This window comes from Vibrio sp. OY15 (genome assembly GCF_000742455.1).
Taxonomy (GTDB): domain Bacteria; phylum Pseudomonadota; class Gammaproteobacteria; order Enterobacterales; family Vibrionaceae; genus Vibrio; species Vibrio alginolyticus.
This window is the reverse complement of record NZ_JPIL01000026.1, coordinates 1-51,853: the sequence shown is the minus strand read 5'-3', so window position 1 is coordinate 51,853 and position 51,853 is coordinate 1. Positions and strand designations below refer to the sequence as shown.

The 51,853-nt window shown below is 45.0% G+C and carries 47 protein-coding genes and 1 pseudogene; 12 read left to right on the top strand and 36 right to left on the bottom strand.

Translation table 11 applies throughout. The annotated features are described in order from the left end of the window. Positions 1-594: 594 nt before the first annotated feature. From IJ23_RS21535 to dusA, 7 genes are all read right to left on the bottom strand, one after another. Entirely contained in the window at positions 595-1,374 is a 780-nt protein-coding gene (locus tag IJ23_RS21535; RefSeq protein WP_005382748.1) for a phosphoadenylyl-sulfate reductase, read from the bottom strand. Further along, positions 1,367-3,103 carry an assimilatory sulfite reductase (NADPH) hemoprotein subunit gene (gene cysI / locus IJ23_RS21530; protein ID WP_033907310.1) on the bottom strand — a complete coding sequence of 579 codons (1,737 nt, stop codon included), beginning with the start codon at positions 3,101-3,103 and terminating at the stop codon, positions 1,367-1,369. The genes IJ23_RS21535 and cysI overlap by 8 nt, the downstream gene beginning before the upstream one ends. Continuing rightward, positions 3,103-4,974 (bottom strand): assimilatory sulfite reductase (NADPH) flavoprotein subunit, encoded by a 1,872-nt coding sequence (locus tag IJ23_RS21525; protein ID WP_033907309.1) that lies wholly within the window; start codon positions 4,972-4,974, stop codon positions 3,103-3,105. The genes cysI and IJ23_RS21525 overlap by 1 nt, the downstream gene beginning before the upstream one ends. Positions 4,975-5,091: 117 nt before the next feature. Next, positions 5,092-5,322, bottom strand: coding sequence for a hypothetical protein (locus tag IJ23_RS21520; RefSeq protein WP_005381264.1), 231 nt, complete (start codon positions 5,320-5,322; stop codon positions 5,092-5,094). 157 nt (positions 5,323-5,479) lie between these two features. Then, entirely contained in the window at positions 5,480-6,139 is a 660-nt protein-coding gene (locus tag IJ23_RS21515; protein ID WP_033907308.1) for a TIGR04219 family outer membrane beta-barrel protein, read from the bottom strand. Between the two features lie 98 nt (positions 6,140-6,237). Continuing rightward, positions 6,238-6,453: an envelope stress response protein PspG gene (gene pspG, locus IJ23_RS21510; RefSeq protein ID WP_005381266.1), complete on the bottom strand. Its 216-nt coding sequence runs from the start codon at positions 6,451-6,453 to the stop codon at positions 6,238-6,240. Between the two features lie 164 nt (positions 6,454-6,617). Continuing rightward, positions 6,618-7,598, bottom strand: coding sequence for a tRNA dihydrouridine(20/20a) synthase DusA (dusA, locus tag IJ23_RS21505; protein ID WP_017821727.1), 981 nt, complete (start codon positions 7,596-7,598; stop codon positions 6,618-6,620). 321 nt (positions 7,599-7,919) lie between these two features. Here dusA and zur point away from each other — a divergent pair, with 321 nt between their 5' ends. After that, complete coding sequence (gene zur / locus IJ23_RS21500) at positions 7,920-8,384, top strand: zinc uptake transcriptional repressor Zur (protein ID WP_005381268.1); 465 nt, start codon at positions 7,920-7,922, stop codon at positions 8,382-8,384. Positions 8,385-8,393: 9 nt separating this feature from the next. Continuing rightward, the gene (locus IJ23_RS21495; protein ID WP_005381269.1) at positions 8,394-8,855 is read left to right on the top strand and encodes a chemotaxis protein CheX; all 462 of its coding nucleotides are present in this window, start codon (positions 8,394-8,396) and stop codon (positions 8,853-8,855) included. A 99-nt stretch (positions 8,856-8,954) separates the two neighbouring features. On the opposite strand, the gene pgi is transcribed toward IJ23_RS21495, so the two are convergent. Then, positions 8,955-10,607 (bottom strand): glucose-6-phosphate isomerase, encoded by a 1,653-nt coding sequence (gene pgi, locus IJ23_RS21490; protein WP_005381270.1) that lies wholly within the window; start codon positions 10,605-10,607, stop codon positions 8,955-8,957. Positions 10,608-10,913: 306 nt separating this feature from the next. Between pgi and IJ23_RS21485 the strand changes: the two genes are divergently transcribed. Next, the gene (locus IJ23_RS21485; protein WP_005381271.1) at positions 10,914-11,333 is read left to right on the top strand and encodes a secondary thiamine-phosphate synthase enzyme YjbQ; all 420 of its coding nucleotides are present in this window, start codon (positions 10,914-10,916) and stop codon (positions 11,331-11,333) included. A gap of 38 nt (positions 11,334-11,371) precedes the next feature. Here IJ23_RS21485 and alr read toward each other — a convergent pair whose 3' ends face one another. Together alr and IJ23_RS21475 are read right to left on the bottom strand one after the other, a co-directional pair. After that, entirely contained in the window at positions 11,372-12,448 is a 1,077-nt protein-coding gene (gene alr / locus IJ23_RS21480) for an alanine racemase (RefSeq protein WP_031777284.1), read from the bottom strand. 13 nt (positions 12,449-12,461) lie between these two features. Beyond that, positions 12,462-13,862: a replicative DNA helicase gene (locus tag IJ23_RS21475; RefSeq protein ID WP_005382759.1), complete on the bottom strand. Its 1,401-nt coding sequence runs from the start codon at positions 13,860-13,862 to the stop codon at positions 12,462-12,464. A gap of 221 nt (positions 13,863-14,083) precedes the next feature. Here IJ23_RS21475 and IJ23_RS21470 point away from each other — a divergent pair, with 221 nt between their 5' ends. Then, positions 14,084-14,848 (top strand): DUF481 domain-containing protein, encoded by a 765-nt coding sequence (locus IJ23_RS21470; RefSeq protein ID WP_005381276.1) that lies wholly within the window; start codon positions 14,084-14,086, stop codon positions 14,846-14,848. A gap of 77 nt (positions 14,849-14,925) precedes the next feature. Here IJ23_RS21470 and rplI read toward each other — a convergent pair whose 3' ends face one another. The 14 genes from rplI to pilM all read right to left on the bottom strand — a co-directional run bounded on the left by rplI (position 14,926) and on the right by pilM (position 26,114). Beyond that, entirely contained in the window at positions 14,926-15,378 is a 453-nt protein-coding gene (rplI, locus tag IJ23_RS21465) for a 50S ribosomal protein L9 (protein ID WP_005382760.1), read from the bottom strand. Positions 15,379-15,411: 33 nt separating this feature from the next. Next, complete coding sequence (gene rpsR, locus IJ23_RS21460) at positions 15,412-15,639, bottom strand: 30S ribosomal protein S18 (protein ID WP_000090472.1); 228 nt, start codon at positions 15,637-15,639, stop codon at positions 15,412-15,414. 16 nt (positions 15,640-15,655) lie between these two features. Then, positions 15,656-15,958, bottom strand: a complete 303-nt coding sequence (gene priB / locus IJ23_RS21455) for a primosomal replication protein N (RefSeq protein ID WP_005381298.1) — start codon at positions 15,956-15,958, stop codon at positions 15,656-15,658. A gap of 8 nt (positions 15,959-15,966) precedes the next feature. Next, complete coding sequence (gene rpsF, locus IJ23_RS21450) at positions 15,967-16,356, bottom strand: 30S ribosomal protein S6 (RefSeq protein WP_005381299.1); 390 nt, start codon at positions 16,354-16,356, stop codon at positions 15,967-15,969. Positions 16,357-16,600: 244 nt separating this feature from the next. Beyond that, entirely contained in the window at positions 16,601-17,272 is a 672-nt protein-coding gene (rpe, locus tag IJ23_RS21445) for a ribulose-phosphate 3-epimerase (RefSeq protein WP_005381300.1), read from the bottom strand. 92 nt (positions 17,273-17,364) lie between these two features. Next, positions 17,365-18,204 carry a Dam family site-specific DNA-(adenine-N6)-methyltransferase gene (locus IJ23_RS21440; protein WP_005381301.1) on the bottom strand — a complete coding sequence of 280 codons (840 nt, stop codon included), beginning with the start codon at positions 18,202-18,204 and terminating at the stop codon, positions 17,365-17,367. A gap of 69 nt (positions 18,205-18,273) precedes the next feature. After that, positions 18,274-19,785, bottom strand: coding sequence for an SPOR domain-containing protein (locus IJ23_RS21435; RefSeq protein ID WP_033907307.1), 1,512 nt, complete (start codon positions 19,783-19,785; stop codon positions 18,274-18,276). Positions 19,786-19,837: 52 nt separating this feature from the next. Continuing rightward, the gene (aroB, locus tag IJ23_RS21430; RefSeq protein WP_005381318.1) at positions 19,838-20,938 is read right to left on the bottom strand and encodes a 3-dehydroquinate synthase; all 1,101 of its coding nucleotides are present in this window, start codon (positions 20,936-20,938) and stop codon (positions 19,838-19,840) included. A gap of 32 nt (positions 20,939-20,970) precedes the next feature. Then, positions 20,971-21,489, bottom strand: a complete 519-nt coding sequence (aroK, locus tag IJ23_RS21425; protein ID WP_005381319.1) for a shikimate kinase AroK — start codon at positions 21,487-21,489, stop codon at positions 20,971-20,973. Between the two features lie 187 nt (positions 21,490-21,676). Beyond that, a complete protein-coding gene (locus tag IJ23_RS21420; RefSeq protein WP_033907306.1) occupies positions 21,677-23,422 on the bottom strand; it encodes a type IV pilus secretin PilQ in 1,746 nt (581 codons plus the stop codon). Between the two features lie 25 nt (positions 23,423-23,447). Next, on the bottom strand, positions 23,448-23,963 hold the full coding sequence (locus IJ23_RS21415) for a pilus assembly protein PilP (protein ID WP_005382766.1): 516 nt from the start codon (positions 23,961-23,963) through the stop codon (positions 23,448-23,450). Beyond that, positions 23,953-24,546, bottom strand: coding sequence for a type 4a pilus biogenesis protein PilO (locus IJ23_RS21410; RefSeq protein ID WP_033907305.1), 594 nt, complete (start codon positions 24,544-24,546; stop codon positions 23,953-23,955). Before IJ23_RS21410 ends, IJ23_RS21415 begins: the two co-directional genes overlap by 11 nt. Next, a complete protein-coding gene (locus IJ23_RS21405; protein WP_005381323.1) occupies positions 24,539-25,114 on the bottom strand; it encodes a PilN domain-containing protein in 576 nt (191 codons plus the stop codon). The genes IJ23_RS21410 and IJ23_RS21405 overlap by 8 nt, the downstream gene beginning before the upstream one ends. Then, on the bottom strand, positions 25,098-26,114 hold the full coding sequence (gene pilM / locus IJ23_RS21400; RefSeq protein WP_033907304.1) for a type IV pilus biogenesis protein PilM: 1,017 nt from the start codon (positions 26,112-26,114) through the stop codon (positions 25,098-25,100). Before pilM ends, IJ23_RS21405 begins: the two co-directional genes overlap by 17 nt. Positions 26,115-26,258: 144 nt before the next feature. On the opposite strand from pilM, the gene IJ23_RS21395 reads away from it, so the two are divergent. Then, entirely contained in the window at positions 26,259-28,820 is a 2,562-nt protein-coding gene (locus tag IJ23_RS21395; RefSeq protein ID WP_033907303.1) for a penicillin-binding protein 1A, read from the top strand. Positions 28,821-28,873: 53 nt separating this feature from the next. Here IJ23_RS21395 and oxyR read toward each other — a convergent pair whose 3' ends face one another. Further along, a complete protein-coding gene (gene oxyR / locus IJ23_RS21390; protein ID WP_005381326.1) occupies positions 28,874-29,785 on the bottom strand; it encodes a DNA-binding transcriptional regulator OxyR in 912 nt (303 codons plus the stop codon). Positions 29,786-29,954: 169 nt separating this feature from the next. On the opposite strand from oxyR, the gene IJ23_RS21385 reads away from it, so the two are divergent. The 3 genes from IJ23_RS21385 (at position 29,955) to IJ23_RS21375 (ending at position 33,002) form a co-directional block, all read left to right on the top strand. After that, entirely contained in the window at positions 29,955-30,683 is a 729-nt protein-coding gene (locus IJ23_RS21385) for a redoxin family protein (RefSeq protein WP_005382781.1), read from the top strand. Between the two features lie 191 nt (positions 30,684-30,874). Further along, entirely contained in the window at positions 30,875-32,347 is a 1,473-nt protein-coding gene (locus IJ23_RS21380) for a dihydrolipoyl dehydrogenase (RefSeq protein ID WP_033907302.1), read from the top strand. A gap of 373 nt (positions 32,348-32,720) precedes the next feature. Beyond that, complete coding sequence (locus tag IJ23_RS21375; RefSeq protein WP_033907301.1) at positions 32,721-33,002, top strand: DUF3624 domain-containing protein; 282 nt, start codon at positions 32,721-32,723, stop codon at positions 33,000-33,002. Positions 33,003-33,196: 194 nt separating this feature from the next. Here IJ23_RS21375 and argH read toward each other — a convergent pair whose 3' ends face one another. The 4 genes from argH to argC all read right to left on the bottom strand — a co-directional run bounded on the left by argH (position 33,197) and on the right by argC (position 38,430). Further along, a complete protein-coding gene (gene argH, locus IJ23_RS21370) occupies positions 33,197-35,071 on the bottom strand; it encodes an argininosuccinate lyase (protein ID WP_005381331.1) in 1,875 nt (624 codons plus the stop codon). A 242-nt stretch (positions 35,072-35,313) separates the two neighbouring features. Further along, positions 35,314-36,528 (bottom strand): argininosuccinate synthase, encoded by a 1,215-nt coding sequence (locus tag IJ23_RS21365; RefSeq protein ID WP_017821738.1) that lies wholly within the window; start codon positions 36,526-36,528, stop codon positions 35,314-35,316. Positions 36,529-36,612: 84 nt separating this feature from the next. Then, positions 36,613-37,404, bottom strand: coding sequence for an acetylglutamate kinase (argB, locus tag IJ23_RS21360; protein ID WP_005381333.1), 792 nt, complete (start codon positions 37,402-37,404; stop codon positions 36,613-36,615). A gap of 21 nt (positions 37,405-37,425) precedes the next feature. After that, positions 37,426-38,430: an N-acetyl-gamma-glutamyl-phosphate reductase gene (argC, locus tag IJ23_RS21355; protein WP_017633525.1), complete on the bottom strand. Its 1,005-nt coding sequence runs from the start codon at positions 38,428-38,430 to the stop codon at positions 37,426-37,428. A 144-nt stretch (positions 38,431-38,574) separates the two neighbouring features. Between argC and argE the strand changes: the two genes are divergently transcribed. The 3 genes from argE to IJ23_RS21340 all read left to right on the top strand — a co-directional run bounded on the left by argE (position 38,575) and on the right by IJ23_RS21340 (position 43,582). Continuing rightward, on the top strand, positions 38,575-39,711 hold the full coding sequence (gene argE / locus IJ23_RS21350; protein WP_017821739.1) for an acetylornithine deacetylase: 1,137 nt from the start codon (positions 38,575-38,577) through the stop codon (positions 39,709-39,711). 272 nt (positions 39,712-39,983) lie between these two features. After that, positions 39,984-42,617, top strand: a complete 2,634-nt coding sequence (gene ppc, locus IJ23_RS21345) for a phosphoenolpyruvate carboxylase (RefSeq protein ID WP_005381336.1) — start codon at positions 39,984-39,986, stop codon at positions 42,615-42,617. Between the two features lie 425 nt (positions 42,618-43,042). Continuing rightward, on the top strand, positions 43,043-43,582 hold the full coding sequence (locus tag IJ23_RS21340; RefSeq protein ID WP_005382791.1) for a PadR family transcriptional regulator: 540 nt from the start codon (positions 43,043-43,045) through the stop codon (positions 43,580-43,582). 70 nt (positions 43,583-43,652) lie between these two features. On the opposite strand, the gene metF is transcribed toward IJ23_RS21340, so the two are convergent. From metF to IJ23_RS21325, 3 genes are all read right to left on the bottom strand, one after another. Then, positions 43,653-44,555 carry a methylenetetrahydrofolate reductase gene (gene metF / locus IJ23_RS21335; protein WP_005381345.1) on the bottom strand — a complete coding sequence of 301 codons (903 nt, stop codon included), beginning with the start codon at positions 44,553-44,555 and terminating at the stop codon, positions 43,653-43,655. 262 nt (positions 44,556-44,817) lie between these two features. Beyond that, the gene (locus IJ23_RS21330) at positions 44,818-47,226 is read right to left on the bottom strand and encodes a bifunctional aspartate kinase/homoserine dehydrogenase II (RefSeq protein ID WP_005381348.1); all 2,409 of its coding nucleotides are present in this window, start codon (positions 47,224-47,226) and stop codon (positions 44,818-44,820) included. Positions 47,227-47,241: 15 nt separating this feature from the next. Beyond that, complete coding sequence (locus IJ23_RS21325; RefSeq protein WP_033907300.1) at positions 47,242-48,402, bottom strand: O-succinylhomoserine (thiol)-lyase; 1,161 nt, start codon at positions 48,400-48,402, stop codon at positions 47,242-47,244. A 225-nt stretch (positions 48,403-48,627) separates the two neighbouring features. Between IJ23_RS21325 and metJ the strand changes: the two genes are divergently transcribed. Beyond that, entirely contained in the window at positions 48,628-48,948 is a 321-nt protein-coding gene (metJ, locus tag IJ23_RS21320; RefSeq protein ID WP_005381353.1) for a met regulon transcriptional regulator MetJ, read from the top strand. Between the two features lie 113 nt (positions 48,949-49,061). Here the strand turns inward: metJ and IJ23_RS21315 are convergent, their stop codons facing one another. From IJ23_RS21315 to tuf, 4 genes and pseudogenes are all read right to left on the bottom strand, one after another. Further along, positions 49,062-50,339, bottom strand: coding sequence for a malic enzyme-like NAD(P)-binding protein (locus tag IJ23_RS21315; protein WP_005381358.1), 1,278 nt, complete (start codon positions 50,337-50,339; stop codon positions 49,062-49,064). Between the two features lie 206 nt (positions 50,340-50,545). Further along, the gene (gene bfr / locus IJ23_RS21310; protein ID WP_033907299.1) at positions 50,546-51,022 is read right to left on the bottom strand and encodes a bacterioferritin; all 477 of its coding nucleotides are present in this window, start codon (positions 51,020-51,022) and stop codon (positions 50,546-50,548) included. A 93-nt stretch (positions 51,023-51,115) separates the two neighbouring features. Beyond that, positions 51,116-51,304 carry a (2Fe-2S)-binding protein gene (locus IJ23_RS21305; RefSeq protein WP_005381360.1) on the bottom strand — a complete coding sequence of 63 codons (189 nt, stop codon included), beginning with the start codon at positions 51,302-51,304 and terminating at the stop codon, positions 51,116-51,118. Positions 51,305-51,635: 331 nt separating this feature from the next. Further along, positions 51,636-51,853: pseudogene (gene tuf, locus IJ23_RS21300) on the bottom strand (elongation factor Tu); the annotation flags it as partial.

The following is a 51,853-nucleotide window of genomic DNA, read 5'->3' as shown; positions in this document are numbered from 1 at the left end:
ACTCTTCAATTTAAGATTTTGTCGGCTCAATGAATACTGAACATTACATAAAGCAATGTTTGAATTGACTGTGCTGAGTCCGAAGACTCAATGGTCACTTCGTTTCATTGAAACCTAATTTGATACCGAAGTATCGAATTGGATTATCATCAACGAGTGCCCACACAGATTGATAGGTCTATATTGTTAAAGAGCAACTCTTCTTTGTGATTGACATCACTTCGGAAGAGGCGGCCATTCTAGCGAGATAATTTATTGTGTCAAACACTTTCTTCAAATTATTTCGTTTTTCTTTTCAGCCTTATCAACTTCGCTTAACCCCTTGTGAGGCCTTGCCCTGTCGACGAGGAGGCATTATAGAGATCGCGCTCACATTGGCAAGTGTTATTTTTCAAAAATTGCAAAAATAATGGTTAAACGATGAGTTTTCGATCAAACCTTTATTTATTCAACTTTACCCCAAACTCTCACACAACTTATCCACAGAGTTGTTCTTTGAGGCGTGTTTTTTCAAGTACCATAAATAAAGAAAGCTGCTTTATTGCAGCTATCTTTATTAAACTTAACCTAAACTCTATTTAAAGAGCATTATGGCTATATGCCAGACCCATCTTGTTCAGAGCCATCATCTTCGTGTAGGCCACATTCTCGCTTTAAGCCAAAGAATCGAGTTTCTTCCTCTGACATTCCCGGCTCCCATTTACGAGTGGTATGTGTATCACCAACTGAAAGGTAACCTTCATCCCACAATGGGTGGTATTTAAGGCCGTGTTGTTCTAAGTAGTAATGAACGTCTTTATTAGTCCAATCAATTACTGGTAGAAATTTAAACACACCGTTCTGAATTGATAGAATCGGTAAACCTGCACGAGATTTACTTTGCTCTCGACGCAGTCCAGAGAACCACGTTCCAACATTAAGCTCTTTTAACGCTCGACGCATCGGCTCAACTTTATTGAGCTTGTTGTATTTTTCAATTCCCTCTACGCCTTGCTCCCATAATTTTCCATATCGAGCTTCTTGCCAATTCGCACTTTCCTTGGCTCGATAAACTTTTAAATTTAGGTTGAGAGCATCTGTCAGCTCATCGATAAATCGGTACGTCTCAGCAAACAGGTAACCAGTATCGGTTAGAATGACGGGGATGTCCGCTTTGGCGCGAGTAACTAAATGAAGCATAACCGCGGCTTGAATACCAAAACTAGAAGAAACCGCGAACTCGCCTTCTAGATTATCTAAAGCCCACGCTACTCTCTCTTGTGCTGAAAGCTTTTCGAGCTCGACATTAATTTGAGCAAGACGGAGGATTTGCTCCGTCTTTGTTAATGTCAGTAACTCTGTGAGCTCCAGCTTGGATGCTACAGAATCAAGCATGAAAGTCCCTCTTTGATACGAGCACTTCTTGGATAATGCCAGCACGAATAGTGAAATCGCCAAAGGCTTCGCCTTCTTCACGCTCTTTCGACCATCGAGCCACCAGCAGATCAATCTCTTCTAAGATTTGCTTATCCGTGATGTTCTCTTTATACATTTTAGGTACTCGAGTACCAGCACGGTTACCACCTAGGTGCAAGTTGTAACGACCCGGCGCTTTGCCAACTAGACCAATTTCAGCCAACATTGCGCGACCACAACCATTTGGACACCCAGTTACACGCAAAATGATGTTGTCATTTTCTGGTAGGTTGTGCTTCTCCAGAATCCCCTCCACATCAGTAACAAACTGAGGAAGGAAACGTTCAGCTTCTGCCATCGCTAGCGGACAAGTTGGAAAAGCAACACACGCCATTGAGTTCTTACGCTGTTCACTTACGCCGTCGTCCATTAAGCCATGTTCACGAGCGATCTTTTCAATTTTCGCTTTTTCGTTTTTAGGTACACCCGCAACAATTAGGTTTTGGTTCGCTGTCATGCGGAAATCGCCTTTGTGGATTTTGGCAATTTCAGCAACACCCGTCTTAAGTGGTTTACCTGGAAAGTCTAATAAGCGACCGTTTTCGATGAAAAGCGCTAAATGATATTTACCATCAATTCCTTCTACCCAGCCAATACGGTCACCACGTTCTGTGAATTCATATGGACGGCTTTGCTCAAACTTAACACCAGCACGTTTCTCGACTTCCGCTTTAAAGACATCGCTACCTACACGATCCAATGTGTATTTGGTTTTTGCGTTCTTACGGTTTGAACGGTTACCCCAGTCGCGCTGAGTTGTTACTACAGCTTCGGCAACATCAAGTGTCTTGTCCAGCGGAATAAAGCCAAAGTCGTCAGCGCGGCGCGGATAAGTTGATGTATCGCCATGCGTCATCGCTAAGCCGCCGCCGACCAGGACGTTAAAACCAACCAGCTTGCCGTTATCTGCAATCGCTACGAAGTTGAGATCGTTAGCGTGTACATCTACGTCATTTTGCGGTGGGATAACCACTGTGGTTTTAAACTTACGTGGTAAGTAGTTCTTGCCTAGAATCGGTTCGTCTTCTTCCGTGCTTTCTACTTTTTCACCGTCTAGCCAAATCTCTGCATAAGCGCGTGTTTTCGGAAGCAGGTGTTCACTGATTCTCTTCGCCCATTCGTAAGCTTCTTGGTGTAACTCTGACTCCACTGGATTAGTGGTACACAACACGTTACGGTTTACATCACCCGCGGTTGCAATCGAATCAATACCAATACTGTTGAGCGTTTGATGCATCAACTTAATATTCGGTTTTAATACCCCATGAAACTGGAACGTTTGGCGAGTCGTCAGACGAATACTTCCATATAAAGAGTGCTCCGTTGCGAACTTGTCGATCGCTAACCATTGCGTTGGCGTGATGATGCCTCCAGGCATACGAGCACGAAGCATCACATTATGTAATGGTTCCAGTTTTTGCTTTGTGCGTTCATTACGGATATCACGATCGTCTTGTTGATACATACCGTGGAAACGAATTAACTGGAAGTTGTCGGCAGTAAAGCCACCAGTAATACGGTCCTGTAAATCTTGCTCAATGGTGCCACGTAATAAGTTGCTTTCTCGCTTCAGGCGCTCGTTATCAGATAGCGGCCCTAACTCTTCACCTAATACAACCTGCTTATTATTGTCCGTAGAAAAAGTCATTAGTACACATCCCTCTGATAACGTTTCGCTTTACGTAGGTCATTAATAAATTGTTCTGCATCGTCACGCGGCATCTTGCCTTCTTGTTCAGCAACGATAACCAATGCGTCGTGCACATCTTTTGCCATACGCGTTGCATCACCGCAGACATAGATATAAGCGCCTTCTTGGATCCACTGCCACACTTGAGCTGCGTTTTCTAAGATGCGATGTTGTACGTAAACCTTTTCTACTTGGTCACGACTAAAGGCAACATCCAATCGGCTTAGTACTCCTGACTTGAGATACTTTTGCCATTCCACTTGGTACAAGAAGTCTTGAGTGAACGTGCGATCACCAAAGAACAACCAGTTTTTGCCTTCAGCATCGCGGTTTTCACGCTCCTGAATAAAGCTACGGAATGGTGCGATCCCTGTGCCAGGACCAACCATGATAATTGGAGTGCTATCATCTTCCGGCAGTTTGAAGTTGTTGTTATGCTCAACAAATACTTTAACTTCACCCCCCTCTTCGAGACGCTGTGCTAAGAAACTAGACGCACCACCATATCGTTTTTCGTCGTTTTGTTCGTACTCAACCAAAGCAACCGTTAGGTGTACTTCTTCATCGACCTCTTCTTGGCTTGATGCAATAGAGTAAAGGCGTGGAGTAAGGCGACGAAGCAAACCAATCAATTCATCTGCGGTTAACTTGGTTTTCTTTTCTGCCAGTACATCAACGATTTGAGTATTTGCAGAGTACTCGCGAAGCTTATCTTTATCTTCAACTAACTTTTGTAGCTTCTTGCTACCGGATAACTCGGCAAACTTTGTGATGAGCTGCGGGTTAGATGTTGTGATTTCATATTTACTCACAAGAGCACTATGGATTGACAAGCTTTCACCATCAACGTCAACAGTCTCAACCCCAGACAAACCGACCTTACCAAGAATGGCATTTGCAAGTTCCGAGCTATTTTCAAACCACACACCTAGTGCATCACCAGGCTGATACGTTAAGCCCGAGCCTTCTAAGTCGATTTCTATATGACGAACGTCTTTTCCAGAGTCACGGCCCGTGATTTTTTGACTGGTCAGTAACGTCGCAGTGTACGGATTTTGTTTATTGTAAGGAGAGTGCGCAGTCGCAGCTTGACCCACAGGAAGTTGAACCACATCCGCTTCAGAGCCAGAAGACAGTGTATCTTTTACCTTGTCTAACGCATTCTTACGCCATTCAGTTGCAGGGGCTTCATAATCCACATCGCAATCAAGACGCTCGATAAATGGAGTCGCGCCTAGCTTTGATAGGTAAGTGTCGAAGTCTTTACCGGTCTGACAGAAGAACTCGTAGCTAGAATCTCCCAATGCAATAACACCATATTGCAGGTTTGGCAGCTTTGGAGCCTTCTTCGATTGCAAAAACTCATGTAGCTCAATGGCATTGTCTGGCGCTTCGCCTTCGCCGTTAGTCGATGCCACAATAATGACATGCGTTTCTTTGGCTAAGTTTTTACCTTTGTAATCGCTTGCATCAAAAAGTTCGACTGCAATTCCTTCTGCTTTTGCTTCCTGTTCCAGAGCTTCAGCAACACCTTTAGCATTGCCCGTTTGGGAAGCAAAAATAATACTCAACTTACCTGCTGGCTTCGCTGATACGGCTGCAGTTGCTTGTGCAATTGGCGTTACCGCTGTGTTTGGTTGATTTTGAGCTAATCCCCAAAAATACCCACTGACCCAAGCAAGTTGCTGTGGAGACAACTCAGAGACAGTTTGTTGGAGTGAGCTAATTTGTTGGTCATTCAGAGGGCTTGCGATTGGAGGATTTCCTCCTTGCCCATTATTATCTTCAGACACATTCTTGTGAGAATACTCATTCTTTTGAAAAGACATTATCACGACATCCCTATTCATTGCGTGACGATAGAGTACCCACTCTCCTTAATAACAAGAAAGAATAGAAGTGAATGTTTTATAACTTTTTGGAAGTAAGAACGGCTTACTTTTTGCTCATCGATCTTCAATGCGGACTTGTTGAAAGCCTACTGCCATTGCCGATTTTGACGCAGTATCCAAATCTTCATAAAGACATTCTTCGCCGTGACTGTCCGTTAGAAAAACAAAACCACCGCGCGCATGTCTGAACTCTACAACCCAACCACCCTCTTGGATTGCAGGCTCAATAATCGCTTCGATAAGCTGATTTTCACGGAATAGATGTCTTAGTTCATTTATTGTCATCGCTATCCCTGCTTTAACTTTCACATTGCTCCTGGGTAAGCATGGTCTAAGTCAGCCAAATAGGGAGAAATTTCGATTAGATATAATGAAGTGATATAAAAAAACGCCGCTTATAAAGCGACGTTTTAAGTAAATCGAGTATCTAACATGGCTGAATTTAGAACGCGTATTCCGCACTCACAAAGAAGCCGTTAGCAAAAATAAACTCTTTCCCTAGATCCGACATGAATTTATCGGACTCTAAATCAATCACACGGTAACCTCCACGAAAAGCCAGTCGAGCTTTTTCGAGCGGTACATTGTATTGTACACCTGCCATGAAATCGGTGCTTTTGATACCTTTGTTGTCACCAAAGTTTATCTCACCAATCACATCAAAGTTTGTATCCGGAACTTGAATTTCTGCGTAACCATACCAAGCCCAAATCAGCTCATCAAATTCTTCTACACGCCTGCTTGAGCCAGCATCAATGTATTTAGTGTCACTTAAATTACTTAACGTGAGACCCGCATCAAAGTGCAATAAATCATGCTCTAGAACGTGGTAATACAAGGTTAAATCGAGCTTATCGAACCCCATGTAATCCGCATCAACACTTGAGTAACGAAGGCGCGCATTAGGGACGTATTTAACATCATGTTCAATCGCCGCGTAAAAAGTGCCCGCGGTACTGCTATCTCGTCTCACTTCATTAACTTTAGTGTCGGCAGCCCATACCTCTGCGCCGACTTTTGTCGATACAGAGTACTCTGCAAAAACAGGAAAAGATACTGCCAACGATAATGCCGTTAAAGCGATGTTCGCTTTATTTGTCATGTAGTATTTACTCCGAGATAGCTGATATTCACGTAGAGGACGTGGGAGGAAATATACCATATTCTCACGCCTCTCCATCAACTAAATGATGTTACTCATTATTTATAGCGGGGCTGAGCGACGTAATTCTTGAAGAACCAAATACCCAATGCAATCACGATTAACCATGGTAATAGTTTGAGTACCGCTCCAACCATTCCCAGTAAAAACATCACAACTAACGCAATACCAGTTGCTGCGAATACGGTCATCATTGTGATACCCGTAACCAACAAGGTCGCCGCAAAGACTAAAATAAAGATTAGCTCCAACATAATCACTTCTCCATTTGTTTTCAATAAACAGAGCAGTTTCCATACCAACTTATAGAGAAGAATTTAAGATTATGATTTTTAATAAAAAAACAAAACCAGAGGCATTTCTGCACTCTGGCTTTATCATTCTTTAGTTGGTAATTTTAGCCATTCACTGGCGAATTTTACACATTCAATTCTTTTGGAATCTTAGCTAGCGCGTCTTGCAATACTTCTAGACCAGAACCTGGTTTGTGCGCATTTTCACTGATATGACGACGCCATTGACGAGCACCGGGCATGCTTTGGAACAAACCTAACATGTGGCGGGTAATATGACCAAGGTACGCACCTTTCGCTAATTGCGCTTCAATGTATGGGTACATCTCTTCAACAATTTCGCTGCGTTTCTTCACTGGAGCATTAGAGCCAAACAACTCTTGATCTACCGATGCCAGTAAATATGGGCTTTGGTATGCTTCACGACCAATCATCACACCGTCAAGATGCTGAAGATGTGCTTTTGCTTCTTCTAATGATTTCACGCCACCGTTAATCGCAATCGTTAGGTGTGAGAAGTCTTGCTTCAATTGGTAAGCGCGTGGGTAATCCAATGGTGGGATCTCACGGTTTTCTTTTGGGCTTAAACCACTTAACCAAGCTTTACGAGCATGGATAGTGAACTGCTCACAGCCACCCTTTTCTGAAACAATAGAAACGAAATCCGTTAAGAACTCGTAAGAATCTTGATCATCAATACCAATGCGAGTCTTGACTGTTACAGGGATATCGACCACGTCTTTCATTGCTGCGACACAATCCGCAACTAACTGCGGTTCAGCCATTAGGCAAGCACCAAATCGACCGTTTTGTACGCGGTCAGATGGACACCCCACATTTAGGTTAATCTCATCGTAGCCACGCTCTTGCGCTAGCTTGGCACACGTAGCCAAATCTGCTGGGTTTGAACCACCAAGTTGAAGGGCTAACGGATGCTCTTCTTCGTTATAAGCCAGGAAATCTCCTTTTCCATGAATGATCGCACCTGTCGTCACCATTTCAGTGTACAACAGGGTTTCTTTGGTCATTAAGCGATGGAAGTAGCGACAATGACGATCAGTCCAATCTAACATTGGTGCTACGGAGAGCCTGCAAGAATGAGTCATGATATAAACACCCGTTTTTATGTTGCCAAGGTCGAGCGCAGCAGTACGCTCAAAAAATAAGTCGGGTATTGTATACCCAAGCACCTCTGGGTGCTAGTTTCAGCGAGAATGATTTGGTTGGCTGACTAGCCAAGTGCTTAGGAATACGCAGAAGTAATACGAATCTGTCATTCGTTGATTCATTCTGTGATGATTATTCCGCCTTCACACCACCACCGACTTGCTTTAATTCATGATTTTCGTTCTGATAGTGGGTAAAATGAAGCATTTCTAAACGAACTTCGTATAGAAATGATTTATCATAGAGCACGTCCGATAGTTATGGTGAAAGGTTTGAACCCAACAATCATTGAACAAATTGAAAGTATCTGCGCAGAGCGTGGAGTACGACTGACTCCGCAACGCCGACGCGTATTTGAACTCATTTGTTCTAATCGCCGCGCCTCAAGTGCGTATGAGCTATTGGAGCAACTAAAAGAGAGTGAGCCTCAGGCTAAGCCGCCCACTGTTTATCGAGCATTAGATTTTCTCCTAGAGCAAGGCTTCATCCACCGAGTGGAATCGACAAATAGCTTTATTACTTGTTGTTCTTTCAATACTCAGCAGCACTTTTTCCAATTACTAATTTGCGATAAATGTGGTGATGTCGTTGAACTCGAAGATGAGACGCTGATATCCTTGTTAGCCGAAAACGCCGAGAAGCATGGATTCAAACTGACCAACCAAGTTATTGAAACTCATGGTGAATGCCAGGCCTGTTCCTCCGAGACGAAAGAAAAAGTATAGAAGAACGTTATGCGCGCTGAATTTGTAAACCCGTTTTTAGCTTCTTTAATGAACGTGCTAAAAACTATGGCTTCTCTTGAGCTGAAGCCACAAAAACCGCGAATCAAAAAAGATGAGATCGCACGAGGTGACGTTTCTGGTCTGATTGGTATGGTAGGCCCACAAACTCGTGGTTCAATGTCGATCACCTTTGATGAAGCACTCGCCCTAGAAATCATGCAGAACATGCTTGGTGAACGTCCAAATGGGCTCAATGAAGAAGTGACCGATATGGTGGGTGAGATCACCAACATGGTTACTGGTGGTGCGAAACGCATTCTGGCGGAAAGTGGTTTTGACTTTGATATGGCAACACCGGTTGTGGTTTCGGGCCGAGGTCATACGATTCGCCACAAGTGTGAAGGCTCAATTATTATCATGCCTTTCTCTTCCCAATGGGGAAATGCCTTTATCGAAATTTGCTTCGAATAAAAGAGAAAAAATAGGTTGGCACTGGCCAACCTATTTTGTTTTTGCCTCAGGCAATAAAAAGGTCAGCATTTGCTGACCTTTTCTTTATCTATTCAAACATTAAGCTTTGAACGCTTTAAATGCGTTGATTAGACCGTTTGTTGAGCTGTCATGCGAGCTGATTTGAGACTCGTCTGCAAGCTCAGGTAGGATTTGGTTAGCCAGTTGTTTACCTAGCTCCACGCCCCACTGGTCAAAGCTGAAGATATTCCAGATAACACCTTGTACGAAAATTTTGTGTTCGTACATTGCGATCAAGTTACCTAGCGTACGAGGCGTGATTTGCTTCACTAGAATAGAGTTTGTTGGACGGTTACCTTCAAACACTTTGAATGGCGCAATCGCTGCCACTTCTTCAGCATTCTTACCTACTTTCACCAACTCTTCTTTCACGGTTTCTTCATTTTTACCAAACGCTAGAGCTTCAGTTTGCGCGAAGAAGTTAGACATCAGTTTTTGGTGATGATCGCTAGCTGGGTTGTGGCTAATTGCAGGTGCAATGAAGTCACATGGGATAAGCTTAGTACCTTGGTGAATTAGCTGGTAGAACGCGTGCTGACCGTTGGTACCTGGTTCACCCCAAATGATTGGGCCAGTTTGGTAAGTTACAGCATTGCCGTCACGGTCAACGTATTTACCGTTTGATTCCATGTTACCTTGCTGGAAGTACGCCGCGAAACGGTGCATGTACTGATCGTAAGGCAGAATAGCTTCTGATTCCGCACCGTGGAAGTTGTTGTACCAAATACCGATAAGCGCAAGGATCACAGGGATGTTGCTTTCTAGATCTGTTGATACAAAGTGCTTGTCCATCTCGTGAGCGCCATCAAGCAGCTCAACGAAGTTGTCGAAACCTACTGCTAGTGCAATTGATAGACCGATCGCAGACCATAGTGAGTAACGGCCACCAACCCAGTCCCAGAATTCAAACATGTTCGCTGTATCGATACCAAATTCAGACACGGCTGTCGCGTTTGTTGAAAGCGCAGCAAAGTGTTTAGCCACATGAGCCTGATCACCCGCAGATTCTAGGAACCAATCACGAGCAGTGTGCGCGTTAGTCATGGTTTCTTGCGTTGTAAACGTCTTAGACGCGATCAAGAATAACGTCGTTTCTGGGTTAACTTTCTTCAACGTTTCAACGATGTGTGTACCATCAACGTTAGATACGAAGTGAAGGTTTAGATGATTTTTGTATGGCGCTAGAGCTTCCGTCACCATGTAAGGGCCAAGGTCAGAACCGCCGATACCGATGTTCACAATATCAGTAATTGCTTTGCCTGTGTAACCTTTCCATTCACCGCCGATAACGCGCTCAGTGAATGATTTCATTTTTTCTAGAACCGCGTTCACTGCTGGCATTACGTCTTCGCCGTCTACCATAACTGGAGTATTAGCGCGGTTACGTAGTGCAGTGTGAAGAACAGCGCGACCTTCTGTTTGGTTGATCGCTTCACCACTGAACATCGCTTCAATTGCAGATTTCAGCTCGGTCTCTTTCGCAAGAGCAAACAGGTGCTTCAGAGTTTCCTCATTGATGAGGTTCTTTGAGTAATCGACTAGGATGTCTGAGCCGAAACGTGCAGAGTATTTGTCGAAACGCGCTGCGTCTTGAGCAAACAGCTCTTTAAGATCCATATCTTGTGCAGATTCGAAATGCGCCGTTAGCGCTTTCCAAGCTTGTGTTTGCGTTGGATTGATATTTTTCAACATGGTCTTTATCCCGATGTTACAGTAGGTTCCATTCCTTACAGTCTAGCGAAAACTGTGGAATCCCCGATTTAGCAAATAGAATATAAATTAGATGTTTGGGCAAATTGCCACAAAACAAGTCTTTGTAATTTTTTTTCAGGCGCCAATTATGACCGAGAGCTTTTACACTCACATTGAGTTAGGTCACGTTCCCTGCCCTGAAATTGAACAATTCATTTACGATGACAAGAATCATATCATTTACTAATGACAGGCTCTAATTGGAATAGGATAGACGCCAATTTATAAATTTCCAAAGGAACACGTATGTGGGCACAAAAAACACTGCAATTAAAAGCGAGAAGCCGCGGTTTTCACCTGATAACTGATGAAATTGAACAACAATTACCACAAATAAACGAACTTTCAGTAGGTTTATTACACTTATTTATTCAGCACACCTCCGCCAGTTTGACCTTAAATGAGAATGCTGATCCAACCGTGCGTATGGACATGGAAGCGCACTTCAATAAGTTTGTGCCAGAGCGTGCTCCTTATTATCAGCACACCTATGAAGGTGACGACGACATGCCGGCACATATTAAAGCATCACTGCTTGGCAGTAGTGTGACGGTACCAATCCAAAATGGTCGATTAGCTTTAGGAACATGGCAAGGTATTTACTTGGGTGAGCATCGAGACTTTGGTGGCGGCCGCCGCGTTATTGCTACGATTAACGGTGAGTAGATAAAACAAAGGCTAACCTTGGGTTAGCCTTTCGTTGTTTATTTTGAGTATTCCATCTCGACGCGAGGCGTTAGCTTAGTCACGAGTTCATACGCAATCGTACCAATGTGACCCGCTACTTCTTCTACTGGGAGCTCTTTCCCCCAAAGAATCGCTTCGTCGCTGACTTTATCCGTTGCGTCTGGTCCCAAATCGACCGTCAGCATATCCATGGAAACTCGACCTGCAATAGGTACTTTACGGCCATTAACCCACACCGGCGTACCGTTTGGAGCACTTCTTGGGTAACCGTCGCCATACCCTACAGCAATGACACCAACTTTTGTATCTCGCTCACTGGTCCAAATACCACCGTAGCCAACACTTTCACCTTTCTTCACTTCACGTACCGCAATAAGGTGGGATTTAAGTGTCATGACAGGCTGATACCCAAGATCTTGCGCCGTTTTGTCATCGAATGGCGACACACCATACATGATAATACCCGGACGAACCCAATCTAAATGGCTTTGAGGCCATGCCAATAACCCCGCAGATGCCGCCAGTGAACGTTCCCCTTGGCAACCAGAAGTCAACGATTTAAACAGCTCAATCTGTTGTGGGGTAATATCGCTATCCAGCTCATCTGCACAGCCAAAGTGGCTCATGTAACGCAACGGTTTCGCTACATTTGGACACTCCTTCAGCCGCGTTACAAACTCGTCATATTGTTCAGGACGAACCCCAAGGCGGTGCATGCCACTGTCAATCTTCAGCCACACGACAACCGGAGTTTCAAGGTCTGCTTGCTCCAAGGCGATAAGCTGCTCTTCACAGTGCACCACAGTTTGGATGTTGTTCGTCACAAGAACAGGTAAGTCACCAGGAGAGTAAAAACCTTCTAGCAATAGAATCGGCTTTACTACTCCACAAGCGCGCAGTTGCAATGCTTCTTCAATACGAGCCACACCAAACGCATCCGCATGGTTAGCATGTTTTGCGACATGACGTAATCCGTGACCATAACCATTGGCCTTGACGACAGCCATCACTTTACTTTGTGGCGCTTGAGCTTTTACGCGCTGTAAGTTGTGCTGCAACGCAGACAAATCAATGCACGCCTTGGCCGCTTTCATATAGCTCATGGGATTACTCATCATCAATATCGAATGCAGGACCCGCGTAGTTGTCGAAACGCGAATGTTGACCTTGGAAAGTGAGGCGAACAGAGCCGATAGGACCATTACGCTGTTTACCAATAATGATTTCGGCCGTACCTTTGTACGGACTATCTGGGTGATAAACCTCATCACGGTAGATGAACATGATCAAGTCGGCATCCTGCTCGATGGAACCGGATTCACGCAAGTCCGAGTTTACTGGTCGTTTATCCGCACGTTGCTCTAGGGAACGGTTTAGCTGCGACAGTGCCACAACAGGCACATTTAGCTCTTTTGCCAGCGCCTTAAGAGAGCGAGAGATCTCAGCAATCTCAAGAGTACGGTTATCGGTTAACGAAGGCACGCGCATCAACTGAAGGTAGTCAACCATGATCATCGACAGACCGCCATGTTCACGAGCGATACGGCGAGCGCGCGAACGCACTTCGGTCGGAGTTAGACCAGAGCTATCATCAATGTACATATTCTTCTTCTGCATCAGGATACCCATAGTAGAAGAAATACGCGCCCAATCTTCGTCATCTAGCTGACCCGTACGGATCTTGGTTTGGTCAACACGAGACAAAGAGGCCAACATACGCATCATCAACTGTTCAGCTGGCATCTCTAACGAGAAAATAAGTACGGGCTTTTCTTGTTGCATGGCCGCATTTTCACACAAGTTCATCGCAAAGGTCGTTTTACCCATCGATGGACGCGCTGCGACAATCACCAAATCAGAGCCTTGCAAACCTGCGGTTTTCTTATTGAGATCGGTGAAACCGGTATCGACCCCCGTAACACCATCTTGTGGCGTTTTATACAACAACTCGATACGTTCTAACGTCTTTTCGAGGATGTTGTCGACGTTTTGTGGTCCTTCGTTTTCACTAGTTCGAGACTCGGCGATAGCAAAAACTTTACTCTCCGCCATGTCTATTAAATCTTCAGAACTGCGACCTTGAGGGTCATAGCCCGCGTCCGCAATTTCATTCGCGACACCAATAAGGCCACGAACAATCGCACGCTCAGCGACAATATCAGCATACGCATTGATGTTAGCTGCACTTGGCGTATTCTTCGCCAAGTCAGCGAGGTAAGCAAAACCGCCTACATCTTCTAACAACTCGTGACGCTCTAGATATTCCGATAAAGTAATAAGATCGAGAGGTTTACCCGCTTCAAGAATGGTTTTTACACCTTCAAAAATCAGGCGGTGTGGACGACTATAGAAATCACTGCTCACAACACGTTCGGCAACGGTGTCCCAACGTTCATTATCCAGTAAAAGACCACCAATTACTGATTGCTCGGCTTCTAGTGAGTGAGGTGGCACTTTGATTGCGTCGACCTGACTGTCTGAAGGTTTGCGATTTCTGTTTTCCGCCATGACTTTGCTCGATAACTACTATTGACCCACGATTATAACCTTAACCTAACTGAGATGCTTCCCCGAAGCGACAATTACTTGTTAAGAAATCATCATGTGAACCACCCAGGTAATAGCCTGGTTCTTCCGCCTAGCTCTAATAAAAATTAACCTACCATTGACCCAACCAAATATCTGTATCAGTATCATGCCCCTCCTTTTTGATTACGTTCGAGGTTGATGTGTCCCGATACTGGTTACTTAGCTTTAGCCTACTGTGCGCTAGTGCATCGTATGCTGACGAATCAGTACAGCCAGAGCAAAATATTGATGTACCCGACCCACTAAAAACCGAGGTGGAGTTCGGCTATCAAGCTCACACAGGTAACACGGACTCTCGTTCCCTGAATGCTCGTTTGAGTGCTGAATATACGTCAGGTCGACACCGTTCTAATGGTGAATGGAAGTACTACAACTTGTACAAAGACGGTGAAGAAGACAAACGCTCATCCACCTACTCCCTACAGAGTGACTACAAGTTAGGCCCTAAGACATATTTGTATGGCAGCTTTAAAGGGGTGGATTCTCGCTACAGTGCTTATTTTAAAGACTATACGTTGTCAGGTGGTTTGGGTTACCAGTTCTCCTACACTGAGAACTTCATTTTAGAGGTAGAAGTAGGCCCTGGTTTTCGCTATCAAGAGCCAAACTTAGACGAAATAGATGATGACGATATTGTCTTTCCCGATATCGTTAGAGAAGGCATTTTTCGAGGAAATATCAACACAACTTGGCATGCGTTGGATAATTTAAGTTTCGCAGCTGATATTACGTTGGTAACAGGTAGAAGTAACACACGTACTGATAGTGAACTCAGTGTAACCAATGATATTACTGAAGATATCGCACTGAAACTGGCGCACTCTCGTCAGTATCACGATAAAGTGCCTGAAGGCTTAAGCAAAGCGGACAGCGTATTTTCCGTTAATTTACTTTTCGCTTTTTAACCCTTTTTCTCTCAGTTTTAGAAATAAAAAAAGCACCTCCGAGGAGGTGCTTTTTAGTATTTCGTCTTGATACTGAATTACTCAGCAGCAACAACTTGTAGGTTAACTGTCGCGAAAACTTCAGAGTGAAGTTGAACGCTGATCTCGAACTCACCAGTGTTACGTAGAGCACCTTCAGGAAGGCGAACTTCGCTCTTAGCAACTTCAACGCCTGCAGCTGTGATAGCGTCAGCGATGTCACGAGTACCGATAGAACCGAATAGTTTGCCTTCGTCACCAGCTTTAGAAGCGATAACTACCGCTTCTAGAGCGTTAACTTTCTCTGCGCGAGCTTCTGCAGCAGCTAGTTGCTCAGCAACTTTAGCTTCTAGTTCAGCACGACGAGCTTCAAACATTTCAACGTTAGCTTTAGTTGCCATAACTGCTTTACCTTGTGGGATAAGGAAGTTACGAGCGTAGCCAGATTTAACGTTTGCAGTATCGCCAAGACCACCTAGGTTACCAATTTTATCAAGTAGAATAACTTGCATTGCTTAATCCTCTTTCTTAATAAAATGAACCGATTACTGATGCTTGTCAGTGTACGGTAGTAGAGCTAGGTAGCGTGAACGCTTGATAGCACGTGCTAGTTGACGCTGGTACTTAGCGCTTGTACCAGTGATACGGCTAGGTACGATTTTACCAGCTTCAGTGATGTAGTTTTTAAGAGTTGCTACGTCTTTGTAATCAATCTCTTGTACGCCTTCTGCAGTGAAACGGCAGAATTTACGACGACGGAAGAAACGAGCCATGGGCTATCTCCTGATCTTAAATTTGAGTAATGTTGTCGGCGTGTAACACTAATTTTCCCACGCCATTTCGGCCGGTTTGATAAGTGACAAAACCACTTACCTTAATGTTACTGCCTTGAACTAAATTCTGAGTTAGTGCTTGTGACCCAAGCCCGCTGACGACTACCGGCATACGACAATAAACTTGTCGAGGTAAGTCAGCTTCGATAATAGTAGAGCGATGCTCCAGCCAAAACCGACAGTGTTCAATGCCACCAGGGCTTTTACTACGAATGGGCGGTTTGGCAATGGTGCCGCTCAGCTCCATTCGATTGGCCATAAGAAAACTTACTCAGCAGCTTCTGACTTAGCTTCAGGCTTAGCTTCAGAACGCTCTTCACGACGTGGAGCACGCTCTTCTTTTTGCTTAAGCATGATAGATTGCTCAGTGATCGCTGCTTTAGTACGCATGATCATGTTACGTAGAACTGCATCGTTGAAACGGAAAGCAGTTTCTAGCTCATCAATTACAGCTTGGTCAGCTTCAACGTTCATAAGAACGTAGTGAGCTTTGTGAAGCTTGTTGATTGGGTAAGCCAGTTGACGACGGCCCCAGTCTTCTAGACGGTGGATTTTACCGCCAGCTTCAGTGATTGAACCAGTGTAACGCTCGATCATGCCAGCAACTTGCTCGCTTTGATCTGGGTGCACCATGAATACGATTTCGTAATGACGCATTGGTTGCTCCTTACGGATTATTCAGCTTCCACAAATGGCTCAGTCGTCCAGAGGAAGCAAGGAACTAAAGATAATTGACTGAGTTTAAGGAGCACGAATAGTACAGAAAGGGCGTAAAATAGGCAAGTGATTATTTGCTCAGCGCAGTGGATATTTAATTTCTTCTAATACTAGAAAACACAAAGGCTGCCAACAAGCTGGCAGCCTTTAAAATCAGCGTGTTATTGCGCTGGCTTATCGGTGCTTATTTAACTTCAGCCAGTTCAGCGCGCATTTGATCGATCACTTGTTTGTAATCTGGCTCACCGAAAATCGCCGAGCCTGCAACAAACATGTCTGCGCCCGCTTCTGCAATTTCACGAATGTTGTCAACCTTCACACCGCCATCGATTTCTAAGCGGATATCACGACCAGACTCGTCAATCATCTTACGAACGGCACGCAGTTTATCTAGTGTATGAGGAATGAATGATTGACCACCAAAACCAGGGTTTACCGACATCAGTAGAATCATGTCGACTTTATCCATAATAAATTCAAGACTTGCAAGTGGCGTTGCTGGGTTTAGTACCACACCAGCCTGACAGCCGTGCTCTTTAATTAACTGCAGTGTACGGTCTACATGATCAGAAGCTTCTACATGGAACGTAATCATCGACGCACCCGCTTTTGCGAAATCAGGAATAATACGGTCAACGGGTTTCACCATTAGGTGAACATCGATTGGCGCTGTGATGCCATAATCGCGTAGTGCTTTACACACAGGCGCACCAAAAGTCAGGTTTGGTACATAGTGGTTATCCATAACGTCGAAATGCACCACATCCGCACCCGCTGCGAGTACTTTTTCTACATCTTCACCGAGACGAGCAAAATCTGCCGATAAAATGGATGGAGCAATAAGAAAATCTTTCATACCTGACCTCAGTAGTAATGAGCAAACAATCTGCGCGCAATTCTACCGAAGCCAGTGGGGAGATCCACTATTTAGATATAATAGTGTGAGAATTAAGAGTTTGATTTATCCATGTCTGGGGCATGAAAAAGCGCAAGTAGCTCATCAACTTTATTACGACCGTTACCATTACGGCTAATGGTACGCTTTACTTTTACCACATTAAGATCCGCACCGTGATACAACCGACGTGTCAAGGTAGTGTCGTGGTTAGAAATCAACACAGGAATGCCACGTTCAGTCGCTGTTCTTTCAGCAATGTCGGCTAATGCAGCTTGGTCGTCCAACGTGAAACCATTACCTGCGTATGAGGTGAAATTTGCCGTATTTGAAAGCGGCGCATAAGGTGGATCGCAATACACGACGCTCCCTTTGCGCGCACGACGAAATGTTTCAGGATAACCTTCACAAACGAACGTAGCTTTTTTGGCTTTTTCTGCAAAAAACTCCAGTTCCGCCTCAGGGAAATACGGTTTTTTGTAAGAGCCAAACGGTACATTGAAGCCACCTTTTTTGTTGTAACGGCATAGGCCATTAAAACCAAAGCGGTTCATGTACAAAAACGCTAAAGAGCGGTACATCACGTCATCGGTTTTATTAAATTCAGCGCGAATGTGTAGGTAGGCTTCTTTGCGGTTGTTCTCAGCGACAAACCAACGCTTCGCTTCAGAGATATACTCTTCAGGGCGTTCTTTCAGCAGGTTGTACAGATTGATCAAATCTGGATTGATATCTGCAAGTAGATAATGGTCATAATCGGTATTCAGGAACACTGAGCCCGCACCAACAAAAGGTTCAACTAGCTTTCGAGCCGGCGGCAAATGACGTTGGATGTCTTCAACCAGTCCGTATTTTCCTCCTGCCCATTTAAGAAAGGCTCGTTGCTTTTTCATCTACTGCTCTATCTATCGACCAAAAATTAAGGCTGCGGAATGTAACATATTTTTCAGGGAAGCTCAGGTTTATTTCACTCGTTCAATTTCACGGTGAACCTGACGGAGTGATTTTGCCCAAGGACTCACCGACTTAACCGAATCTGGCAAGCTTGCGACGGCATCACGAGCCATTTGAATTGTCGGATAATCTTGATATGTGATGATATACCACTCGGTGTCATTACGAACGGTAGGATAAATTCGCACTTGATTATTCAGTTGATGCTCATTGAGAAAGGATTGTACATCTTCCATTGAGGTCATAGCTGCGAGTTGTAAAGTATAAGCTCTTGGCGATAGCGCTTTTAGTTCTTCACGAGCAAATGAAAACTTCACAACAGGTTGGTTTGCCTCACCCTCTTCTGACTGAGCAGGTGCTTGCGTCATATCTTGATTCGGTTTTACGACTTTAATCAAAGGGGAGCTAGTTTCATCGGCGGTTTCTGTCTTCTCAGTACCTACGACATCATCAATCGCTTTTGTGTCTGCTGAATCAGCTTTACCTTCAAGCAATGCATCGACCACATTCGACTCAATCACCACTCTTTGTTGATTGTCATCACTGCCTACGCTCGCTACTTCTTCTGTCACAGCTGGCGGTAATGAATCAGAATCATCAACCGCACCAGACTTATCAAGACTGCTAGAGCCATCGGTTACAGGTTGCAGTGAAGACTGCGCTGCACTGACTCCTGACTCTTCAAAAGTTGGAATAGCCGTTTGCTCTAAACTGCCAGCAATTTGCTGCGCTTTATCATCAGGACTTGGTTGACTAAGCATCCACCAATAGCCACCAGCAGCAAGCAACAGTAAGACTAATACCACCAACGCAATATTCAGGGGTGAACCGACAATCGAGCGGATAATGATCCTTTTTTCCACTTTCATCTCTCCTAACGCCATGATGTCACCCGGTACTGGGTCGACTTTTTTAAATGCATCTCGAACCCGTTTCTCAGACTCATCATCGACGTAGCGCGCAACAAGTGACTCAAAGAAACGACGAGCTTCCACTTCGGACAACATATCAATATCAAGCTCAACAGGCTTTATCTCTTGTCCATAACTGAGACGTGCTAGCAAACCGTCTAAACGTCCAGACTGTGTAAACAGTAAGACATTGATGGTCCAATTTGGCTTATGGTGCGCCTCTAAGACCAGCATCCAAAGCTCAGAGATAAGTGTCTCACTCAATAAATGCGCATCATCTACAACAATTGCAATGTCACACGCCTCATCACCTAAAAGCCTTTCAAGGCTATCAAGTAAAGGCTCTTGCTGATTAAACAATGCGTCTGAAACCAGTTGACTCAAAATAAGGACGCGATGCTGCACATCGTCTTGATTAGAATGACAAAGTAACAAACATTGATTCTTGTTACTGGCACCCACTTCAAGGTATCGCTGCGCTAACCAAGATTTCCCGTACCCATCATGACCATTAATCGCAATTAGATTGGAACCAAAGTTAGTCAGTAGACCTAATCTATCAAGCAACTCGATTTGAGAATCTAATTCCAGTACGTGAGCAACACTCATCTAATAACCTTAATACACTACAAGAATGACGCCCAAAGGCGCCATTACAAGGTTAAATATCGCGACCGAAGTCTATTGCCTGTTTGAGTACGTCTTGTGTCGTATCAGCAATTACCTCGGCAGTGCCAATGCCTGTAGGCAAAACCAATCGTAATTGACCAGAGAGGACTTTCTTATCTCGCATCATGTGCTTGATGAAGTCATCGAAATTCATACTGTCTGGAGTATGCACAGGCAGTTTTGCACGACGCAAAATCGCAACAATACGCTCAAATTGCTCTTCCGAGATCAGACCGCGTAGATGCGACGTTTTGGCCGCCATAACAGTGCCGGAAGATACCGCTTCACCATGCAGCCAATTGCCATAGCCAAGTTCCGCTTCAATCGCATGACCAAAGGTGTGACCTAAGTTAAGCAAAGCACGGATGCCCGACTCTTTCTCATCCTGAGCCACCACTTCCGCTTTTATTTCACAGCAACGTGCGATCGCATAAGTTAGTGCTTCTTCATCCAACGCATACAAGCGCTCAAGATTGTCTTCTAACCATACAAAAAAATCTGCATCGTAAATAATGCCGTACTTAATGACTTCGGCGATACCCGCAGCGAACTCACGTTCAGGCAACGTCGACAGGCAGTTGGTATCAATGATCACTGCTTTAGGTTGGTAAAACGCGCCTATCATGTTCTTACCCAACGGATGGTTAACCGCGGTTTTTCCACCAACCGAAGAGTCCACTTGGGATAGTAATGTGGTCGGTATTTGAATAAAGTCGACCCCACGCTGGTAACAGGCAGACGCAAAACCCACAAGATCGCCAATAACACCACCACCTAACGCGATGATCACAACATCACGAGCATAACTCCCTTCCAGTAAGAAGTTCATTACTTGATTAAATACATCCAAGTTTTTGTACTGTTCACCGTCAGGCAATTCTAACAAGGATGCACTACAACCGAGCTGCTCGAGTTGCTTTAAAATTTTGTCTGCATACAAAGGTGCCACTGTGACATTACTGATCACAACAACTTTTTGTTTTGCATTTTTGTTTGAGAGAACTTGAGAGAGGTACGCCGGGTCCTCAAATAACCCGGCGCCAATAGAGATTGGGTAGCTACGCTCAGCTAGGTTGACCGTAATCCGTTCCATCGGTTTGCTCCAATTAAAAAAAAGATAAAGACTTATCTCTCTTCTAGCATTTTTACGATCTGGTTGGCTACCACTTTTGCACTTTGATCGTCAGTGCGAACAGTGTAATCCGCTACTTCTTCATATAAAGGATTACGTTCTTCAGCTAATTGCTCCAGTACTTCGCGAGGGTTATCCGTTTGAAGTAAAGGACGCTTCTTGTCGCGGTTTGTACGCGCAAGTTGCTTTTCAATCGTCGTTTCTAAGTAAACAACAACACCACGTGCCGAAAGACGATTGCGGTTTTCTTTGCTCTTAACAGAGCCACCGCCAGTCGCAAGCACGATGCCTTGCTCTTGTGTTAGGTCTTCAAGTACCGCTTCTTCACGCTTGCGGAAGCCTTCTTCACCTTCTACATCAAAAACCCAAGAGATGTCTGCACCAGTGCGTTCTTCGATCACTGTATCGGAGTCAACAAACTCCATATGCAGTTGCTGTGCTAGATGTCTACCAATTGTACTTTTGCCGGCGCCCATTGGGCCAACAAGGAAAATATTACGTTTCTCAGCCATGTTTAGCAGTAATTTACAACATTGATTCAATAAGATCGCCACAAGAAAACACAGCTAAACTGCTGTTCTACAAGGCTTGTGGCACCAGTTCCTCACAGATAATTCGTGATAAGACCCGAAATTATCCAAGCATGGTGCCACTATTGCAACTTTATTTTTGATTTAATCAGTTTTTCCCGAGACAGAACTACTGAATCACCACCTTAGGCGTGACGAAAATTAACAGCTCACTTTTGCCAACATTTTCATAGCTTCGACGAAAAAGCGCACCTAATAGCGGCAGATCGCCCAACAAAGGCACTTTGTCCACCGAGTTAGTAATGCTGTGCTGAAAAATACCACCAAGAACGACCGTTTCACCATTATTCACTAACACTTGCGTCCCGATACGTTGAGTATCAATCGCAACAGCTTCACCAGTGCCTGTCTTCACGACTTGTCCAGGTCTATCTTGCGTGACACTTAAATCCAACACTAAGCGGTTATCCGGTGTGATTTGCGGGGTCACCTTCAAACTTAATACCGCCTTTTTGAACGTCACCGTCGTTGCACCACTTGATGATGACTCTAGGTAAGGAATCTCTGTACCTTGTTCGATATAGGCTGGTTTCTTATTGGTAGTGATCAAACGTGGGCTCGAGATAATCTCAGCTTTAGACTCTTGTTGCAGCGCAGAAAGTTCCAAATCAAGTAGTGTGTCTGATCCTAACTTCGCAACTTGGAAAGCAAGACTGGTCGCATTCGGGCTGGTTGCAGCTAAGTTTACATTTAGGAAGTCATCGATCCCCACTCCATCACCGTCACCACCGTCGTCGCCCCCTTCTCCATTATAAAGACCGATCGTGGCGAGGTTGTTCTCAATAGAACCGCCCACTGTATTACTGCCATTAATAGATGTAAAACCCCAACGAATCCCTAACTCGTCCATGTTACCTTCATTGATGGTCACAATACGCGCCTCAATTTGAACCTGTTTAACTGGAATATCCAAAGACTCAATAATTTCTCGAATCACCTCGATGTTTTCAGGTAACTCTCTAATCAATAACGAGTTAGTTCGCTCATCAATGGTCATACTGCCGCGCTCTGACAGCATGCTGATATTTCCTTCTCCATTGATCATCTCCGCAATATCTGATGCTTTAGCAAAATTAACTTTGATGATTTCAGATGAAAGCTCTCCCATTTCTTCCGTCAATTTTTGTTTTTCTAACTGCTGCTTCTCACGCAAGTCCAACTCATCAGTCGGAGCAACTAAAATCACGTTGCCATCAACACGCTTATCTAACCCCTTAACTTGCAAAATAATATCCAGCACTTGCTGCCAAGGGACACCATCAAGACGAAGCGTGAGGTTGCCTTCTACAGAGTCGGAGACAACCAAATTGAATTGGTTGTAATCAGCAATAAGCTGCAAGACGTTTCGCACAGGAATATCTTGGAAGTTAATCGAAATAAGCTTACCTTCTCTTTCTAAAATGCTTTTATCTGGGGCTTTCTCATTGGGTTTGATCTTCGCTACTTTGATTTCCAAAAAACGCCCCGTTAAACGGTAATCATGCATGTATTCTTCATTGATGTGCGCAACCAAGCGCGTAGTTGAGGTATAGCGAAACACTTCTACGCTCTCAACCACAGTCGAAAAGTCTTTCACGTCTAGGAGATACAATTGCTCGTCTTTTACTGAAGTGTTAAGCAAATCGATACTTAACCCTTCCTGTACACGCTTGATATCTACAATCGCGGCCGGTGACGCCAATTCGACGACAATCACGGCGTCTTTATCTTTATTAGTTCGAAAGTCGATACTTTTTAGGGCATTGGACGAAACTTCTTCAGCTGCCGCTAAAGGGGCTAAAAATACAAACAACCATAAGGAGAAGAGCCCAGTAAGTATCCTTGGTGTACGTGTTAATCCTTGTCTCATTTTCATTACTCAATATCAAAAATAAATGGGGCTATCTCAAAGCCAACTTAACTTTACGTTTTTGCCAACATCCTAAGCCGTCGGGCAACGTTTCATTAATCAACAAGTAGGAGTGGCTGACATGGGTCACTTTGCCATTATTGCGTCCGAGGTATTGACCCGGCTTAACTTTATAGACGGTGCCATTGGGAGCCTGAACAAGGCCAGAAACCGTGTTATCCATGCCCATGACACCTTTCAAACGTAATTGGCTTAATGGGAATTTTTCTAATTTACCAGTTCGCCTTCTTGAGGGCGGTTGCCAACAATCTTTTCTTGCAACTGGCTGAGTCGCGATAGTGGCTTCTTTGGGTAATTCAAAGGGTGCACGCTGTACTTCCGGTGCGTACGTGACTGCAACATATTTGTCTGCGGGCTTAAGCTTCTCGACCTCTCGACGCGCCTGTGTTTCCACTCCTCGAATAAAATCCGTCAATGATTCATCATTCGCCTGGCAACCCATCAATAGAGAACCCATCAGTACCAGCAACAAAGACTTACTTGTCATTTTTCGTCTCCTCCGGCTTAAACTGATAGGTGTTAGCGCGCACCCGAAAGTGCAGGGTTTCACTCTCTTGGCTGACACGTTGCCAAGTCACATCTTTAAACGTGATGATTCGAGGTAGCGTCGCTATCGCCTGAGAAAAATGGCCGATGTCATGAAAGTCGCCCGTTAACTCTATGTTTAAAGGAAGACGATAAAGGAAGTGCTCTGATTGTTTTTCGCCCCAGTCGATTCGGGTGAAAGTCAGCTTATTGTCGATGCCAAGCTCATTCACTGAAGCGAGCATTGTAGCCAGCTCTTTTTGCGCAGGCAGTTGTTGCAGTAATAACTCGTAACGAGTGGTAAGTTCATCCAATTGAGATTGAAGCTGAGGCAACGCTGCCACTTTGTTCGCTTTGATCTTCAATGCCACCTTGAGTGTCTGCTCCTGCTGGATCAAGTGATTCAACTGTTCTTCTTTCGGTTTAAGGTAAAACCAATAACCTAAGCCTTGAATCGCCATGATCAGAAGCGCGATTACTACAATCTGGGGCAACAATGGCCACTCGGCCATTTCATCTATTTCGAGATCCTGCCAATCAACCACGTTGAGCCTCCAATTTCTTCTCCGTTACTTTGAACATGAAAGACACTTTGAATGTTTGAAACTCTTTCCCAAAACGGGCTTTGCCGTGAACGATGGAATGCATTTCTACGTCGTTCAACTTGGCCGAGCGCTCCATGTTGTCCAGCATCGTGGCAAGTTTTGGAGTGCTATCTGAGATCCCAGAGATCTCAATTTCCAGATCATTCATTTTGATCTTGTCGACATATACACCTTCAGGGATAACGGCAGGCATTAAGTTCATGAACTCGGTCGTTTTGTTTCGTCCGTTTTGTAAACCTTCAACGACCTTTAGACGTTCGAGGATTTTGCTGTGCTCTTGCTCTGCAATTTTCATTGCTTCAATACGCTGGTCGAGTTCGGCAATGTAGTGAGTGAGGTAATCGAGCCGCTCCTGTTGTTGATCTTGTTGGTACTCAAAAAACTTTCCAATACCCCACTGGATGCCAACAGCGACCAACATGCCTAATGCGACCAAACTGATGAAACGACGTCGGTGCTCTTCTCTTTGATTCTCTCGCCAAGGAAGTAAATTAATGCGATAAAGCACGGGCACCTCCTAGCCAATGAATGCCACGAACGGCCAGTCCGGCTGCTGTTGAGAAATGCTGCCAATCCACAGCGCGACGCTTACGCTTAGACACCTTCATCTCAAATAGCCCTAGCGGATTTAGCAATTCACACTCTAACGACAATTGTTGAGACAACTCCTCTGCGAGCATGGGAGTGGAGGCCCCTTCCCCTGATAACCAGATACCCTTGATGTTTTGTGAGCCATTGATTGAGGTATAGAGCTGCATCTGGCGCTTTACTCGCTCTACGATTTGACGGTTAAACAGCTCTGTTTTCTCCTGAGCATCATCGGACAGAAAATCGACTGGAGAAGCGCTGTTTGCTCCGCGTGTGCCGTAAGCAAACTCTTTGTGAAACAGTTCACCTTGTTCGGTAAACATGGTGAAGGAGCTCGATAAGGTGCCAATATCGAGTAAGCAGTATTTGTTTTTGTCAGGAAAGCGATCGGCGGTGAGCTTCCAGATATGACCAAGGCTTTGCGAATGCACGTCCACTAAAACAGGTTTTAGTCCGGACTTTTGTAATGCATCGACTCGGCCTTCTACCACATCTTTTCTTGTCGCAAACACTTGATAGCTATCACTGCCACTCTGCCCGCCCTCCGCGAGAAGACGAACGAAGTCTAAACTCAGCTCTTCGACAGGGAATGGCGATTGATGAGAAAAGGCTTGTATCACTGCAAACTCAACTTCACTCTCTTCAAGATTTTGTTCTATTTGCAGTTTCTTGCTAATTACCGAGTTATCAGGAACTGAAATCGCAACTTTTTTAGCGCCAAAAGGCAGTTCTTTTTTTATCTGCTTGAGGGTCTTTACAATTTCTTGATGATTTATGGTGTTATTTTCAGCGACAATACCTTCCTTTAGTAATATTTCTTTGTAACCCAACAGAGCGTAATTGTTGCCTGTGGGTTTAAGTACTACGGCTTTGAGGCTGTTATGGCCTATATCGATGCCGGTAACGATTAGCTTATCCATCTCTTACTCTCGCTCCGAAATTTCTTCGTGCAAAGGTTGTTATTAGCATCCAAATAAGAGTTAATATCTCTTATGTGCTAAATTTTTGACCTAAGAGTACAAGGGTTTGCCGTTACACAGCCTCAACCAATCAGGGATTCTCCGGTGAAGTTCATAAAGCGTTTATTATTTTTAACATTGATTTGCATAATTCTTGGAGTCACCACAATATTTGGCTTCTATCAGTACGTGAAGCCTGAATTGCCAGATGTTGCAACTCTAAAAGACGTTGAATTACAAACACCTATGAAGGTGTTTAGTCAAGACGGGAAGCTGATCGCACAGTTCGGTGAAAAGCGTCGTATTCCTGTTACTTATGACGAAATTCCTCAAGACTTAATTCACGCGCTCATCGCAACCGAAGATAGTCGTTTCTATGAGCATCCTGGTATCGACCCTATCGGCATCACTCGTGCAGCGGTTGTTGTTGCGGTTTCAGGCTCGGCTAAACAGGGTGCAAGTACGATTACGCAACAGCTAGCTCGTAACTTCTTCTTATCTAATGAGAAGAAGATCATGCGTAAGATTAAAGAGATTTTTATTGCTATCCATATTGAGCAGCTTTTAAGTAAGCAAGAAATCATGGAGCTTTATGTCAATAAAATCTTCCTTGGTTACCGCTCATATGGCTTTGGTGCTGCCGCTCAAGTGTATTTTGGCAAGAGCCTTGATGAATTGACGTTAAGTGAGATTGCAACACTCGCTGGTATGCCAAAAGCGCCATCAACCATGAACCCAATTTACTCTCTTGAGCGCGCAACAAAACGCCGTAACGTTGTATTAATGCGAATGCTTGATGAGAAATACATTACACAAGAGCAGTATGACGAAGCACGCAATGAGCCTATTGTGGCGCGTTATCATAGCGCTGAGATTGAGCTTTCCGCACCTTACGTAGCAGAGTTGGCTCGTGCATGGGCAGTAAAAGAATACGGTGAAGAGGAAGCTTATACCTCTGGCTTGAATATCTACATGACTGTGGATTCTAAACTGCAAGATGCTGCAAATACGTCTGCGGTAAATAACCTCTTGTCATACGATGAACGTCATGGCTACCGTGGTGCAGAAAGTGTGCTTTGGAAAGAAGGGGAAGCGACCTGGGACAATGAGCAAATAGAAAAGCACCTGAAGAAACAGCCAACTTATGGTGACCTTTACCCTGCGGTTGTGACGAAAGTCGATGATAAGACGGCACAAGTATGGGTTAAGAACCATGAAGAGCAAACCATCCCTTGGACTGGAATGCACTGGGCGCGTAAGTACATTACTGATAACCGCCAAGGCTCAACACCAAAGTCAGCGCATGATGTGCTAGCGACAGGTCAACAAGTTTGGGTTCGCGAAGTAAGTGAAACCGATGAAGATGACAACACAACACTGAGCTGGAAACTGAGCCAAGTGCCGACAGCAAACACCGCGTTTGTTGCGATGAACCCAGAAAATGGCGCGATATTGTCGCTGGTTGGTGGTTTCAACTTTGTTCACAGCAAGTTTAACCGTGCAACCATGTCAGTGCGTCAGGTTGGTTCAAGTATCAAGCCTTTCATCTACTCGGCAGCAATTGACAAAGGGCTGACTCTAGCGACTTTGATTAACGATGCGCCAATTAACAAGTGGGATGCAGGTTCTGGTTCAGCTTGGCGACCAAAAAACTCACCACCAACTTATGGTGGCCCAACGCGTCTTCGCCTCGGCTTAGCTCAATCAAAAAACGTCATGGCAGTGCGTACACTCCGTGAAGTTGGCCTCGAGGAGACACGTCAGTACCTTACTCGTTTCGGTTTTGATATTAACCAAGTACCGCGTTCAGAGACCATCGCACTCGGAGCTGGCAGCTTAACACCAATGAAAGTGGCACAAGGTTACTCTGTGTTTGCGAACGGTGGTTATTACGTTGAACCATTCTATGTAGAACGCGTGGAAGATGCATTCGGTGAAGTACTGTTTAAAGCCAATCCAAAGAGTGTTTGTCATAAGGATTGTCCGCAAATGAGCGAGCAGCCAGAAAATCGCTACGCTGATGAATTTGGCGAACAAGACGTCGCAATTGATGGCCTTGCAACAGACAATGCCCTTGAAAATGATGAACCTCAATATGCACCACAAGTTATCTCTGAACAGAATGCATTCTTAATGCGTGAGATGATGTACAGCAACATTTGGGGTGGCGGTAACTGGCGTGAAGGCACAGGTTGGAATGGTACAGGCTGGCGCGCGCAAAAACTTGGTCGTCGTGATATCGGGGGTAAAACGGGTACAACGAATGATTCCAAGGATGCTTGGTACAATGGCTATGGACCTGGTGTCGTTGCCATAGCTTGGGTTGGCTTTGATGATCACTCACGTGCACTTGGCCGCACCACCGTTAACAGCAACCTAGGGCAAGGCCAAATTTCTGGTGCCGAGTCGGGTGCGAAAACCGCAGAGCCTGCTTGGATTGACTTCATGCGTGTTGCGCTAGAAGGGACGCCGGAGCAAGGTAAAAATATTCCAGAGGATATTATTCGAGTTCGTATTGATCGCAACAGCGGTATGCTAACGCACAAAGTAGATAGCACATCAATGTTCGAATACTTTGAAAAAGGCACGGAGCCTACCGAATACGCTGGCGACCGTTTAGAAGATAGTATTTATTCTTCAGGCTCTGGCGCAGAAGAACTGTTCTAAATAACAAAAGCACAAGGGAGAGCATCAAGCTCTCCCTTTTTTATTTCTGCTTTTTATGCTGCAGCATTCAATGATGGATAAGAAGCCAAAACCTCTTTAATCTTCGCTGCTAAAGCTTCAAACCTAGCTCGTAATGGTGAGCCCGGACGGTATACGAGAACGATATTACGCGAGGGGGTTGGGTTAACAGCTGGTACGTAGCATACGCCATCTTTTTGCTTCTCATTAGGGATAGAAAGCTGAGGCAATAACGTAATCCCCGCACCGGCAGCAACCATGTTGCGTAACGTCTCCAAGCTGGTGGCTTTAAAACGCTCATCGTCTTTTGCACCAGCGGCAAAACAAAAACCTAACGCTTGATCTCGCAGACAGTGGCCGTCTCCCAACGCTAAAACGGTTTTACCATTCAGCTCCAACATATCAACATGGTCGAGAGAGGCCCACTCATGGTCACATGGCACTGCGACACTTAATGGCTCTTGATACACTTCGATCTCTTTAAATGGCGCAGTTTCATCAACCGAAGCTAAAACTAAGCAATCTAGTTTGCCTTCTTCCAATTGACGCACTAATTGATGTGTTTGAGCTTCGTGAAGAAATAGCTCCAGCTCAGGAAATGCTTCTTTTATCTGCGGCAGAATTTTGGGTAGTAGATAAGGCCCAACCGTCGGGATGAAACCAATATGCATCGGTCCAGTCATGGCTCCGCTTTGACCGCTTGCCATATCTCTGAAGGTTTTCACTTCACTTAAGATGCGTTTAGCCTGCTCCACCAGCTGTAACCCTGAATCGGTAAACAAAACACGTCGGCTGCTTCGCTCTAAAAGCGTGGTCCCGAGTTCATCCTCTAGTTTACGAATTTGCCCACTCAATGTTGGCTGGCTAACAAAACATGCCTCTGCCGCTTTGCGAAAGTGCTTATGTTCCGCAAGTGCAACTAAGTACTCAAAATCTCGAATATTCATAATTCACGCTTCGCTTCTTTAACAATAGCTAATACCTATCAAAACCATAACACCAAACGATTAGAGCTATCAAAGGATTTTTACAATAATGGGCTCAACAAAACGAAACAGAGCGACGAAAAACGCTAAGCTCTATACGCATAATTTAAAATAGTTAAAGGAAATCATTATGTTTGTATCTAAAGAAGGTCAACAAGTCCCTCAAGTTACTTTTCCAGTTCGTCAAGGTGACTCTTGGGTGAATGTAACGACCGATGAGCTATTTAAAGGTAAGACCGTTATCGTATTTAGCTTACCGGGTGCATTTACTCCAACATGTTCATCAAGCCATCTACCTCGTTACAACGAATTGTTCCCTGTATTTAAAGAGCACGGAGTGGATGAGATTATTTGTGTCTCGGTCAATGATACGTTCGTGATGAATGCATGGAAACAAGACCAAGAAGCAGAAAACATTACCTTCATCCCGGATGGTAATGGTGAATTCACCGATGGCATGGGTATGTTAGTGGATAAAAACGACATCGGCTTTGGCAAACGTTCATGGCGTTACAGCATGCTAGTAAAAGATGGCGTAGTGGAAAAAATGTTCATTGAGCCAAACGAACCAGGCGACCCATTCAAGGTGTCAGACGCAGATACGATGCTGAACTACATAGCGCCTGACTACAAAACGCAAGAATCCATCACGGTGTTCACTAAACCAGGCTGCCCTTTCTGTATGAAAGCGAAACAAAATCTGATTGACCACGGTCTTCAATATGAAGAAGTGATTCTGGGTAAAGACGCAACAACAGTTAGTCTACGAGCTATATCTGGTCGCACGACTGTTCCACAAGTCTTTATCGGTGGCAAGCACATCGGCGGTAGCGAAGAGCTAGAAGCGTATCTAGGCTAAGCTGTCCATAGCCTACACCCTCGGTCTCCGGTGCCTTTTGGCTCGGAGGCCAACCCTAAACCACTTCTTCTACTAGTCTAGATAAGTAGTCATCTGCCAATAAGGTGACTACTTATCCAGATTCAACTATCCAATTTACTCTCCAAGCTCAATGTAGCTAGCTTGGCTTAAAACAAAAGCGAGAGTTCACGATGAAACAAGTTAATGTCGACGTAGCGATTATTGGTGGCGGGACGGCTGGTCTTGGTGCTTATCGAGCAGCAAAAGCTCATACCAACAGCGTGGTAATGATTGAGGGCGGTCCCTACGGAACAACCTGTGCTCGTGTCGGATGCATGCCGTCTAAGCTGTTAATTGCGGCAGCAGAAAGTGTTCATCAAATCGAAAAAGCACCTGGATTTGGGATACACCCGCAAGGTGAAGTACGAATTAACGGACGAGAAGTTATGGATCGTGTAAAGCGCGAACGCGATCGTTTTGTTGGCTTTGTGCTTGAAAGTGTCGATGATATTCCCGCTGAAGACAAACCATCGGGCTACGCGAAGTTTGCCGATGACCACACTCTCATCATAGATGATCATACTCAGGTCACCGCACAGCGCATTGTTATTGCGACAGGATCTCGTCCGGCATATCCGGCAGCTTGGAATGAACTGGGTGATCGCCTAGTGATTAACGATGATGTATTTGACTGGGATGACTTACCAGAGTCCGTGGCAGTATTTGGCCCAGGAGTCATCGGCCTTGAATTGGGTCAGGCTTTACACCGCCTAGGAGTGAACGTGAAGCTCTTTGGCCTTGGAGGACAAGTGGGCCCACTGACAGACCCAGAGGTGATGGCGTATGCAGATAAAGCCTTTAAGGAAGAGTTCTACCTTGATGCAAATGTAAAAGTCGAAAGCATGAAACGCATTGCTTCGTCAGACAATGACGGCGAAGACAAGGTCGAAATCCAATTCATCAACCATGATGGCGAATTAGAAACTTTCGTTGTCGATTACGTATTGGCCGCAACGGGTCGTCGTCCAAACGTCGATAAGCTGGCGATCGAGAACACCAATGTGGCTCTCGATGAACGTGGCGTACCAACGGCGGATCACTATACATTGCAAACTTCGGTAGAGAGCATCTTCATTGCAGGTGATGCAAGTAACCAAATTCCACTGTTGCACGAAGCCGCTGACCAAGGCCGTATTGCTGGAGACAACGCAGGCCGTTTCCCAGATATTCGTGCGGGTCTGCGTCGTTCACCAATTTCAGCCGTGTTCTCCGACCCTCAAATTGCTATGGTTGGAGAAACATATAAGCAACTAGAAACACGTCTAGGCACATGTGGATGTTTCGCAACCGGTGAAGTCTCGTTTGAAAATCAAGGACGTTCGCGCGTCATGCTTCGTAATAAAGGCATTCTGCATGTCTACGGAGAGCAAGGCACTGGACGTTTTTTAGGTGCAGAAATGATGGGCCCGAATGCAGAGCATCTTGCTCACCTTTTAGCGTGGGCGCACCAAAATAGGATGACGATTTCTGAGATGTTAGATATGCCCTTCTATCACCCAGTGATTGAAGAAGGCGTCCGCACCGCTCTACGTGATTTGAATTCAAAACTACACTTAGGGCCAGAAATGGTGAAACATTGTCTTGACTGCGGCCCAGGCTGCTAACGCTTTCAGGCTTCTATCTAAATATAAAGCAAAGCCTCGTCATCAACGAGGCTTTGCTTTACTACTTTGGCGCAATGAAATCTCTCTTACGCTGCCATCATTGCATAGCGGCTGACCATACAAATCGCGACAACACCGATCATAAAGAACCCACCAGCGATACTTAGCGCAAGTTTCAACTCTGTCGACATCATTATATTTCCTGTTAAAGACTGACAGCGCACCATACATCAATTACGTGCCACAAAGCTTTTACAAAGCTAACTTTCCATTTTTGGTTGTGTCATAGCGCTCTAAGTCCGGTACAAGAAACGCTTTCCACCATTTAGTTAGATATATAATCTGAAGCAACACTAATGGTTTGGAAAACACTATGACTTGTCGCCGCTGCGAGGAACATTGGTTTTGGAAAAAACTTGGACGTTGCCAACGATGCTTGGATCAATTGACGGTGCTTTCTGTACTGTGTTGGATTGTGTGGTGGTTTACGCTCAAAGATGATCCACAAAGCATCGAGTCGATCGCTTTGATCTTTGCCGGCTTCGCTTTCAACGTTTTGTTGTTTCTACACTTATGGATGCGTTTTTTCATCTTGCCTTGGCAGCGTCGAAAGGGACAAAAAAAGGCGAATAAAAAAGAGAAAAGTGACAGATAGAAAAAAGCCCCAAAACCAATGTCAGTTCTGGGGCTCTCTTAGATTCTTCTAAGAAAAAGCAGTGGTACTTTAATAGACCGGGCTTCCTCTCAAAGGTTCCAAATTTTTTCGATTTTTTTAGCGAATACTGATGTAAGTAAACAGGAAAATAACTATGTCATTGAATGCTAATAAAATCACTCCACAACTTCAGTTCATGCCACATGCGTTTTTTGGATCACTTGCTCCATTAAATTGATCTCAAGCGCTACCTCATCACATGCATGTTGACGTGGGCACTGATCGCAATCTTTCAGAACTTTCTCCGGCAGTAATGACTTCGATGTCGGTAAAAAGCTTTGCTTCATAAAGAACTCAGGCGTTCGCGTTAGAACAAAGACTTTCTTGATCGCCATCTGGCGCGCTTTCTCAACCAAATAATTCACAATCGCACTGCCCTGCCCTTGGCCTTGCCAGCCCGCTTCGATACCAAGAGAGCGTATTTCTGCCAACCCTGAGTCATACACATATAGAGAAGCGCAACCCGTCACTTCACCATGATGCTCAGCCACCGCAAAAGAGCCAATATCTCTCACGAGCTCATTACGAGAGCGCGGAAGATTCTCACCAAGGTTCGCCCAGTAAGCAACCATACCTTCCAACGTTTCAATGTCCGTCAAACGTGCAGGACGCACTTTCACCGCCGAGCTGTCACGCTGGCTCAGGCGCTTATCCGCTTGTTCTACCGCGTAAGCGACCTGGTGAGGCGAAACACCCCCCAAAGCACAACGCTTTTCCAAACACGAATCGATAGTCAGAATGTCATACACATCCGCTTCAATGACTTCTGAGAAGGCTTTTAACTCTTCGATAGACAGCTCTTCTAGCGCACAACCTTTAGCAATAGCACCAACGACCGCGACACCGACGATGTGGTGAGCTTCACGGAATGGGATGCCTTTCGCCACTAGGTAATCAGCTAACTCCGTCGAGTTTGCGTAACCTTGTTTCGCCGCTTCTAGTGTGCGCTCGCCATTCACTTTAATACCGTCAAAACACAGAGCTGCCATTTCCATGCAGTCGTTCCATGTATCTAAAGCGTCAAACAACCCTTCTTTATCTTCCTGCATGTCTTTGTTGTACGCCAATGGCAAAGCTTTAACTGTCATCATCATGCTCGATAATGCGCCATAGACACGTCCTGTCTTACCACGGATCAACTCAAGTGCATCTGGGTTTTTCTTCTGTGGCATTAATGACGAACCAGATGTCACCGTATCCGCTAACTCAATGAAGTTTGACTCGCCTGAATTGTAGAAGATCATATCTTCTGCGAGACGAGAAAGGTGCAGCATAGAAATCGAAGCCACCGACATCAGCTCCATAACATGATCACGATCTGAAACCGAATCGAGTGAATTACGCGTAGCACGGTGGAAACCGAGATTATGTGCTAATTGTTCGCGATCAATCGGATAAGCCGTTCCCGCTAACGCACCCGAGCCAAGTGGACAAGTGTCGAGACGCTGTAAGGCATCATTCAGACGAGAGTAGTCACGCTCGAACATTTCAACATAAGCCAAGCACCAGTGAGCAAAGGTTACAGGTTGAGCACGCTGAAGATGAGTATAGCCTGGCAATACGGTGCCTTGGTGCTGTTTAGCAACGTGGACCATTTGTGCTTGTAGGCGATCTAAAGCAATCAACAATTGCTGACCTTGCTGACGACACCAAAGTTTCAAGTCTGTGGCGACTTGGTCATTGCGAGAACGCCCAGTGTGGAGTTTTTTACCTAAATCACCCACTTTACTGATTAGCTGCTGTTCAACCCAAGAGTGGATATCTTCTGCATCAGAGCGAAGAATTTGGTGAGGGTCTTCCATCACTTCTAACTTCAGCTCATTTAAAGCAAGTTCCAGTTTTTGCTGTTCTTCTGCCGATAGCACATCAACAGAAAGCAGAGCTTTAGACCATGCGATTGAACCTACGATGTCTTGCTCAGCCAATCGGTAGTCAAAACGCAACGAATCATTGAACTCTTTAAATCTGGTGTCTGCCGCTTGGGTAAATCTTCCGCCCCATAATGCCATTGCGTCTCTCCTGATGACTATTGCTTACTCTAACGTTCTCGAATGAGTAGTAACCAATTTGATGGTCATTTGCTCACTTTTTCTTATGGGTCAACGTTACGGCAATTTCGATAAAAAATAAAGTATAAATTCAATATTTTTACATATATATTCAAACCAACTTTAGATACCCGCTTTTAGAAACCAAAAGACCCGCCTATAAATGGCGGGTCTTTATTCAATCCAAGATGGATGTTAAGGGATTATTTCTTCTGGCTGTTCAATGCACGAATACGGCTTGATAGCGAGTAAAGACGGATAAACCCACCTGCATGGCTTTGGTCGTAAACTTCATCTTCACCAAAAGTCGCGAACTCTTCTGAATACAAGCTGTTGTCAGAACGTTTTTGCGTCACTGTCGCTTGACCTTTGTAGAGCTTAACAACCACTTCACCGTTAACGTCTTGCGCTAGCTCTTCTGAAGCAGCAAGGATCGATTTACATAGTGGCGTAAACCAACGGCCATCGTATACAAGGTGAGACGCTTTTAGACCTAGCTCCTCACGGAATTCGAATGATGATTTGTCTAGCACAAGCTGCTCTACAGCACGCAGCGCTTCCATCATGATGGTGCCTCCCGGTGTTTCATAACAACCACGAGACTTCATCCCAACAAGACGGTTTTCCACGATATCGATACGGCCAACACCGTGCTTAGCGCCCTTCTCGTTTAGGTAAACCAGTGCGTTGTATGGTGTCATCGCTTCACCATCAACTTCGACCACTTCACCTTTTTCTACTTTCAGCGTGACGTATTCCGCTTCATTTGGCGCTTGCTCTGGGTCGACAGTCCACACCCAGCAGTCTTCGTTTGGTGCGTTCCACGTATCTTCTAAAACGCCGCCTTCCGTCGAAATGTGCCATGCGTTTGCATCACGTGAATAGATCTTAGTAAGAGACGCAGAACAAGGAATATTACGCTCAGCGAGGTAATCCAAACACTCTTCACGGCTCACTAGGTCCCACTCACGCCAAGGTGCAATCACTTGTAAGTCCGGTGCTAGTGCTGCAAATGCACCTTCGAAACGCACTTGGTCGTTACCTTTACCTGTACAGCCATGACACAGTGCGTCCGCGCCCACTTTACGTGCCACTTCAACCTGCGCTTTAGCAATGATTGGACGCGCCATTGATGTACCTAGCAGGTACTTACCTTCGTAGTACGCGCCGGTTTTTAGTGTCGGGTAAATGTAGTCTGCGACCATTTCTTCTTTCAGGTCAGCGATGTAGCATTCAGAAGCACCAGAGGCTTTTGCTTTCGCTTCAATGCCTTCTAGCTCTTCGGCACCTTGACCAACATCGGCAACGAAAGCCACTACTTCACAGTCGTAGTTCTCTTTTAGCCACGGGATGATTACTGAAGTATCTAGACCGCCTGAGTATGCGACTACCACTTTATTTACGTTCACTTTGCTCATGTTTTTTCTCCAAACTTAACTGGCGCTGCGCTCGGCGGTCAGTGCCAACTACGACTTCCTAATATTGAATTCTTTTGCTGATGCTTATTGAGGCAAGAATTGAGTACCAATACTTTCACCAGCGAATAACTGTGCTAATTTTTCTGGGTAACGCCAGGTCGCGACTTCAATTGGACGGCCAAGATCATTGGCGGCCTCCAAAGCGGCTTTAACTTTGACGATCATGCCATCGGTGATCACATGTCCATCGATCAACGAGTTAGCTTGCTGCTCTGACAGGGTTTTGATCAAATGGCCTTTTCCATCTAATACACCACTCACGTCTGATAACAGGACTAACTCCGCATCTAATGCGCCCGCAACCGCGACTGCTGCTTGATCAGCATTCACATTCATCATCTGGCCATCTTTGGTTAAACCAATTGAACTGATGATCGGCAGTGCACCTGTGTTTAGCACCGCTTGTAATAGTGCTGAGTCACCCGGTGATGCTTTGCCTACCGCGCCGAGTTCTGGGTCAAGTTCTTCAACAAGACACAAACCACCATCCGCAAGGCTAAGGCCCACAGCGTTAAGACCGTCCGCAATCGCTTGACCTTGAAGTAACTTATTCGCAGTGCCTGCAAGCGCGCCTGCAATCACAGGAATTTGATCGTAAGGCGTTACGCGTAAACCGTTTTTCTTTACGGTTTCAAGCTGAAGCTTTGCCATCAACTCATCAACTAGGTAGCCACCGCCATGAACGATGGCGATTTGTCGCTGTGCCGATTTTTGGTAAGCCGCAATGGCACCAAACAGTTGGCTTAAGGTTTGAGTGCATGATAGAGCTGCACCACCTAGCTTAATGACTAAAGGAGCTTGATTGGTTTGCGTCATCGCATTTCCCTCTTTCAACGACTACAGCAACGCTGTCAGTTCTGGGTAACCGTAATGAATATTGAGACATTGCATCGCTTGACTCGATGCACCTTTAAGTAGGTTGTCGATAGCTGAAATCACAATGATGTGTTCGCCTTGTACCTTCCAGCCGATATCGCAGAAAGGGGTATTTTCGACATCCTGAATACGTGGAATACCGTCGCCTTTAAGACGCACCGCAGGCTTGCCTTGATAAGCTTGTTCAAACGCCTGTGCCACTTGTGCTTCTGTCACACCTTGCGCAAGCTTCATGGTGATAGTGGCAAGAATGCCGCGTTTAAAGTTGCCGAGGTGCGGAGTAAAAATCACATCGCAACCCAAGTGCTGAGCAATCTCTGGCTGGTGACGATGGTTAAATACACCATAAGGTTGCAAGCTCACTTCACAGAAGCTGTTAACCATGGAGGCTTTACGCCCTGCACCAGATACACCACTGGTTGCGTTGATCACTGGCCATTGGTTGGTATCAAGCAACGCATGTTCTAATAAAGGTTTGATTGCAAGCTGTGAAGCGGTTGGGTAGCAACCTGCTACTGCAATCAAAGGAGTGGTTTTTATTGATTCTTGGTTCCACTCTGCTAAGCCGTACGCTGCTTTATCTAGCCAGTTGTTATGTTGATGTGCGAAGCCATAAAAAGTGTCGTAAAAGCCTTCACTTTTCACACGGAATGCACCCGATAAATCGAATACCTGACAGCCTGCCTCCAAGAAAGTTGGGGCTAAATCATGGCTGACTTCGTGAGCCGTTGCCAAAAACACCACGTCCGATTCTTGAGCGATTTGCAGTGGATCCGTTAGTGGTAAAACTGGCATATCAATGATGCCCGCTAGCTTACCGTGCAGCTGCGCGATGCTCTTTCCCGCATCAACACTGTTGGCGGAAACGTATAAACCTGATAGCGTGAGTTGTGGGTGTTTATTAACCATTAACGCTAACTCTGCGCCGGTGTAACCGCTGGCTCCAATAATCGTGGTTTTTAGCATTGTGTGACATCCATATACTTAAAGGCTCAAATGACTATTCATATTTAATTTTTGCTTTATTTTGATTTTTTATTCATTAAATATGATTTAATATGTGTTTTACATTTTTGTGGTCTGTCTGTCAACAGGAGATTTGAAGAATCCATGCAATTACCAACTTTTCTAGAGGTCTATGAAGGACTCATCAGCACCTCTTCTATCAGCTCCACGGATCCGAGCTGGGATCAGGGCAATGCAAAAGTCATCGAAAAACTCGCATCTTGGTTTAAAGATCTGGGTTTTAGCGTTGAAGTGATCGAAGTCGAGCCAGGCAAGCACAATATGATCGCACGTATGGGTGAGGGTGAAGGTGGCCTTTTACTTGCTGGCCATAGTGATACCGTGCCATTCGATCAAGGGCGATGGAATTTTGATCCGCATAAACTGACGGAAAAAGGCAACCGCTTCTACGGTTTAGGCACAGCAGACATGAAAGGCTTTTTCGCCTTTATTTATGAAGCAGTGAAGAAAGTCGATTGGAGCAAGCAGAGCAAACCACTTTACGTATTAGCCACTTGTGACGAAGAGACCACCATGTTGGGCGCGCGACATTTCACAGCAAACGCCCCATTTAAGCCGGATTACTGCATCATTGGTGAACCCACCAGCCTTGTACCAATTCGAGGTCATAAAGGGCATGTGGCAAATGCCATTCGCGTAACAGGCAAGTCCGGTCACTCATCGGACCCAGCGCTTGGCGTTAACGCTATTGAGATCATGCATGAAGTCATGTTCGCCATGATGCAACTGCGTGACAAATTGATTAAAGAATATCACCATCCGGGTTTTGCCATTCCAAGCCCAACCCTAAACCTTGGACACATTCACGGTGGTGACAGCGCTAACCGTATTTGTGGTTGCTGTGAGCTGCATTACGACGTGCGTCCTCTTCCTGGCATTAGCCTTGATGGTTTAGAGAACATGTTGCGCGGAGCATTAAAAGAAGTCGAAGCGAAATGGCCAGGGAGACTGGAGATTATTCCATTGCATGAGCCTATTCCGGGTTACGAATGCCAACATGACCACCCATTTATTGGTGGTGTTGAAGAGATTTGCCAAACTAGTTCAGAAACCGTGAACTACTGTACTGAAGCACCATTTCTACAGCAGTTGTGTCCAACCTTGGTGCTCGGCCCTGGGTCAATCGACCAAGCCCATCAACCGGATGAGTTTCTATCCTTCGACTTTATCGACCCCACAATTGATGTGCTTTCAAAGGCGATGGTCAAGTACTGCTGTTAATACGCGTTTAAGCTCGAAAGTCTGTGCAGCTCGATTGAGCTGCATCTTTTTATCTTCACAATTTAGCGCTAGTCTTAACACTTATTTAACTTGTTATTTTGTAATTAATTTTCACTTCTTACTCTATGGCTGCCGTAAATTTGCTCTAAATCAGGAGACAGCGGAATAATTGCAAACTTAGTCTGCTTTATTTGACTATAACTGGTGCTTTTCGCTAGATTGGAGTCTTAACAAGGACAATGGATGTAGTTTTTTTACGAGGCAGGACGACAATGAACGAGAAATACGCCGCACTCAAAAGTAATGTGCGCATGTTAGGCCACTTATTGGGTAACACCATTCGCGATGCCCATGGCGAAGAAATCTTCGAGAAAGTGGAAACCATTCGTAAATTATCCAAATCAGCTCAAGCAGGGAATCAAGCAGACAGGGACAGCTTGATCGAAGAAATCAAACATCTACCTGATGAGCAGCTAACGCCCGTTACTCGCGCGTTTAACCAATTTCTAAACCTCACCAATATCGCTGAGCAATACCACACGATTTCACGCCATTGTGAAGAGCACATTTGCGAACCAGACGCGATTAACTCGCTGTTTTCTAAACTGGTACAAAACGATGTGAGCAAACTGGACACTGCCCAAGCGGTTCGTGATCTAAATATTGAATTGGTATTGACGGCTCACCCAACAGAAATTACGCGCCGCACGATGATCAACAAACTGGTCAAGATAAACGAGTGCTTATCAAAGTTGGAGCTAAGCGATCTTTCTTCTAAAGAGCGCAGAAAAACCGAACGCCGCCTAGAGCAACTGATTGCCCAAGGCTGGCATTCAGACGTGATTCGACAACAACGCCCAACTCCGTTGGATGAAGCAAAGTGGGGCTTTGCGGTCGTTGAAAACTCGCTATGGGAAGCCGTACCGGACTTCCTACGTGAGATGAATGACCGTCTAAAATCTTACCTTGGAGAAGGTTTACCCATTGATGCTCGCCCAGTGCACTTCTCCTCTTGGATGGGCGGTGACCGTGACGGTAACCCGTTTGTTACTCACAACGTTACGCGTGAAGTCTTACTTTTGTCTCGTTGGAAAGCCGCCGATCTTTATCTCAATGACATCAACGAGTTGATCAGCGAGCTGTCTATGACAGTTTCAAACGATCAAGTCCGTGAGCTTGCTGGCGAAGATCAGCACGAACCATACCGTGCGATCCTGAAGCAATTACGCACTCTGCTCAATGAAACCAAAGATATTCTCGATGCTAAGATCCACGGTCAAAAACTGGCCGTTAAAGCACCACTGCAAAAAGTCGAGCAACTTTGGGAACCGTTGTATGCCTGCTACCAGTCACTAAACGAATGTGGCATGGGTGTAATAGCCAACGGCTCACTACTGGATACACTACGCCGCGTAAAAGCATTTGGTATCCATCTTGTACGTCTTGATATCCGCCAAGAGAGCACGCGTCACTCAGATGTCTTGTCTGAACTAACTCGCTACTTAGGTATTGGTGATTACGAACAATGGAGTGAGCAAGATAAGATTGCTTTTCTAACTAACGAGCTGGCATCTAAACGTCCGCTTCTCCCTCGTGATTGGGAACCGTCTGAACCCGTCAAAGAGGTTTTGGATACCTGTAAGATTGTTGCAGCACAACCGCGTGAAGCGTTTGGCGCTTACGTTATTTCAATGGCACGTACCGCCTCTGACGTACTCGCCGTTCATCTACTGCTACAAGAAGCAGGTTGCCCTTACCGCATGGATGTGTGTCCTCTGTTCGAAACGCTAGACGATTTGAACAACGCAGAATCGGTCATCAAGCAGCTTATGGGGATTGACCTTTACCGTGGTTTTATCCAAAACCACCAGATGGTCATGATTGGTTACTCTGACTCAGCGAAAGATGCAGGTGTTATGTCTGCAGGTTGGGCTCAGTATCATGCAATGGAATCGTTAGTTAAAGTGGCTGAAGAAGAAGGCGTTGAGCTAACTCTATTCCATGGTCGTGGGGGCACAGTCGGTCGCGGTGGCGCACCTGCGCATGCTGCGCTTTTGTCGCAACCACCAAAAAGCTTGAAAGGCGGTTTACGTGTAACAGAGCAAGGCGAGATGATCCGCTTTAAACTGGGTCTCCCAGATGTCGCAGTAAACAGCTTTAACCTATACGCAAGTGCGATTCTGGAAGCCAACTTGTTACCGCCACCGGAGCCAAAACAAGAATGGCGCGACTTGATGGAAGTGCTATCAGAAGTAAGCTGTGAGTCTTACCGAAATGTGGTTCGTGGCGAGCCAGATTTCGTGCCTTACTTCCGCCAAGCAACACCAGAACTCGAACTCGGCAAGTTGCCACTTGGTTCTCGTCCTGCAAAACGCAACCCTAAGGGCGGAGTAGAAAGCTTACGTGCAATCCCGTGGATCTTCTCATGGAGTCAAAACCGTTTGGTACTTCCTGCATGGCTAGGCGCAGGTGAAGCGATTCAATACTCGATCGATAAAGGCCACCAAGCATTGCTCGAAGAGATGTGCCGCGAATGGCCATTTTTCTCAACTCGTCTCGGCATGCTGGAAATGGTGTACTCGAAGTGTAATATTGATATCTCTCGCTACTACGATGAGCGATTGGTGGATGAGTCGCTCCGTCCACTCGGTGAAAAACTTCGTGCTCAGCTTCAAGAAGACATCAAAGCGGTACTGAATGTAGAGAACAATGAAAACTTGATGCAGCATGACCCTTGGGGACTCGAGTCTATTCGCTTACGCAATATCTACGTTGAGCCATTGAATATGCTACAAGCAGAGCTGCTATACCGCACGCGTCAAACCGAAGAAGCTTCTGCAAACTTGGAAGAAGCGTTGATGGTGACGATTGCTGGTATTGCTGCAGGTATGCGCAACACAGGCTAATCGTTTCATTTTTAATAGAAAGCTGGGCAAATGCTCAGCTTTTTTTTATCACAGGATAATCGCACCAAAACAAAGGCAGTTAAATATACCACTGGAGACCCAAAAAATACCAAAATAAAAGAATAAAAAACCACAAGTTAACACTATTGATTATTATGTTAGTTTTTTAGGGTAATTTTGTCCTACTATTCCACTTCATGCTTATTATTTATATACTACTTGCCTGCTGAGAGCTCATAAATCCAATCATACCTGCTCCAGCCTTGATGGGACTCCCCATCTCTCTAGGTGATAAACGGCTTTAAGGTGACAGGACCAACATTGTTGGTGCTACTTATACATTAAAAAACTCAAGTGCCAGTAAGAGCGCAGCTGAAAGTATAAGTAGCTTGTTTACAAGTTTATTGACCATTTGGATTGAAGACATGTCATTACCACACGTAATCTTAACTGTTCTTAGCACTCGCGACGCAACCGGTTACGATATCACTAAAGAATTCTCTGCTAGCATCGGTTACTTCTGGAAAGCAAGCCACCAACAGGTGTACCGTGAACTCAACAAAATGGCTGAGAAAGAACTGGTTACTTGCGTATTAGAACCCCAAGAAGGCAAACCAGACCGCAAGGTTTACTCCATTACAGACGCTGGTCGCAGCGCTTTAGGAGAGTGGTTTGATCAACCAACTGCACACCCAACAGTTCGTGATGAGTTTTCAGCGAAATTGATGGCATGTGCCGTTCAACCAGCGGCTCCATTCCGTGACCAACTCGCCGAGCTAGTTGAAGAGTCTCGCAAACTGGTTTCTCACTACAAAGAAATTGAAGCGGCTTACTACGCAACGCCGTCAACTTTAGATAAACAAGCTCGCCTAGAACGTCTAACGCTTCGCCGTAACCTACTGTTACGTGAAACTTGGATCACTTGGGCAGAAGAAGTTCTAACTGAACTTGAAGTGATTGGTTAAACTCCTTTTGCTTTGATAAAACGAAAAAGGCTTGCCACTTGGCAAGCCTTTTATCTTTTTGAAACTAGGTTTACGCACCGACTACTGCGCGAGGACGAACACCCAACGTATGGCATAACGCGTAAGTCATCTCTGCACGGTTTAGTGTGTAGAAGTGAAAATCCTTAACCCCTTCACGACTCAGTACACGCACCATATCAATAGCTTGGCTAGCTCCTACAAGCTGGCGAGTCACCGGATCATCATCCAAGCCATCGAATTGTTTGCTCATCCATCCTGGTACTTTCACATTGTTCTGTGCCGCAAAGCGAGAAGCTTGCTTAAAGTTCGATACAGGCAAAATTCCTGGCACAATCTCTACGTCAATTCCTGCTGCGACACAACGGTCACGGAATCGCAGGTAAGACTCAACGTCAAAAAAGAACTGAGTAATAGCACGGTTTGCACCTGCATCTACCTTACGTTTTAGGTTCAATAAGTCAGACTGTGCGCTTTTAGCTTCAGGGTGAACCTCAGGGAATGCAGCAACGGAGATATCGAAATCGTGGCGTGATTTCAGCAGCTCAACCAAATCCGAGGCATACATATCAGGCGCACCGCCACCTGGAGGAATATCACCACGCAGAGCGACGATATTTTCAATACCATTGTTCCAATAGTCATCGGCAATATTAATCAGCTCTTCACGAGTCGCATCAATACAAGTGAGATGGGGAGCGGCAACCAATCCGGTTGTTGCTTTAATTTCTTTAATGATGGAGTGTGTTCTGTCACGCTCGCCGGAGTTCGCACCGTAAGTCACAGAAACAAATTTAGGTTGAAGCGTTTTAAGACGGTGCACTGAATTCCAAAGTGTTTCTTCCATCTTAGCGCTGCTTGGCGGAAAAAACTCAAACGATACATTGATGTTATCTGATAACTCAGCAATATTCTGGTTCAAGGCGTCGATATGGCCTGCGTGCGTATATCCCATCTTACTCTCCCTGCGGCACTCCGCCACGAAAACAAATCCTTAAAATCGACGTTTAGACGTCTATATGTCTACAGAATGTATTGAATACGATTTAATGTCAACCTTGTAATTATGAATTTTTCTCAAGTTAATAATGAAGATAGTTCAAGTTTCTACTTGAGCATCATCTCGCCATTTTGCACGGGTTATGACTTCAGTATGGCACTGATAGGGGAATAAAAAACCCTGGATTAATTCCAGGGTTTTTAGGTCAATCGCAACTTTAAAATAAACCAGCCAATCGGTTGAGGTCGGATTGAATAGCGCCGGCTGTCACTTCTCTGCCTGCGCCCGGTCCTCGAATGACCAGAGGGTTATCTTTGTACCACTTGCTCTCTATGGCAAAAATGTTATCGCATGGCAATAAGTTGGCGAGCGCGTGCTCACGAGATAACGCTTCGACTCCCACCGTTGCTTTACCATTTTTTTCTAAACGCGCCACATAGCGAAGCACTTGATCGTTTCTCTGTGCTTTTGTCAGACGCTCTTGAAGTATTTCACTCAACAACGCTCCATTATCGAAGAAATCATCTAAGCTCAGTTCTCTTAATTCTTCTGGCACCAAAGACTCAACTTTAACGCTGTCTGGTTCTATATCTAGGCCCGACTCTCGAGCCAAGATGACTAACTTGCGCATTACATCGGAGCCATCTAAATCAGAACGAGGATCAGGTTCGGTTAAACCTTGCTGCCAAGCAAGATCGACTAAATCATTAAATGGCACAGAACCATCAAACTGTTGGAACAGCCATGATAGCGTCCCCGAGAAAATACCCGATAGAGCGACGATTTCATCCCCACTTTCACGAAGATCTCGCACGGTATGGTTTATCGGTAACCCAGCACCAACCGTTGCGTTGTATAGCCAATGACGACCAATTTTAGCGAATGCATCTTGAACCTGATGGTAGTACTGGCTATCTGCGGAACCGGCAACTTTGTTAGCGGAAATCAAATGAATGCCTTGCTGTGCGATTTCTACGTAGCGCTGAGCCAACTCTTTACTCGCGGTAACATCAAGCACGACGGCTTCATCGTAGCTTTTAAGCGCTCCCAAACGTGCCAGCCAATCCCCATTGTTTGCTATGCTTTCATCATCAAATCGTTCAGCAACACTCGCCGCCTCAATACCTTGCTCATCGAACCAATAGGTTTGGCTATCCACAACCGCGACAAGATCAAAGCTCATACCATGACGTTTTTCGAGCTCACTTTTTTGCGTCGCAAATAAATTTAACCAACTAGAACCAATATTACCCTTGCCACATAAAGCCACTGCCACGCGTTTTTGCGCTTGGAACAACTGGCTATGAATCGTTTGAACCAACGTCTCGGTATCAGTACGGCGCAAAACAGCGACTAGGCTCAGCCCTGAGTCTGTTTCAGAGATAAATTCTACCGGAGAGTGCTTTAGCTTCTGATAAAAGCCAAAGCAATGATTGGCGTTTTTCGTAACGCCTGCACCTACCGCAGCTAAGAGCGAGTAACCTTCTTTTAGCTTAATTTCTGCCTCTACCGCAAGCTCTTGCAAGTGTTTCAATGCACCACCGGCGATTTCTGCGGTGTAAGCCAAGCGTAGCGTGTGCTGATCGGATTGAGCTTCAAATGCCAGTGGCTCTAATTGCGCGCGCTGCAACGCTTGTAATACATCACTCTGTGTTTTTTCGAAGTCGTGCCCATGCATGAAAGACAATTGCACCAATAAAACATCATCCAGTGAAGTAATAATTTTAGCGCCACGACCAGATGCCAATACACGCTCAATACGAGTAGAACCCGACTCTGGCAGATAGCTACACTTGAGATTAAGGTCCATGGTACTTTGCGCCACAGGCTGAAGCGTACGACTGTGTAGCACTGGGGCAGCTAAGCGAGCAAGTTCACTGGCTTCATCCAATCGAAGTAACGGTAATAAACAAGCGTCAGACACCAAACGTGGATCAGCACTATAGACACCAGCAACATCACTCCAAATCGTGACAGTACTGACTTCAGCAAGCGCGCCTATGACCGTTGCAGAATAGTCAGAGCCGTTACGACCAAGTAGGATGGTTTCTCCTGCCTCGTTCTGAGCCATAAAGCCAGTAATTACCACACGTTTATGGTTATGCTGCGCGAGGATCTCTTTAATTAAAGGGTATGAACGAGCGCGATCAACCTCTGGTTGAGTTCCCGCTTCTGCACGTAAAAACGCTCGTGCATCTTGTGCAACCGCAGGGATAGAACGTTGAGATAATAACGCGGCCAATAGGCGAGCAGACCATACTTCTCCGTGTCCCAGTACCGCAGCTTTTTGCGCATTAGTGAGTGGTGCAGTCAGCTCCGAGAGAGTACTGAACTCATCATGTAATAAAGCTAACAGCTCTTCTTTTGCTTCACTCTCCAACAAGCTTTCTATTAGCTCAGTTTGGAACTGTCTTAAGCTTTGAAGCGCTTCATGCGCAATTCGGCCATCTTTATTTAACCCTTCCAAAAACTCAATCAAGCGATTAGTGGTTTTTCCTGCGGCTGAGACGACCACAAGATCATTTTCTGTCGAATACTCCTTGAGAATACCCACAACGCGTAAGTAGCATTCTGGGTTTGCTAAGCTACTGCCACCAAACTTATGCAGCTGACGTTGTACAGTCATTGTTATCGTCTCCTATTACTGGGTAGCTTTAGCGAACGCTTGTTCTAAATCTGTGATGAGGTCTTGTACATCTTCCAAACCGACAGACAAACGCAATAGTTGATGAGAGACCCCAGCCTCCGCCAGCGCCTCCTCACCCATTGCACGGTGCGTCATGGATGCCGGGTGGCAAATCAAACTTTCTACACCACCTAATGATTCAGCTAATGAAAACAGTTGGAGCTCTTTCACAAACACCTTTAACTGTTCAAACGAACCAGCAAACTCAAAACTCAACATAGAGCCAAAGCCCGTTTGCTGCTTTTTAGCGATGTCATGACCTGGATGTTCCGGCAGGCTTGGATGATAGATAGTTTTAACTAACGCTTGTTTCTGTAGGTAAGCCAGTACCTGCTGTGAGCTCTCTTCATGTACTTTCATACGAGCACCAAGCGTACGAATACCTCGCAGTGTCATGTAACTATCGAAAGGTGTGCCCGTTGCACCAATACAATTGCCCCACCATGCAAGCTCTTCTGCATGCGCTTCTGTGTTGGTGATGATTACCCCACCAATTACGTCCGAATGACCGTTGATGTACTTTGTTGTGGAGTGGATAACAAAATCCGCACCTAGCTCTAAAGGTTTTTGGTACACGGGTGTCAAAAAGGTATTGTCCACCGCAACTAACGCGCCGACTTGTTTCGCTTTTTCACAGGTAGCTGCAATATCCACTACGCGAACCAGAGGGTTTGACGGAGTTTCTAGCAAAATGAGTTTTGGTTTTTGTGCCAATGCAGCATCTAAAGCCTGTTCGTCTGATTGATCGACAAACTGAACCTTAAAATCGCCTTTGCTAGCTCGGGTATTAAAAAGACGATAGGTGCCGCCATAACAATCGTGAGGAGCAATAATGAGATCATCTGGGCCGAGAAAAGCGGAAACCCATAAATTTAATGCCGACGTACCGCAGTTAGTAACAACCGCTCCTTTTCCAGACTCAAGTTCAGATAGCGCACTTTCCAACAGTCCGCGGTTTGGATTACCAGATCGTGTGTAATCATACTTGGGCACTTCACCAAAAGCAGGAAAACCATAGTTAGTGGAAAGATAAATAGGTGGAACGACAGCATGATATTGGCTGTCTGATTCAATACCAGTGCGTACTGCAATGGTCGCAGGTTTGCGAGTGCTCATGGGTGTATCCTTTCACGGGTAATGACTTCTAAATAGGAATGCGCTATATCTAATGAGTAACATAAAGTGATCAACACGCTTCCTTTGCTGTTATGTTCACTTTACTCGTCAAAAAATGAGACGTCAACACTTCTAGACGTCTATATGTCTTTGCTTATGGCGGTAAATGCAGCTAAAATCAGCACCTAAATTATTTTTAACCGATTACATAAATGAAGGTGTGCAATGGCTGACTGGAATGGCGAATACATTAGCCCATATGCAGAGCACGGCAAAAAAAGCGAACAAGTAAAAAAAATTACCGTCTCTATCCCGCTAAAAGTTTTAAAGGTGCTAACTGATGAGCGTACTCGCCGTCAGATCAATAACTTACGCCATGCAACCAATAGCGAATTGCTATGCGAGGCATTTTTGCACGCGTACACAGGTCAGCCACTTCCGACAGATGAAGACCTTCGTAAAGACCGTCCTGATGATATTCCAACAGAAGTAAAAGCGCTGATGACGGAAATGGGCATCGAATTTGAGTCATTCGACGAAGAATAAAAAAGCCTGATAAGAGGTTTCAGGTAATAACTCTGGCCTCGAGCCAAATGAATGACATAAAAAATGGGACGCAATAGCGTCCCATTTTTTATGTATCACATCTGCAAGATATATTACTCTGCCATGTAGTTTTCAGGCATCTCGATACGAGCTACACCTGAATTAACCGCCGCCTGAGCAACCGCTTTTGCAACACGTGGTAGCAAACGTGAATCCATTGGTTTTGGAATAATATAGTCCGCACCAAACTCTAGCTTATCAACACCTGCAGCCTTCAATACGGCTTCAGGTACAGGCTCTTTTGCTAGCTCACGAATCGCCTCAACGGCTGCAAGTTTCATTTCATCATTGATTTCACTTGCACGCACATCAAGAGCACCGCGGAAAATGAATGGGAAACACAATACGTTGTTAACTTGGTTAGGATAATCACTACGGCCAGTACCCATGATCAAGTCATCACGAACTGCGTGAGCAAGTTCCGGCTTGATTTCAGGATCCGGGTTAGAACATGCGAATACGATTGGCTTATCTGCCATCAACTTCAACGCTTCCGCTGGCAATAGGTTTGGACCAGATACACCTAGGAACAGATCTGCACCTTCAATCACGTCTTCTAGTGTGCGCTTATCTGTATTGTTCGCAAATAGCTGCTTATATTCATTAAGATCATCACGACGAGTGTGAATCACACCTTTGCGATCTAGCATGTAGATTTTTTCGCGCATTGCGCCGCATTTGATCAGAAGCTCCATACACGCTACAGCGGCAGCGCCGGCGCCAAGACAAACAATTGTTGAATCTTCAAGTTTCTTACCTTGAAGTTCGATTGCATTCAGCATACCCGCTGCCGTTACAATAGCAGTACCATGTTGATCATCGTGGAATACTGGTACATCACAACGTTCAATCAGACGCTTTTCAATCTCAAAACAGTCTGGTGCTTTAATATCTTCAAGGTTGATACCGCCAAAAGTGTCTGCAATGCTCGCAACAGTATCAACAAATTCATCGATCGTGCGGTGCTTAACTTCAATATCAATAGAGTCAAGACCTGCAAAACGCTTAAACAGTAACGCTTTACCTTCCATCACTGGCTTAGATGCAAGTGGACCTAGGTTACCTAAACCTAGAATAGCGGTACCGTTAGAAATAACAGCAACCATGTTCCCTTTTGCAGTGTACTTGTACACGTTATCCGGGTTTTGTGCGATTTCACGCACTGGCTCTGCAACACCAGGGCTGTAAGCAAGGGCAAGATCACCCGCCGTTTCCGCAGGCTTTGTCAGTTCGACAGCAATCTTTCCTGGAGTTGGATAAGCATGGTAATCCAATGCTTTTTGGCGATGTTCTTCTTCTGGAGTGGCTGCTTGGTGGTTGTCTTCAGACATGGACGTTTCTCTTTTTTATTTTTAGGTAAGGGGGCATAAATTCTATCGGATAGAAATCAAACTTCATAGGCAAGATTGCGAGCAATATCCTTAAAAAGCCGATAATAAAAGAGATTAGACCAGATAACGGGGTTAAGCACCTGATTTTCGAGTCAGGTGCTCTTTCTTCTTACTATTATTGGAGTATGCAAACTTAGAAAGTATCGTTACTCTTCGTCCACGTATTGCGCTTGGAGATAATTCTCAATACCAGACATTTCAATCAAGCCAAGTTGCGTCTCTAGCCAATCAACATGTTCTTCTTCATCTTCAAGAATGTCTTGGAATAAATCTCGAGACACATAATCTCGAATGTCTTCAGCGTAAGCAATCGCATCTTTTAAATCTGGAATAGCCGCCATTTCAAGCTTTAAGTCACACTCGAGTATTTCCTTGGTATCTTCACCAATCATCAACTTACCTAAATCTTGTAGGTTCGGTAAGCCTTCAAGGAACAAAATACGCTCAATTAGATGATCGGCATGTTTCATCTCATCGATAGATTCGTGATATTCCTTGTCTGCTAGGTGCTTTAAGCCCCAGTCTTTATACATTCGGGCATGAAGAAAATACTGATTAATAGCGACGAGCTCGTTACCGAGCACTTTATTGAGATGTTGAATGATGATTGGATCGCCTTTCATGACAAAACCCTCCTCTTTGGCTTCATTTAAATGTAGAAGCAAATGAGAAGGTGTCAAAATGTAAGGCAAATAATTACTGCATACTTACAGCAATTAGCTGGCTTGTTTAAATTCCGTGTAACTAGTTTCCGCTAAAATTTCCTTGGCCTGTCTGATGCACTTACCACATTGGCTGCCCAATGCCGTGCACTTTTTGATTCCTTTAATATCTGTTACGCCTTCATCTATCGCCAACTTCCTGATTTTTTTGTCGGAGACACCATGGCAAAGACAAACGTACATACTCAAAAAACCTATAAAACTAATCTATGACAAACAATATAAACAAGAATAGTTCTTGTTACCAGTCGCATTATGTTGTCCGCTCAGAATATTTGGTTATAACGATTTTACCGCTGCAGGAAAAGATCAAAGGGTTAAGAGGGGTGAGTAAAAGCGTTAAGAAATAAAGTCGGTAAAACTCTGTTTTTAAATCGAAAAAGTGACGTCTTTTATTTCAACACTTATAACTAAATGTAATCTAGAAATGAAAAAGGGAAGCCTAAGCTTCCCTTTTCGATGCGCTTTCTTCAAAAAGAAGAACAGTGCAAGATTTCGTTTAATTCGTTATGAATTAGTCGAAGATCTTAGCAACAACACCAGCACCTACTGTACGGCCACCTTCACGGATCGCGAAACGTAGACCTTCGTCCATTGCGATTGGTGCGATTAGCTCTACAGTCATCTGTACGTTGTCGCCTGGCATTACCATTTCTACGCCGTCTGGTAGCTGGATGTCACCAGTTACGTCAGTTGTACGGAAGTAGAATTGTGGACGGTAGCCTTTGAAGA

Excerpts from the sequence above, each read along its gene's own strand:
- IJ23_RS21330 (WP_005381348.1), bottom strand. The coding sequence starts at position 47,226 with ATGACTGTACAACGTCAGCTGCATAAGTTTGGTGGCAGTAGCTTAGCA.
- IJ23_RS21305 (WP_005381360.1), bottom strand. The coding sequence starts at position 51,304 with ATGTACGTTTGTCTTTGCCATGGTGTCTCCGACAAAAAAATCAGGAAG.
- IJ23_RS21375 (WP_033907301.1), top strand. The coding sequence starts at position 32,721 with ATGACTTGTCGCCGCTGCGAGGAACATTGGTTTTGGAAAAAACTTGGA.
- IJ23_RS21365 (WP_017821738.1), bottom strand. The coding sequence starts at position 36,528 with ATGAGCAAAGTGAACGTAAATAAAGTGGTAGTCGCATACTCAGGCGGT.
- IJ23_RS21520 (WP_005381264.1), bottom strand. The coding sequence starts at position 5,322 with ATGACAATAAATGAACTAAGACATCTATTCCGTGAAAATCAGCTTATC.
- IJ23_RS21475 (WP_005382759.1), bottom strand. The coding sequence starts at position 13,862 with ATGGCGGAAAACAGAAATCGCAAACCTTCAGACAGTCAGGTCGACGCA.
- ppc (WP_005381336.1), top strand. The coding sequence starts at position 39,984 with ATGAACGAGAAATACGCCGCACTCAAAAGTAATGTGCGCATGTTAGGC.
- aroB (WP_005381318.1), bottom strand. The coding sequence starts at position 20,938 with ATGGAACGGATTACGGTCAACCTAGCTGAGCGTAGCTACCCAATCTCT.
- IJ23_RS21535 (WP_005382748.1), bottom strand. The coding sequence starts at position 1,374 with ATGCTTGATTCTGTAGCATCCAAGCTGGAGCTCACAGAGTTACTGACA.
- zur (WP_005381268.1), top strand. The coding sequence starts at position 7,920 with ATGGTGAAAGGTTTGAACCCAACAATCATTGAACAAATTGAAAGTATC.
- rpe (WP_005381300.1), bottom strand. The coding sequence starts at position 17,272 with ATGAAAGATTTTCTTATTGCTCCATCCATTTTATCGGCAGATTTTGCT.
- IJ23_RS21325 (WP_033907300.1), bottom strand. The coding sequence starts at position 48,402 with ATGAGCACTCGCAAACCTGCGACCATTGCAGTACGCACTGGTATTGAA.
- IJ23_RS21495 (WP_005381269.1), top strand. The coding sequence starts at position 8,394 with ATGCGCGCTGAATTTGTAAACCCGTTTTTAGCTTCTTTAATGAACGTG.
- dusA (WP_017821727.1), bottom strand. The coding sequence starts at position 7,598 with ATGACTCATTCTTGCAGGCTCTCCGTAGCACCAATGTTAGATTGGACT.
- IJ23_RS21515 (WP_033907308.1), bottom strand. The coding sequence starts at position 6,139 with ATGACAAATAAAGCGAACATCGCTTTAACGGCATTATCGTTGGCAGTA.
- oxyR (WP_005381326.1), bottom strand. The coding sequence starts at position 29,785 with ATGAATATTCGAGATTTTGAGTACTTAGTTGCACTTGCGGAACATAAG.
- rplI (WP_005382760.1), bottom strand. The coding sequence starts at position 15,378 with ATGCAAGTTATTCTACTTGATAAAATTGGTAACCTAGGTGGTCTTGGC.
- IJ23_RS21380 (WP_033907302.1), top strand. The coding sequence starts at position 30,875 with ATGAAACAAGTTAATGTCGACGTAGCGATTATTGGTGGCGGGACGGCT.
- metJ (WP_005381353.1), top strand. The coding sequence starts at position 48,628 with ATGGCTGACTGGAATGGCGAATACATTAGCCCATATGCAGAGCACGGC.
- IJ23_RS21485 (WP_005381271.1), top strand. The coding sequence starts at position 10,914 with ATGTGGGCACAAAAAACACTGCAATTAAAAGCGAGAAGCCGCGGTTTT.
- IJ23_RS21415 (WP_005382766.1), bottom strand. The coding sequence starts at position 23,963 with ATGACAAGTAAGTCTTTGTTGCTGGTACTGATGGGTTCTCTATTGATG.
- argB (WP_005381333.1), bottom strand. The coding sequence starts at position 37,404 with ATGACGCAAACCAATCAAGCTCCTTTAGTCATTAAGCTAGGTGGTGCA.
- IJ23_RS21385 (WP_005382781.1), top strand. The coding sequence starts at position 29,955 with ATGTTTGTATCTAAAGAAGGTCAACAAGTCCCTCAAGTTACTTTTCCA.
- rpsF (WP_005381299.1), bottom strand. The coding sequence starts at position 16,356 with ATGCGTCATTACGAAATCGTATTCATGGTGCACCCAGATCAAAGCGAG.
- argE (WP_017821739.1), top strand. The coding sequence starts at position 38,575 with ATGCAATTACCAACTTTTCTAGAGGTCTATGAAGGACTCATCAGCACC.
- argC (WP_017633525.1), bottom strand. The coding sequence starts at position 38,430 with ATGCTAAAAACCACGATTATTGGAGCCAGCGGTTACACCGGCGCAGAG.
- IJ23_RS21315 (WP_005381358.1), bottom strand. The coding sequence starts at position 50,339 with ATGTCTGAAGACAACCACCAAGCAGCCACTCCAGAAGAAGAACATCGC.
- alr (WP_031777284.1), bottom strand. The coding sequence starts at position 12,448 with ATGAAAGCGGCCAAGGCGTGCATTGATTTGTCTGCGTTGCAGCACAAC.
- IJ23_RS21340 (WP_005382791.1), top strand. The coding sequence starts at position 43,043 with ATGTCATTACCACACGTAATCTTAACTGTTCTTAGCACTCGCGACGCA.
- rpsR (WP_000090472.1), bottom strand. The coding sequence starts at position 15,639 with ATGGCTCGTTTCTTCCGTCGTCGTAAATTCTGCCGTTTCACTGCAGAA.
- IJ23_RS21440 (WP_005381301.1), bottom strand. The coding sequence starts at position 18,204 with ATGAAAAAGCAACGAGCCTTTCTTAAATGGGCAGGAGGAAAATACGGA.
- aroK (WP_005381319.1), bottom strand. The coding sequence starts at position 21,489 with ATGGCTGAGAAACGTAATATTTTCCTTGTTGGCCCAATGGGCGCCGGC.
- IJ23_RS21435 (WP_033907307.1), bottom strand. The coding sequence starts at position 19,785 with ATGAGTGTTGCTCACGTACTGGAATTAGATTCTCAAATCGAGTTGCTT.
- IJ23_RS21525 (WP_033907309.1), bottom strand. The coding sequence starts at position 4,974 with ATGTCTTTTCAAAAGAATGAGTATTCTCACAAGAATGTGTCTGAAGAT.
- pspG (WP_005381266.1), bottom strand. The coding sequence starts at position 6,453 with ATGTTGGAGCTAATCTTTATTTTAGTCTTTGCGGCGACCTTGTTGGTT.
- argH (WP_005381331.1), bottom strand. The coding sequence starts at position 35,071 with ATGGCATTATGGGGCGGAAGATTTACCCAAGCGGCAGACACCAGATTT.
- pgi (WP_005381270.1), bottom strand. The coding sequence starts at position 10,607 with ATGTTGAAAAATATCAATCCAACGCAAACACAAGCTTGGAAAGCGCTA.
- bfr (WP_033907299.1), bottom strand. The coding sequence starts at position 51,022 with ATGAAAGGCGATCCAATCATCATTCAACATCTCAATAAAGTGCTCGGT.
- IJ23_RS21420 (WP_033907306.1), bottom strand. The coding sequence starts at position 23,422 with ATGAAAATGAGACAAGGATTAACACGTACACCAAGGATACTTACTGGG.
- metF (WP_005381345.1), bottom strand. The coding sequence starts at position 44,555 with ATGGGATATACGCACGCAGGCCATATCGACGCCTTGAACCAGAATATT.
- priB (WP_005381298.1), bottom strand. The coding sequence starts at position 15,958 with ATGGCCAATCGAATGGAGCTGAGCGGCACCATTGCCAAACCGCCCATT.
- pilM (WP_033907304.1), bottom strand. The coding sequence starts at position 26,114 with ATGGATAAGCTAATCGTTACCGGCATCGATATAGGCCATAACAGCCTC.
- cysI (WP_033907310.1), bottom strand. The coding sequence starts at position 3,103 with ATGACTTTTTCTACGGACAATAATAAGCAGGTTGTATTAGGTGAAGAG.